The sequence below is a fragment of the Flavobacterium sp. LC2016-23 genome, from assembly GCF_009674775.1.
Taxonomy (GTDB): Bacteria; Bacteroidota; Bacteroidia; order Flavobacteriales; family Flavobacteriaceae; genus Flavobacterium.
This window is the reverse complement of the sequence record NZ_WKKE01000005.1, coordinates 1-57671: the sequence shown is the minus strand read 5'-3', so window position 1 is coordinate 57671 and position 57671 is coordinate 1. Positions and strand designations below refer to the sequence as shown.

Annotated in this window: 46 protein-coding genes and 2 tRNA genes (1 of these 48 running past the window's edge); 33 read left to right on the top strand and 15 right to left on the bottom strand. The window is 35.5% G+C overall.

Annotated features, from left to right (window positions below; genetic code table 11):
* Positions 1–288, top strand: partial view of a glycoside hydrolase family 25 protein gene (locus tag GJU43_RS05420; RefSeq protein WP_154339802.1) — the final stretch only. It extends 570 nt beyond the left edge of the window; the window shows 288 of its 858 coding nt (coding positions 571–858); its start codon lies beyond the left edge, outside the window; the stop codon is at positions 286–288.
* A gap of 80 nt (positions 289–368) precedes the next feature.
* On the opposite strand, the gene lptB is transcribed toward GJU43_RS05420, so the two are convergent.
* The 4 genes from lptB to GJU43_RS05400 all read right to left on the bottom strand — a co-directional run bounded on the left by lptB (position 369) and on the right by GJU43_RS05400 (position 3395).
* Positions 369–1109: an LPS export ABC transporter ATP-binding protein gene (gene lptB / locus GJU43_RS05415; protein ID WP_154339801.1), complete on the bottom strand. Its 741-nt coding sequence runs from the start codon at positions 1107–1109 to the stop codon at positions 369–371.
* Positions 1110–1271: 162 nt separating this feature from the next.
* The gene (locus GJU43_RS05410) at positions 1272–1622 is read right to left on the bottom strand and encodes a carboxymuconolactone decarboxylase family protein (RefSeq protein WP_078225803.1); all 351 of its coding nucleotides are present in this window, start codon (positions 1620–1622) and stop codon (positions 1272–1274) included.
* Positions 1615–2430 carry a twin-arginine translocase subunit TatC gene (gene tatC, locus GJU43_RS05405; protein WP_154339800.1) on the bottom strand — a complete coding sequence of 272 codons (816 nt, stop codon included), beginning with the start codon at positions 2428–2430 and terminating at the stop codon, positions 1615–1617. Before tatC ends, GJU43_RS05410 begins: the two co-directional genes overlap by 8 nt.
* Complete coding sequence (locus tag GJU43_RS05400) at positions 2430–3395, bottom strand: SIS domain-containing protein (protein WP_154339799.1); 966 nt, start codon at positions 3393–3395, stop codon at positions 2430–2432. The genes tatC and GJU43_RS05400 overlap by 1 nt, the downstream gene beginning before the upstream one ends.
* A gap of 86 nt (positions 3396–3481) precedes the next feature.
* Here GJU43_RS05400 and recQ point away from each other — a divergent pair, with 86 nt between their 5' ends.
* Positions 3482–5677: a DNA helicase RecQ gene (gene recQ, locus GJU43_RS05395; protein ID WP_154339798.1), complete on the top strand. Its 2196-nt coding sequence runs from the start codon at positions 3482–3484 to the stop codon at positions 5675–5677.
* A 169-nt stretch (positions 5678–5846) separates the two neighbouring features.
* On the opposite strand, the gene GJU43_RS05390 is transcribed toward recQ, so the two are convergent.
* Positions 5847–6086 carry a hypothetical protein gene (locus GJU43_RS05390; protein ID WP_154339797.1) on the bottom strand — a complete coding sequence of 80 codons (240 nt, stop codon included), beginning with the start codon at positions 6084–6086 and terminating at the stop codon, positions 5847–5849.
* Positions 6087–6385: 299 nt separating this feature from the next.
* Between GJU43_RS05390 and GJU43_RS05385 the strand changes: the two genes are divergently transcribed.
* From GJU43_RS05385 to GJU43_RS05375, 3 genes are all read left to right on the top strand, one after another.
* Positions 6386–7945, top strand: coding sequence for an NAD(P)/FAD-dependent oxidoreductase (locus GJU43_RS05385; protein WP_154339796.1), 1560 nt, complete (start codon positions 6386–6388; stop codon positions 7943–7945).
* Between the two features lie 68 nt (positions 7946–8013).
* On the top strand, positions 8014–8676 hold the full coding sequence (locus GJU43_RS05380; RefSeq protein WP_154339795.1) for an SMI1/KNR4 family protein: 663 nt from the start codon (positions 8014–8016) through the stop codon (positions 8674–8676).
* Positions 8677–8715: 39 nt separating this feature from the next.
* Positions 8716–9807, top strand: coding sequence for a hypothetical protein (locus GJU43_RS05375; protein WP_154339794.1), 1092 nt, complete (start codon positions 8716–8718; stop codon positions 9805–9807).
* Positions 9808–9958: 151 nt separating this feature from the next.
* Here the strand turns inward: GJU43_RS05375 and GJU43_RS05370 are convergent, their stop codons facing one another.
* The 4 genes from GJU43_RS05370 to msrB form a co-directional block, all read right to left on the bottom strand.
* Positions 9959–10918: a quinone oxidoreductase gene (locus GJU43_RS05370; protein WP_154339793.1), complete on the bottom strand. Its 960-nt coding sequence runs from the start codon at positions 10916–10918 to the stop codon at positions 9959–9961.
* Positions 10919–11061: 143 nt separating this feature from the next.
* The gene (locus GJU43_RS05365) at positions 11062–12477 is read right to left on the bottom strand and encodes an aminopeptidase P N-terminal domain-containing protein (protein ID WP_154339792.1); all 1416 of its coding nucleotides are present in this window, start codon (positions 12475–12477) and stop codon (positions 11062–11064) included.
* Between the two features lie 203 nt (positions 12478–12680).
* A complete protein-coding gene (msrA, locus tag GJU43_RS05360) occupies positions 12681–13298 on the bottom strand; it encodes a peptide-methionine (S)-S-oxide reductase MsrA (protein ID WP_154339791.1) in 618 nt (205 codons plus the stop codon).
* Positions 13299–13308: 10 nt separating this feature from the next.
* Positions 13309–13872, bottom strand: coding sequence for a peptide-methionine (R)-S-oxide reductase MsrB (gene msrB, locus GJU43_RS05355; RefSeq protein ID WP_154339790.1), 564 nt, complete (start codon positions 13870–13872; stop codon positions 13309–13311).
* 290 nt (positions 13873–14162) lie between these two features.
* Here msrB and idi point away from each other — a divergent pair, with 290 nt between their 5' ends.
* The 7 genes from idi to GJU43_RS05320 all read left to right on the top strand — a co-directional run bounded on the left by idi (position 14163) and on the right by GJU43_RS05320 (position 17275).
* Entirely contained in the window at positions 14163–14690 is a 528-nt protein-coding gene (gene idi, locus GJU43_RS05350; RefSeq protein WP_154339789.1) for an isopentenyl-diphosphate Delta-isomerase, read from the top strand.
* Positions 14691–14714: 24 nt separating this feature from the next.
* Complete coding sequence (locus GJU43_RS05345) at positions 14715–15125, top strand: 6-carboxytetrahydropterin synthase (RefSeq protein WP_154339788.1); 411 nt, start codon at positions 14715–14717, stop codon at positions 15123–15125.
* A gap of 4 nt (positions 15126–15129) precedes the next feature.
* Positions 15130–15588 (top strand): peroxiredoxin, encoded by a 459-nt coding sequence (locus GJU43_RS05340; RefSeq protein ID WP_154339787.1) that lies wholly within the window; start codon positions 15130–15132, stop codon positions 15586–15588.
* 60 nt (positions 15589–15648) lie between these two features.
* On the top strand, positions 15649–16617 hold the full coding sequence (locus GJU43_RS05335; protein ID WP_154339786.1) for a type I phosphomannose isomerase catalytic subunit: 969 nt from the start codon (positions 15649–15651) through the stop codon (positions 16615–16617).
* A gap of 57 nt (positions 16618–16674) precedes the next feature.
* Positions 16675–16941: a hypothetical protein gene (locus tag GJU43_RS05330; protein WP_026982865.1), complete on the top strand. Its 267-nt coding sequence runs from the start codon at positions 16675–16677 to the stop codon at positions 16939–16941.
* Between the two features lie 78 nt (positions 16942–17019).
* Positions 17020–17093: transfer RNA gene (locus GJU43_RS05325), tRNA-Thr, on the top strand.
* A gap of 108 nt (positions 17094–17201) precedes the next feature.
* Positions 17202–17275, top strand: a tRNA-Thr gene (locus tag GJU43_RS05320).
* A 442-nt stretch (positions 17276–17717) separates the two neighbouring features.
* Here GJU43_RS05320 and GJU43_RS05315 read toward each other — a convergent pair.
* Together GJU43_RS05315 and htpG are read right to left on the bottom strand one after the other, a co-directional pair.
* Positions 17718–18434 (bottom strand): DUF4369 domain-containing protein, encoded by a 717-nt coding sequence (locus GJU43_RS05315; protein ID WP_154339785.1) that lies wholly within the window; start codon positions 18432–18434, stop codon positions 17718–17720.
* A 242-nt stretch (positions 18435–18676) separates the two neighbouring features.
* A complete protein-coding gene (gene htpG, locus GJU43_RS05310) occupies positions 18677–20560 on the bottom strand; it encodes a molecular chaperone HtpG (RefSeq protein WP_154339784.1) in 1884 nt (627 codons plus the stop codon).
* A 200-nt stretch (positions 20561–20760) separates the two neighbouring features.
* On the opposite strand from htpG, the gene GJU43_RS05305 reads away from it, so the two are divergent.
* The 3 genes from GJU43_RS05305 to GJU43_RS05295 all read left to right on the top strand — a co-directional run bounded on the left by GJU43_RS05305 (position 20761) and on the right by GJU43_RS05295 (position 23027).
* Entirely contained in the window at positions 20761–21261 is a 501-nt protein-coding gene (locus tag GJU43_RS05305; RefSeq protein WP_154339783.1) for a lipocalin family protein, read from the top strand.
* Positions 21262–21278: 17 nt separating this feature from the next.
* Entirely contained in the window at positions 21279–21974 is a 696-nt protein-coding gene (locus GJU43_RS05300; protein ID WP_154339782.1) for an OmpA family protein, read from the top strand.
* A gap of 102 nt (positions 21975–22076) precedes the next feature.
* The gene (locus GJU43_RS05295; protein WP_154339781.1) at positions 22077–23027 is read left to right on the top strand and encodes an ABC transporter ATP-binding protein; all 951 of its coding nucleotides are present in this window, start codon (positions 22077–22079) and stop codon (positions 23025–23027) included.
* 162 nt (positions 23028–23189) lie between these two features.
* Here the strand turns inward: GJU43_RS05295 and GJU43_RS05290 are convergent, their stop codons facing one another.
* Positions 23190–25601 carry a S9 family peptidase gene (locus tag GJU43_RS05290; protein WP_154339780.1) on the bottom strand — a complete coding sequence of 804 codons (2412 nt, stop codon included), beginning with the start codon at positions 25599–25601 and terminating at the stop codon, positions 23190–23192.
* Positions 25602–25866: 265 nt separating this feature from the next.
* Between GJU43_RS05290 and GJU43_RS05285 the strand changes: the two genes are divergently transcribed.
* Both GJU43_RS05285 and GJU43_RS05280 read left to right on the top strand, forming a co-directional pair.
* Positions 25867–26874 (top strand): 3-oxoacyl-ACP synthase III family protein, encoded by a 1008-nt coding sequence (locus tag GJU43_RS05285; RefSeq protein WP_154339779.1) that lies wholly within the window; start codon positions 25867–25869, stop codon positions 26872–26874.
* Positions 26875–27001: 127 nt separating this feature from the next.
* Positions 27002–27673: a copper homeostasis protein CutC gene (locus tag GJU43_RS05280; RefSeq protein ID WP_154339778.1), complete on the top strand. Its 672-nt coding sequence runs from the start codon at positions 27002–27004 to the stop codon at positions 27671–27673.
* A gap of 101 nt (positions 27674–27774) precedes the next feature.
* Here the strand turns inward: GJU43_RS05280 and GJU43_RS05275 are convergent, their stop codons facing one another.
* On the bottom strand, positions 27775–30192 hold the full coding sequence (locus GJU43_RS05275; RefSeq protein WP_154339777.1) for a TonB-dependent receptor domain-containing protein: 2418 nt from the start codon (positions 30190–30192) through the stop codon (positions 27775–27777).
* Between the two features lie 319 nt (positions 30193–30511).
* Between GJU43_RS05275 and argS the strand changes: the two genes are divergently transcribed.
* From argS to GJU43_RS05260, 3 genes are all read left to right on the top strand, one after another.
* Entirely contained in the window at positions 30512–32290 is a 1779-nt protein-coding gene (gene argS, locus GJU43_RS05270; RefSeq protein ID WP_154339776.1) for an arginine--tRNA ligase, read from the top strand.
* Between the two features lie 679 nt (positions 32291–32969).
* Complete coding sequence (locus GJU43_RS05265) at positions 32970–36167, top strand: SusC/RagA family TonB-linked outer membrane protein (protein WP_154339775.1); 3198 nt, start codon at positions 32970–32972, stop codon at positions 36165–36167.
* An 11-nt stretch (positions 36168–36178) separates the two neighbouring features.
* Positions 36179–37633, top strand: a complete 1455-nt coding sequence (locus GJU43_RS05260) for a SusD/RagB family nutrient-binding outer membrane lipoprotein (protein ID WP_154339774.1) — start codon at positions 36179–36181, stop codon at positions 37631–37633.
* Between the two features lie 182 nt (positions 37634–37815).
* Here the strand turns inward: GJU43_RS05260 and GJU43_RS05255 are convergent, their stop codons facing one another.
* Complete coding sequence (locus GJU43_RS05255; protein ID WP_154339773.1) at positions 37816–38718, bottom strand: DUF6607 family protein; 903 nt, start codon at positions 38716–38718, stop codon at positions 37816–37818.
* Between the two features lie 105 nt (positions 38719–38823).
* Between GJU43_RS05255 and GJU43_RS05250 the strand changes: the two genes are divergently transcribed.
* The 5 genes from GJU43_RS05250 to GJU43_RS05230 all read left to right on the top strand — a co-directional run bounded on the left by GJU43_RS05250 (position 38824) and on the right by GJU43_RS05230 (position 46883).
* The gene (locus tag GJU43_RS05250) at positions 38824–40935 is read left to right on the top strand and encodes a TonB-dependent siderophore receptor (protein WP_154339772.1); all 2112 of its coding nucleotides are present in this window, start codon (positions 38824–38826) and stop codon (positions 40933–40935) included.
* 17 nt (positions 40936–40952) lie between these two features.
* On the top strand, positions 40953–42041 hold the full coding sequence (locus GJU43_RS05245; protein ID WP_154339771.1) for an HmuY family protein: 1089 nt from the start codon (positions 40953–40955) through the stop codon (positions 42039–42041).
* Positions 42042–42306: 265 nt separating this feature from the next.
* The gene (locus GJU43_RS05240) at positions 42307–43788 is read left to right on the top strand and encodes an SGNH/GDSL hydrolase family protein (protein ID WP_370455500.1); all 1482 of its coding nucleotides are present in this window, start codon (positions 42307–42309) and stop codon (positions 43786–43788) included.
* The gene (locus GJU43_RS05235; RefSeq protein WP_154339770.1) at positions 43781–45202 is read left to right on the top strand and encodes a GDSL-type esterase/lipase family protein; all 1422 of its coding nucleotides are present in this window, start codon (positions 43781–43783) and stop codon (positions 45200–45202) included. Before GJU43_RS05240 ends, GJU43_RS05235 begins: the two co-directional genes overlap by 8 nt.
* A gap of 1 nt (position 45203) precedes the next feature.
* Positions 45204–46883 (top strand): MBOAT family protein, encoded by a 1680-nt coding sequence (locus tag GJU43_RS05230; protein WP_154339769.1) that lies wholly within the window; start codon positions 45204–45206, stop codon positions 46881–46883.
* Here GJU43_RS05230 and GJU43_RS05225 read toward each other — a convergent pair.
* Positions 46864–47094, bottom strand: a complete 231-nt coding sequence (locus GJU43_RS05225; protein WP_154339768.1) for a hypothetical protein — start codon at positions 47092–47094, stop codon at positions 46864–46866. The two genes, GJU43_RS05230 and GJU43_RS05225, sit on opposite strands and share 20 nt — an antisense overlap.
* A 278-nt stretch (positions 47095–47372) precedes the next feature.
* On the opposite strand from GJU43_RS05225, the gene ffh reads away from it, so the two are divergent.
* The 8 genes from ffh to GJU43_RS05185 all read left to right on the top strand — a co-directional run bounded on the left by ffh (position 47373) and on the right by GJU43_RS05185 (position 57429).
* Positions 47373–48725 (top strand): signal recognition particle protein, encoded by a 1353-nt coding sequence (gene ffh, locus GJU43_RS05220; RefSeq protein WP_154339767.1) that lies wholly within the window; start codon positions 47373–47375, stop codon positions 48723–48725.
* Between the two features lie 130 nt (positions 48726–48855).
* Positions 48856–49740 carry a bifunctional 5,10-methylenetetrahydrofolate dehydrogenase/5,10-methenyltetrahydrofolate cyclohydrolase gene (locus tag GJU43_RS05215; RefSeq protein ID WP_154339766.1) on the top strand — a complete coding sequence of 295 codons (885 nt, stop codon included), beginning with the start codon at positions 48856–48858 and terminating at the stop codon, positions 49738–49740.
* Positions 49741–50108: 368 nt separating this feature from the next.
* A complete protein-coding gene (locus GJU43_RS05210) occupies positions 50109–51059 on the top strand; it encodes a magnesium transporter CorA family protein (protein WP_370455499.1) in 951 nt (316 codons plus the stop codon).
* A 313-nt stretch (positions 51060–51372) separates the two neighbouring features.
* On the top strand, positions 51373–51987 hold the full coding sequence (locus tag GJU43_RS05205) for a hypothetical protein (protein ID WP_154339765.1): 615 nt from the start codon (positions 51373–51375) through the stop codon (positions 51985–51987).
* Positions 51988–51991: 4 nt separating this feature from the next.
* On the top strand, positions 51992–52282 hold the full coding sequence (locus GJU43_RS05200) for a transcriptional regulator (protein WP_134150603.1): 291 nt from the start codon (positions 51992–51994) through the stop codon (positions 52280–52282).
* Between the two features lie 58 nt (positions 52283–52340).
* Positions 52341–53729 carry a DUF4173 domain-containing protein gene (locus GJU43_RS05195; protein WP_154339764.1) on the top strand — a complete coding sequence of 463 codons (1389 nt, stop codon included), beginning with the start codon at positions 52341–52343 and terminating at the stop codon, positions 53727–53729.
* Between the two features lie 174 nt (positions 53730–53903).
* Positions 53904–56126 carry a peptidase domain-containing ABC transporter gene (locus tag GJU43_RS05190; protein ID WP_154339763.1) on the top strand — a complete coding sequence of 741 codons (2223 nt, stop codon included), beginning with the start codon at positions 53904–53906 and terminating at the stop codon, positions 56124–56126.
* Between the two features lie 13 nt (positions 56127–56139).
* On the top strand, positions 56140–57429 hold the full coding sequence (locus GJU43_RS05185; RefSeq protein WP_154339762.1) for an HlyD family secretion protein: 1290 nt from the start codon (positions 56140–56142) through the stop codon (positions 57427–57429).
* Positions 57430–57671 lie beyond the last annotated feature (242 nt).

The window sequence follows — 57671 nt, the reverse complement described above, 5'->3', positions numbered from 1 at the left end:
AGTCTTAAGAAAGGATTAAAGCGCTGGTTACTAAAAGTGGAAAACCATTATAAAGTTCGGCCAATAATCTACACAGGCGAAAGATATTATGCTGACTTCCTGAAAGATGAATTTGGGGAATATTTGTTCTGGATCGCCAATTATAATTTCTACAGAGAAAGAATCGAAGACGACTGGCTGTTCTGGCAGTTTACAGAAAAAGCAACGGTACCCGGAATTGAGCGTACAGTCGATGTGAATATATACAATGGAGATTTACAACAATTGCAGTTTATTACCGTTGATTGAGTTTTCAGTTCTCAGTCACAGTTTTCAGTTGACACACTGCGACTGAAAACTGTGACTGCGACTAGATACTGTGACTTATTTTAGAATTCGAGTTTCTTCTTACGCAGCTCGAAGTTTTGTCCCAGATACACACGGCGAACCATTTCATCTTCAACCAGTTCTTCGGGAATACCGGCTTTCAGGATCCCTCCTTCAAACATTAGGTAGGTTTTATCCGTAATCGCTAAAGTTTCCTGTACGTTGTGGTCGGTAATAAGAATTCCGATGTTTTTGTTTTTAAGTTGCGCTACAATGCGCTGGATATCCTCAACAGCAACCGGGTCAACTCCTGCAAAAGGCTCATCCAGTAAGATGAACTTGGGGTCGGTAGCCAGTGCGCGTGCAATTTCGGTACGGCGGCGCTCTCCTCCTGAAAGTAAATCACCTCGGTTGGTACGAATGTGTTCCAGACTGAATTCTTCAATTAAACTTTCCATTTTGGCAATCTGCTCTTGTTTAGAAAGTTTAGTCAGCTGCAAAACACTTAGAATATTATCTTCAATGCTTAATTTTCTAAAAACAGAAGCTTCCTGTGCCAGATAACCAATGCCCTGTTGTGCACGTTTGTACATCGGATAGTCGGTAATATTTAAATCATCCAGGTAAATATTTCCCTGATTCGGTTTTACCAGTCCTACAATCATGTAAAAAGAAGTTGTTTTTCCGGCGCCGTTTGGCCCCAGTAGACCAACGATTTCTCCCTGGTTTACTTCAACAGAAATTCCTTTTACAACACTTCGTCCTTTGTAGGTTTTGATTAAATTATCGGCTCTTAATTTCATTTTTGTTTAATTAGATAATGTATCAATTAGAAAATTAGATAATTGACTTTATGGAAAAATTTATCTTTTCTCTCAGAAAGGCAAAATAAGTTAAAATAAATCAATCAGATAAACGAATTAACATATCGTATAAATTATCTAATTGATTAATTATCTCATTTTCTAATTACCAGCTTCTTCCAAAGCTTCCCAGAATTCATAAGCTCTGCGTAAATGCGGGATCACAATTGTCCCTCCGACCAAAGTTGCGATTCCCATTGCTTCCATCATTTCTTCTTTGGTAACGCCTTCTTTATGGCTGGTTTCTAAATGGTATTTGACACAGTCATCACAACGTAAAACAGCAGAGGCTACTAAACCTAAAAGTTCTTTTGTTTTTACATCAAGAGCTCCCGGTGCATAAGCGTTAGTGTCAAGGTTGAAGATTCTCTTTACAATTTTATTGTTGTCAGCTAGTAATTTTTCGTTCATTTTAGAACGATAGTCGTTAAATTCTTGAATGATATCAGACATTTTCTTTCATTTTATTTTTATAAACAATCTTTGAAATCAGGATACTTACCTCATAAATAATCAGCATAGGTATAGCAACAATGGTTTGACTCACCACATCCGGAGGAGTCACGATTGCAGCGATAATCAAAATAATGATTACAGCATATTTCCAGTATTTCCTTAAAAACTCGGGTGTTACAAGGCCTAATTTCGTTAAGAAATAAATAATAATCGGTAATTCGAAAAACAATCCACTGGCCAGGACACTGGTTTTAACCATTCCCATATAAGATTCCAGCGTAAATTGATTCTTTACGACATCACTCACGGAAAAAGTAGCAACGAAATTTACAGACATTGGAATTACGATATAATAACCAAATAATACTCCTAAAAAGAAGAGTAGTGAAGAAGTAAAAATAAATACTTTGGCATTTTTTCTTTCTTTTTCATACAAAGCCGGGCTTATAAATTTCCAAAGTTCCCATAGTATATAAGGGAAACTCAAAATGAATCCGGCGAGTATACACATCCAGACAAAAATATTAACCTGACCTTCCATTTCAGTATTCTGAATAATAAAATTCAGTTCGGTAATGCAAATACTGTCGGCAAAACCCAGTTGATGAGATAAATCACAAAACCATACGTAGGTAAAAAAAGTAGGACGTATAGGGCCTAAAATAATTTGATCAAATAAATAATCACTAATAAAATAAGTGACAAATGCCATGATGCAAATTGCAATTGTACTTCTAACTAATAACCATCTTAATTCTTCAAGATGATCTAAAAACGACATTTCGTTCAGATTTTTCTTTGCCATTATACGATTCCTTCTTTTAATATGTCATGTAAATGTAAAACGCCTCTGTAGGTTCCGTTATCGGAAACAATCAATTGGGTGATTGAAAAATCTTCCAGAATATTTAAAGCATCTACTGCCATCGTATCAGAAGAAACTAATTTCGGGTTTTTAGTCATAATATCTTTAGCGGTTAAATCGGCAATTGTATCTCTGTCGTTGAGCATTCTTCGGATATCTCCATCGGTGATAATTCCGATTATTTTATCGTTTTCGATGACCGCGGTCACGCCTAATCTCTTTTCTGAGATCTCAAATATAACTTTTTTAACGGAGGTGTCAGGAGTAACCATTGGTTTTAACGAATGTTCAATCATGTCTTTTACGCGTAGCAATAGTTTTTTGCCTAAAGCACCGCCCGGGTGATAGACAGCAAAATCTTCGGGTTTAAAATCGCGCATTTCCATTAAGCAGACGGCAAGAGCATCTCCCATTACAAGCTGTGCTGTAGTGCTGTTGGTTGGTGCCAGATTTATAGGGCAGGCTTCTATGTCAACAGTAGTGTTTAAAACATAATCCGAACCTTTGGCTAAAAATGAAGTTATGTTACCGGTAATCGCAATCAAAGTATTTCCAAAACGTTTTAATAGCGGAACTAAAACCTTTATTTCAGGGCTGTTCCCGCTTTTCGAAATGCAAATAATAATATCTTCGTTTTGTATCATCCCTAAATCACCATGAATCGCTTCTGAAGCATGCAAAAACATAGAAGGAGTTCCGGTGGAATTAAAAGTGGCTACCATTTTTTGTGCAATGATTGCACTTTTTCCTATGCCGGTTACGATCAGTCGGCCTTTAGTTTCGTATATGCGTTGGGTTGCTTCGTAAAAATTTTCGTCCAAAAAATCAATTAGCTTTGTAATTGCTTCACTTTCAGAGAGTATCGTTTTTTTTGCTATGGCTAATATATTTTCTTTTGTGATCAAAACAGAATATTTAAAATTTGTATGTATAAAAGAAAGTTGTATCTTTATGTGTTGCAAATTTATACAAATTACCATTAATATAAAGAATGAATTCAAACGAAATTGAAATACACAAGGAATTAAAGAAGTATTTCGGCTTTAGCCAATTTAAGGGCTTGCAGGAGCAAGTCATTACGAGTATCTTAGGTAAGACGAACACTTTCGTCATAATGCCTACAGGCGGTGGAAAGTCTCTTTGTTATCAATTACCCGCTTTAATTCAGGAAGGAACAGCCATTGTTGTTTCTCCTTTAATTGCTTTGATGAAAAATCAGGTTGACGCGATTCGAAGCCTTTCTTCAGAAAACGGAATTGCACACGTGTTAAATTCTTCCCTCACCAAAACAGAAATTGCACAGGTTAAGAAAGACATTACATCCGGGTTGACCAAACTTCTCTATGTGGCACCGGAATCTTTAACAAAAGAAGAGTATGTCGCCTTTTTGCAAAGCGTACCCATTTCATTTGTTGCCATTGATGAAGCCCATTGTATCTCGGAATGGGGCCATGATTTCAGGCCGGAATACCGAAATCTGAAAAATATAATCAAACAATTAGGGCAAGTGCCTATTATTGGTCTAACGGCCACTGCAACACCAAAAGTTCAGGAAGATATTCTTAAAAATCTGGACATGTCTGATGCAAATACCTTCAAAGCATCCTTTAACAGACCCAACTTATACTACGAAGTTCGTACCAAAACTAAAAATATAGAATCGGATATTATTCGGTTCATCAAACAACACAAAGGCAAATCAGGGATTATTTACTGTCTGAGCCGAAAAAAAGTAGAATCGATTGCTGAAGTTTTACAGGTAAATGGAATTAGTGCCGTTCCCTATCACGCAGGATTAGATGCCAAGACTCGTGCCAAGCACCAGGATATGTTCCTGATGGAAGATGTAGATGTGGTCGTAGCAACAATTGCATTCGGAATGGGAATTGACAAACCTGACGTTCGTTTTGTTATTCACCATGATATTCCAAAATCACTGGAAAGTTATTATCAGGAAACAGGCCGTGCAGGCCGTGACGGAGGTGAAGGACATTGTCTGGCGTATTACTCCTATAAAGATGTAGAGAAGCTGGAAAAATTTATGTCCGGAAAACCGGTTGCAGAACAGGAAATTGGTTTTGCACTATTGCAGGAAGTAGTCGCTTACGCCGAAACTTCAATGTCACGAAGAAAGTTCCTGTTGCATTATTTCGGTGAAGAATTTGACAGTGAAACAGGTGAAGGTGCTGATATGGATGATAACGTCCGAAATCCGAAAAATAAAATTGAAGCCAAAGAACAAGTTGTTAAATTGTTGGAAATTGTTCGCGATACCAAGCATATTTATAAATCAAAAGAAATCGTATTTACTTTAATCGGCCGCATAAACGCTGTCATTAAAGCCCATAAAACAGATACACAATCTTACTTCGGTAAAGGTTCTGATCACGACGAGAAATATTGGATGGCCTTATTAAGGCAGGTTCTGGTAAGCGGTTATTTGTCTAAAGACATTGAAACGTACGGAATCATAAAAATTACAGAAGCCGGACTGGATTTTATCAAAAACCCGGTTTCGTTTATGATGTCTGAAGACCACGAATACAATGAGTCTGAAGACGAGGCAATTGTAACAGCGTCTAAATCATCCGGTACTGCCGATGAGGTTTTGATAGGAATGTTGCGCGAACTGCGAAAAAAAGTAGCCAAAAAACTCGGGGTTCCTCCATTTGTTGTTTTTCAGGATCCTTCTCTTGAGGATATGGCCCTGAAATACCCGATTAGCTTAACAGAATTGTATAACATTCACGGAGTTGGTGAAGGAAAAGCAAAAAAATACGGAGGCGATTTTATCACCCTGATTAATCGTTATGTAGAAGACAATGATATCATTCGCCCGGATGACTTAGTCGTAAAATCTACCGGAGTAAACTCTGCCAATAAATTATACATCATTCAGAATATAGATCGAAAATTATCCCTTAAAGATATTGCTTCCGCCAAAGGACTTACAATGGATGCCCTGATTAAAGAAATGGAGCAAATTGTGTACGCCGGAACCAAACTGAATATCAAATATTGGGTAGATGATATGCTTGATGATGATCAGCAGGAAGAAATTCACGATTATTTCATGGAATCAGAATCCGATAAAATCGAAGACGCTCTAAAAGAATTCGATGGCGATTACGATATTGATGAACTCCGTTTGATGCGTATCAAATTTATTAGTGAAGTAGCGAATTAAAAAAGTTTACAGTCTCAGTTTATAGTTTACAGTTTTGTACTGAGACTGTAAACTGAGACTGCAACTAAATCACCCTTCATATACTTACCGGGATGTGGTTTCAAAGCATCTCTTACCAGTTTGTAGTTTGCAGTTTTTACTGAGACTGAAAACTGAGACTGCGACTAAATTACCCTTCAAATACTTCCCCCCGATGCGGTTTCAAAGCATCTCTTACGGGAATCATATTTTCGTCCGTCACCACCATAAAAGCAATGGCCTGCATTTCGTTAATCACTTTAAAGCCCGTGATATTCAACGGAAGTTTTTCAATGGCGATATATTCTTTTAAATGAATTTCGTGGTGTTCCGCTGTTTTTGCTGAAGCCGGACCGCGAAAATCCCAAATCAGTTTTATTTTTCTAGACATTATTTTAAGGTGCAAAGGTTCTGAGGTGCAAAGGTACAAAGTCTATTTTACGAAAAAGGCACAAATTGCTGCATAATTAACCGCAAAGTACGCTAGGAATTTTTTAAAGGTATTGTTTTATAAATACAAAGTTCGCAAAGCTTTGTGTTGATTTAGCTTTGCGAACTTTGCGTTTTATATTCATACAGTAGAATTAAATCTTAGCGCACTTTGCGGTTAATTATATAAAGTCAGTTCAAAATAGTATTTTTGCATGTTCTTTTCATAAATAGAAAAGCTAATTGCATAAATAAGATACAATGCCAAGAGAACTTTTACTTCAGGTAACCCCGGAAATTGCTGCAAACGAATTGCTGCTTAAAGACCATTTGTCGAAACAGTTAAAAGTTTCCCCTCAGGAGATTCAGCATGTTTCTATCCTGAAACGCTCGATTGATGCGCGTCAGAAAGCGATAAAAATCAATTTGAAAGTAATCATATATTTAAAGGGAGAATCTTTTCAGGAAACCAAAATAGAATTGCCTGAATATAAGGACGTTTCTAAAGCTCAGGAAGTAATTGTCGTTGGAGCAGGCCCTGCAGGACTTTTTGCGGCATTGCAGCTGATAGAATTAGGTTTAAAACCCATTGTATTGGAACGTGGAAAAGATGTCCGCGGACGCCGTCGTGATCTGAAAGCCATCAACGTAGATCACCTGGTTAACGAGGATTCCAATTATTGTTTTGGTGAAGGCGGAGCAGGAACCTATTCTGACGGGAAATTGTATACCCGTTCTAAGAAACGCGGCGATGTAACCCGAATTTTGGAACTTTTGGTCGCTTTTGGAGCCTCGGAAGATATTTTAGTGGAAGCACATCCGCATATCGGAACCAATAAATTGCCTAAAATCATTGAAGACATTCGAAACAAAATTATCGAATTTGGCGGTCAGGTTTTGTTTGATACCAGGGTTACCGATATTTTGGTAAAAAATAATGAAGTAGAAGGAGTGGTAACCCAAAAGGGAGATACGATTCAGGCTAATAAATTAATCCTTGCAACGGGACATTCTGCCCGTGATATTTTTGAATTATTAGATAAAAAGAAAATTTTCATCGAAGCAAAACCTTTTGCGCTTGGTGTTCGTGCAGAACATTCACAGGAATTAATAGACAGTATTCAGTATAGTTGTGATTACCGCGGGGAACATTTGCCTCCGGCGCCGTATTCTATTGTAAAACAGGTTAACGGTCGAGGCATGTATTCATTCTGTATGTGTCCGGGTGGTGTCATTGCGCCCTGTGCAACAAACCCGGGTGAAGTGGTTACAAATGGCTGGTCACCATCAAAAAGGGATCAGGCAACGGCAAATTCCGGAATCGTGATCGAACTAAAACTGGAAGATTTTAAACCTTTCGAAAAATTTGGCGCTCTGGCCGGAATGGAATTCCAAAAAAGCATCGAGCAAAAAGCGTGGCATCTGGCAGGACAAACCCAAAAAGTGCCGGCACAAAGAATGATCGATTTTACCCAAAATAAAGTTTCGGCAGATATTCCTAAAACTTCCTATGTTCCCGGAACCACTTCGGTTGAAATGGGGCAGGTTTTTCCCGGATTTTTATCGCAGATTTTACGCGAAGGTTTTAAGGAATTTGGAAAATCAATGCGCGGTTATTTAACCAATGAAGCGATTTTACACGCACCCGAAAGCCGAACATCGTCTCCGGTCAGAATTCCGAGAGATCCGTTAACGTATGAACATTTGCAAATAAAAGGCTTGTATCCGTGTGGAGAAGGAGCAGGTTATGCAGGCGGAATTATCTCTGCAGCCATCGATGGTGAAAAATGTGCCCTGATGATCGCGGAAACTTTAAAATAAATTCATCGATTTATTTTGTAGTATAAGTATTATCTTTTAAATTTGTAAGAAAATTAAACTTTAAAATAATGATACTGCAAGATATTGAGAAAAAATACCAGTTTGAATATCCTTCTTTGTATAAACAGTTATATGAAGATGGAATGCTTACTGTAGGTGAATTAAAAGAAAATCCATCACTACTTTTACATTCTTATGATTTTGAGCTGCTTAATTTGAATAGTATTACTAGAGAAATAGAAAGGCTTATCGATCCTGATGATTACCGTCAGATTAATAAAGAATTTAAATTCATTCCTTTTGCTAAAAGTGGTGCTGGTGATCACTTTTGTTTTTTTCTAAATGAAGAAGAAAATGGAAATGTGCCCATAGTTTTGTTGTGTCACGATATGAGTGAGGCAGAATATTTGGCAAAAAATCTGGTAGATTTTATTTTTAGAACATTATTGACCGATATGTCACAACAAGATATGTATAATGAGGAAAGTGAAGAGGAGTTTAGGGGTAATATTGAAAAGGTATTTAAATCTCATAAAAAATACTTAACTGAGCAACAAAAAGAAGTTTTGCAAAATTTATTAAAACGAGACATTGTTGATTATCAAATTTTGATTGGTAAAAATAAAGAAGATGCGAGAGGATTCTTAACGGATATTGAAATGAAAAAGCTACTTGCTGAAATTATTTTTTTCGATAAAATGGATACTACTTTTGAATATTCGAATGAATAAAAATGCATAATTTAGACTCAAAAAAATATTGTCTCTAAAATGAAGAACTTCTTTTCGAATTTATTTGGCAGAAATAACGACCCGAAATCAATCGTTTCTTTTGATGTTATGGATGCGGTTTATACCTATTTGTATAATGAGCAAAATAAATTTGAATTTAAAATGAAAGGAATTCACGATACGATTTCAGTGAATTTATATTCCTTTCCGGGTTCATTTGATTATGAAGAAGCGCAAAACGAAATTAAGAAAGCGGGGTTTAAAAATGCCTACGAAGTTTTAAACGAATTGTATGCAAAAGTGAATATTGGTCCCATTTCGGATGCACAAATAGAGGAGGGACTGGAATTCGATTATATTCACATTCAGTTTTATACGGAGCCCACTCCGGAGATGAAAAAATATCTGAAACATGTTTTGCATAATTTCATCATTTTCTTTTGTTGTACCAACAGTCTCGAAACAAATGATATTCGGATTTTATACAATCATAATTATTTTCTGGATTATACGAAAGCCATTTTAGATACCGAGTATATTGATGTCAATGCGCCTAAAAATGAAATTCAGACTATCGGATTTAAAGCGTTTGAAAGGGTTTTGCAGGGAATTTGTCAGTATCTGAAAATTGAAATACCGGAAAATGTTGAGCTTCCTTCTTCAGAAAATTTATTGGCGGACGATGTTGAGGTGACACAGGAAACATTTGAAGAATTTGTAAAGCTGGTTTCAAGAGGAAGTATCGAAGAAAAAGAACTGAAAAAACAATCCAAAAAGCTTTTTGCAGCTTTTAAAAATGAAGCAAAAGACTATTACGAAAAAGCTGAAGGGCATTTTAATTTTTTCGAAAATATTGATGCCTGGAACAGCGACTGGAAATTCGATCCCGAAGATGCCGAGTATTTCATCTCTGAAATGATCGGAGAAGATTTTAATTTCGAATATCCTGAAGAAACGTACAGTCATGATTTGTTTCCCTACATTCAGACTGCTTTAGAAAAACATAATCTGGAATTAATGACATACGATACCCATGGAGACAATTACCTGTTTTTTGTTGCCAATAAAAATGAGGTAAGCAGAATTGTAGAATTATCTGAATTGACAAAAATTGAGGTGAATCAGTTGTAGTTTATGTTTTGTCATCCTGACGAAGGAAGGATCACACAAGTAATTCGACAAAGATTTAAGACATTCATTGCGGAGCTCCTAGTGCGATCCTTCCTTCGTCAGGATGACAAGATTGTGCTGAAAACTGAGAGTGAAAACTGAAAACTAAATATCAAGGAATCAAAATAATTTTCCCCGTACTTTTTCGGCTTTCCAGATAATCGTGCGCCAGTTTTCCTTCTGACAATTTAAAGGAAGTTGGAGTCGAAAGCGTAATTTTTCCTTCTGTAATCCAGTCAAATAATTGATTGGCTCTTTTGATTCTTTCTTCTTTCGAATTCAAATAACTCCATAAATCACCTCCGGTTAAAGTTTTGGAAGTATCCATAAGCATTCTCGGGTCTACAGGAGCAGGATCACCTCCGGCCATTCCGAAGAAAACCACCTGTCCGCATTCTTTAGTAACTTCAAAACTATCAGTTAAAGTACTTCCAATACTGTCATACACTACATTAACACCTTTTGGGTTTGTTTTAAAAAGATCCGATTTCCAGTCTTCCTGATATAAAAAAACATGATCGGCACCTTGTTCAAGAGCGACTTTTGCTTTTTCTGCTGATGAGGTCAGGCCAATAACATTCGCACCCAAAAGTTTACTGATCTGCGTTAAAAACTGACCGACTCCGCCGGCAACCGCATGAATTAAAACGGTTTCGCCTTTTGTGGTTTTATGGCTGTCTGTAGCCAGATAATGTGCTGTCAGGCCTTGTAGTAATATCGAAGCTGCAGTTTCGAAAGAAATGGCTTCGGGTAAAGGAAGGACATGATTGATATTAACGGCCACCAGTTCTGCATTGGCAAACGGAACATCCGCGAAAGCGATACGGTCTCCGATTTTGTACTCAGAATGATTATTCGTGTCAACAACGATTCCGGCACCTTCATAGCCAGCAATAAAAGGCGGATTTCCCTTTAGATGATAATTTCCCTTTCGTCTGTAAACATCGGCAAAGTTTAGTCCGATGGCTTTCATTTCGACTAAAATTTCATCGTTTTTTAATTGCGGATTGGGGATTTCTATATATTCTAAAACATCCGAATCTCCGAAAGAAGAGAAGGTAAGTGCTTTCATTTTTTAGTATTTTAAGAAAGCAAAGTTCGTGAAAATTAGTTTCCGGTTTGAAATGTTTTTTGGCCACAGATTAAAAAGATTAAAAGATTTATTCAATTGAATTAGAATCTGTGAAAATCCTTTAATCTGTGGCGAAAAATAAACTATATTTTAGGAAATTTCATTTCGTTAAAAGTACTTTTTTGTTTGGCTAAAGCTTCGATTTCGTCCCATTTTCTTGGCGAATCAATCGAAAGGTTTTCGTATGAATCTTTTTTGATCAGGATATCATCTTCAATGCGAACACCAATATTCCACCATTTTTTGTCGCATTTGCTGTTTGCTGAAATATAAATCCCCGGCTCAACCGTGATGATCATGTTTTCTTTTAAAAGACTGTCCGGACCTTTAAAATTTCCTTTGTCGTGAACATCGAGTCCGAGAAAATGCGAGCATCCGTGCGGATAATAAAGACTTACTTCTTTTAAGTCTTTGATAATTCCCAGCTTTAATAATCCGTTTGCCAGCACTTCTTTGGCTTTATTATTCAGCTCTAAAAGAGGAGTGCCTTCTTTGCAAATGGCAAAAACGGCTTCCTGGGCATCATAAACCAATTGATAAATGGCTTTTTGTTCGGCTGTAAATTTTCCGTTTGCCGGAATGGTTCTGGTAACATCGGCAGAATAGCCATGATATTCAGATCCAACATCCATTAGTAGCAACTGATTGTCGATTTTAGTGCTGTTGTTTTCTCCGTAATGTAAGATGCAGCCGTTTGCTCCCGCGCCTACAATTGGCGAATACCCTTCGGCTTCTGCGCCATACCTTCTGTGAATGTAAGCATGAATTCCGTCTGCTTCATTTTCACTCATGTCGGGCCCAACCGCTTTCATGACCTCATTATGGGCAATACAGGAAAGTTTAACGGTTTTACGCATCAAAACTAATTCCTCAGGAGTCTTAATCTCCCTAAGTGTACTGGTAATAGCTCGGAACAATTCTAGAGCGCCCTCATCTTCTTTTGTGATTCCGGCTTTGGTTTTAAAACTCTGAAGTAAGCCGGACAAATCAGCTCCGCTTTTATCACTGCCGATGTCGGTTGGAATTTTATCGTAAATGATCTTATCGAATTTTTTAAAATCAATAGCGAAATCTTTAAAGGCACTTCCGTTATATACTGTTGCGATTCCCAATTGAGATTTTGTACCTTCAATACCCAGACGTCTTCCTGTCCACATTTCGCGGGCTGCATTTTTTTCGCGGACAAAAATCACTTCATTGTACGTTTCACCGCTTCCCTGTGCCTCTTTAAAAATCAATAAAACAGCATCGGGTTCTTTATAGCCTGTTAAATAATACAAATCAGGATTCTGATGAAAATTGTAATTGATATCTCTCGAAAAGACTCTTTCAGGATACGAAAAAACAAGGGCTACGGAATTAGCCGGCATTAGTGCTCTGAAGGCTTCACGGCGTCCTTTGTGGAATTCTTTTGAAAGATAATCAGCTGGTAAATTTTCCTGGGAATGAATCTGGAAAACTGTAAGTAAGAATAAGAAAGGCAGAAGGAAACGCTTCATTTTTTGATAGTTTTGATTGATGATTTTATTTTTTTGTGGATGCAAATTACAAAAAAAATGAATTAAAAAAGGTTTGCCGCGAATTACACGAATTGCACGAATCTTTATTTCGAAATATTATGATTCGTGCAATTCGTGTAATTCGTGGCAAAACATAAAAAAACCGCTCATTTTCATAAGCGGCTTTCTGCTGGAATTAATAATTATTTCTTTTTCAGTTTGGTTTTAAAAACTTTTTCAAATTTTTCTATTTTAGGCTGAATAACCATTTTACAATACGGCTGATTTTTGTTGTTTGCATAATAATTCTGATGATAATCCTCAGCTTTATAGAACTTGCTGAACGGTTCCACTTTTGTTACAATCGGACTATCATAAACTTTCGCTTTATTAAGCTCGGCAATAATGCTTTCTGCTGCTTTTTTCTGTTCCGCATTTTGGTAGAAAATGACAGAGCGATATTGCGTGCCTACATCGGCTCCCTGTCTGTTTAAGGTTGTGGGGTCATGAACGGTAAAGAAAACTTTAAAAATTTCATTAATATCTGTTACGGTTTTATCATACGTAATCTGAACCACTTCGGCATGGCCTGTCGTTCCGGTGCATACTTCCTCGTAAGTCGGGTTAGCCACTTTTCCTCCGGAAAAACCGGAAACAACGGATTTTACTCCGTTTAAATTTTCGTAAACCGCTTCAACACACCAGTAGCATCCTCCGCCTAGTGTGATGGTTTCATATTTTGAAGTTTTTTTTGCTGTATTGTCTTGTGCAAAACCACTTAGTGATAGTACAAGAATGCCTATTAAAAATATATTTTTCATCGTTTATTTATTATTTAGAATCGGGGATAAAATCAAGTGCGATCGAGTTCATGCAATAGCGTTTTCCGGTTGGTTCCGGTCCATCATCAAACAAATGGCCTAAATGCCCGTTGCATCTGCCGCATAAGGCTTCAATTCTTTCCATTCCCAGAGAATTGTCTTTTTTATAAATCACGCTGTTTTTGTTTTCCTGTTCAAAAAAACTGGGCCATCCGCAGCTGCTTGAAAATTTGGCTCCCGATCTGAAAAGCAGGTTTCCGCACGAAGCGCAGTAATATGTTCCTTTTTCGTCCGTATTCCAATATTTTCCTGTAAAAGGTCTTTCGGTATCTGCCTCGCGCATTACGGCATAAACGTCTTCTGGTAATACTTTTTTCCATTCTGCATCACTTACCTTTAATTTGGTAGTGTCTGTGTTAGAGTAATATGGGTTTCCGGGTTTGCTGATTTTGTTTTCCATCATAACAGTTTTTGTGTTTTCTTTTTTCTTGTTTTGTCCGCAGGCTTGCAGAATAAAAAGCGGAAGTAAAAAGCAAAGGCTGAAAAATTGTGTTTTTGTTTTTGAGATTTTCATGAGGCTTTATTTTTTAGTATTTCAAAGGTACGACGAGAGTTTGTTTAGAAATGTCGTGCACTTTACAATTGAGTTTTTTTTAAGTATGATTTAACGTTTTCTTATTTACGTAAACGGTCTGACTTTAGTTTTAAGGCTTGTTTTTAAAGGTTTTTATATAAAATAACTACTTGCAATGTTTTGAAAATTAATGACTTGTAAAAATATAGGCTCGTTAAACTTTTCACAATCTTTTCTGAAATTTTCAAGCCATTTCTTTTTTCGTATTTTTGTTTGTACAAAACGCCCTGATGATAGAAGAAAACGTAATATTAGTCAATCAAAATGATGAGCAAATAGGCTTAATGCCAAAATTAGAAGCACATGAAAAAGCGCTGTTGCACCGTGCTTTCTCCGTTTTTATCTTAAATGGTAAAAATGAGATAATGTTACAGCAACGCGCACGTCAAAAATATCACTCACCTTTGCTTTGGACAAATACCTGTTGCAGTCACCAGCGCGAAGGAGAATCGAATATTGAAGCGGGTAGCCGAAGATTATTTGAGGAAATGGGCTTTAAAGCTGATTTGAAAGAGCTTTTTCATTTTATATACAAAGCTCCTTTTGATAATGGCTTAACGGAACACGAACTCGATCACGTCATGATCGGATATTATAATGATAATCCGGCTATTAATCCAGACGAAGTAGAGGATTGGAAGTGGATGAAAATAGAAGATGTAAAAGAAGATATTGAAAGACAGCCCGAAATTTATACCGTTTGGTTCAAAATAATATTTGATGAATTTTATCATTATTTGGAAGACCATAAAATTTAAACCATACACTAACCAGAAACCTAAATGAAAGTAACCATATCAAGAAAAGCACATTTTAATGCTGCACATCGATTGCATAGGAAAGATTGGACAATGGAAAAGAACAATGCTGTTTTTGGAAAATGTAACAATCCTAATTTTCATGGTCATAATTATGGTTTAACAGTAAGTGTTACAGGAAAAATTGACCCCGAAACCGGTTTTGTTTTAGATGTGAAAGTATTAGCGGACATTATACTGGAAGAAGTAGAAATTCCGTTTGATCACAAAAACCTGAATCTGGATGTTCCCGAATTTCAGGATTTGAATCCAACAGCAGAAAATATTGCCGTTGTGATATGGAATAAAATTAGAAAAAGAATTCAGCCTGATTTCGACTTAGAAATCGTTTTGAATGAAACGGACCGCAATTTTGTAACCTATAAAGGAGAATAAAAAAATGTCATTAAAAACAGGAGATATAGTTCCGAATTTTACTGCAAAAGATAGTCACGGAGAAGTTTTTGAAAGCCAGAGTGTTTTGGGACGGAAACCGCTCGTGATTTATTTTTATCCAAAAGACAATACACCTGGCTGTACCACCGAAGCCTGCAGCTTTAGAGATCAATATGAAGATTTTAAAGATCTCGGAGCAGAAGTGATCGGCATCAGCAGCGATACTGTAAAATCACATCAAAAATTCGCTAATAAACACCAGTTACCTTTTATATTGCTATCAGATCAGGATAAAAAATTAAGACATCTTTTTGGTGTTCGTGATAATTTATTCGGTCTTTTGCCGGGAAGAGTAACCTATATAATAGACCGAAATGGTGTTGTTATTCTGATTTTTGATAGTATAAATGCCTCAAAGCATATTCCTAAGGCATTAAAAACAATCAAGGAATTAGTATTATAGATTGAAAAAATAGTAGTACATCAACATTAAATTAATAAAGATATTAGCCCTAAAAAAACTATGAAGCCACAAACGTACCCTTTGCAATTTGACCCTATCTTAAAAGAAAGAATTTGGGGAGGAGAAAAACTAAAAACGATTCTTAATAAACCGATTGTTTCCAAAATTACAGGCGAGAGCTGGGAATTGTCTACTGTAGAAGGCGACGTAAGTGTAGTGTCTAACGGATCTTTGAAAGGTAAATCCCTAATGGATCTGATTGAAGAAATGCCAAAAGAAATCCTGGGAACAAAAGTTTATGAGCGTTTCGGAAAACAATTTCCATTGCTTTTTAAATATTTAGATGCCCGTGAAGACCTTTCCATACAGGTACATCCCAACGATAAACTGGCAAAAGAGCGTCACAATTCTTTTGGTAAAACCGAAATGTGGTACGTAACGCAGGCTGATCCTGAAGCAAGGATCATTGTGGGATTTAAAGAAAATTCCAGTAAAGAAGAATATCTGAAACATTTAAATGACAAAACTTTAGTTTCAATTTTAGATGATGTGAAAGCAAAACCTGGCGATGTTTTCTTTTTGGAGACCGGAACGGTTCATGCAATCGGTGCCGGTTTGGTGGTGGCCGAAATCCAGCAGACTTCCGATATTACGTATCGTTTGTATGATTTCGATCGTAAAGATGCAGAGGGAAACACCAGAGAGCTTCATGTAGATTTAGCGCTCGATGCTATAAACTATAATAAAGTAGAGACGCAGAAAAAATATGAGACCAAGACGAACGTATCCAATACAGTAGTTGATTGCCCGTATTTTACAACCAATTTTATTCCTTTAGAAGATAAAGTTGCTGTTTCGAAAACAGGAGAAACTTTTACCGTTTATATGTGTATTGAAGGAAGTTTTGAAATTGAATACGACGGATTTAAACAATCGTATAGCAAAGGAGATACAGTTTTGGTTCCGGCTGAGATAAATGCATTTATCCTGACCGGAAAAGCTTCAATTTTAGAAATTTACATTTCATAGCACGTAATAGAAAGATTATATGTACTTTTGCAGTCGCAAATTAAAATAAAAATAAAAATGGCAAACGTTAAAAATTTAAAGAAAGACATCAACTTCGTATTGGGAGATATTATTGAGGCAATTTACTTATTCGAAATGTCTACTACAGGAAATCCTACTCCGGAAACGAATGCTTTGATTGATCAGGCTATCGCTGCTTTTGACACTTTGATCACAAAAGTGAATGCTAAGAACGTTGAAAACAAAAAAGCGCACTTCAAACAAATCAATGTTGAATTGGAAGAAACTGCTAATCAATTGATTGCTAAAATCAACGAATTGTAAGCAAAAAAAAGTATAAAAAAGTGCAAATATATTTTGGTAAAACGAAAAACCGCTTTATATTTGCACCCGTAATGAGTCGCCAGCGTAGCTCAGTTGGCTAGAGCAGCTGATTTGTAATCAGCAGGTCGTGGGTTCGAGTCCCTCCGCCGGCTCAGCGTAAAACCATCACTTTTTAGTGGTGGTTTTTTTATTTAAAGTAAAGGGTAAATTTATTTTGGAAAATAAAAAAAACCACTTTATATTTGCACCCGTAATGAGTCGCCAGCGTAGCTCAGTTGGCTAGAGCAGCTGATTTGTAATCAGCAGGTCGTGGGTTCGAGTCCCTCCGCCGGCTCAACGTAAATTAACCATCACTTTTGTGATGGTTTTTTTTTGCTTTAAACTTAAATTAAATTCCAATTTTCAAATTCCAAATTCCAACCGCGACTTCAATTGGAATAGGGGATCAATTTCAAAACTTGCGGAGAGAGAAAAAAATACCGCAAAGAACGCTAAGTTTTTTACTCTGGGCTTTTATAAAGGCAAAGTTCGCAAAGCTTTATTGACTTTGCTTTGCGAACTTTGTGCTTTCTAAAACATTCTTAGATAAAAATCTTTGCGTTTCTTTGCGGTAAAAAATAATAATGCCTATTTTTTTATGTTTTTCCATAACATTTAGTGTTGGTCCGCACCTTGGAATTTGGAATTTGGAATTTGAAAATTGAAATTTCGTATTGGATCAAAAAAAACGCCCTGAATTTTCAGGACGTCTTGGTAATTTTATAATGTTCAGAAAATTATTTCTGCTCTGATTTTTTAATATCACTAACATACTTTGTTAGTTTTTTGCCGTAAAGAGATTGTGCTACTTTTGGAGTCATTGATTTTTGAATGGTATCCAGAAATTTAATATTGATGTCGTAGATCTCCGCTAAAGCGATATAAGGGGCTATTTCGTGATCTTTGTGGTTAATAGCGAAGTTTGTAGCGAATAAGTATTTTCTTTTGATATTAGACTGTTGTTTTGCGTCGATACTGTCAACCGCTTTTTGATCCTGTCTCTTGATCGCTTTAAATTTGGATTCAACCATGTTAAGGTTTTCGTCATTAAAGCGGGAATTTATTTTTTTATACTCTTCATATAACTCCTGATTTTTAGATCCGGTAATTTTAGCACCGTATATAAAATTGTCTAAGTTCGTTTCGATGTTAAGATTTCCCGGTTCAGCAAAAAATAAAATATTATTATCCAGTGAATTTGTTACGCCACGATCCAGGAATAAATAAAGCATTTCCGGAGATTCTAATTTGATATCTCTTTCGAAAGTTGAATTCCCGTCGATTTTAATCGAGTCGATAGCAACAAGAGAAGTGTCCACCACTCTTTGAATGTATAATGTTCCTTTTTTTAATCCTTTTATGTTTCCAGTAAGATGTAAACCGTCCGTAGTTTCTTTTTTGCTGCAGGATGCCAGTAGGACAATTGTAGCAAAGGCAATAATTGATTTTTTCATTGGTTTTTTAGATTTTGCTGCAAAATAAAGAAAATAGTTTGAATGTTGGGAAGTAAGGGTTTAATTTTTGTTAAAAATAAAACCCCTTGCTATTTTTGAATATTTTTTTAAAAATGAATGAGTTACATCGGTCAGGTAGTACTAGATTTAATTATTTACTAGTGTTTCGGACTGGGGACTTTAAAATAAAAAAGCCTGCAAGTTGTATTTGCAGGCTTTTAAGCAGATTATTAGCTGTAATCTTATTTGATCATTTCAAAACTTCTTTTCACAAAAGCAGTTAATGCTTCTCCTTTTAAAAGGTTTTGTGATAGTTTAGCTAAATCTAAAGCTTGTTTTACCAAATGCTCCTGATGTGTTTTATCTTCTGTATTTAAAATACTCGCAGCCAAATCAGAATTGGTGTTAACAACCAGATTGTACATTTCCGGCATATTTCCCATTCCAAACATTCCGCCGCCGCCGGACTGGCTCATTTCTTTCATTCTACGCATAAATTCCGGTTGCGTAATAATAAACGGAGCTGCCTGGCTGTCCATTGCTTCTAGTTGTACAGAATACGCTTTTGGAATATAGGATTCCAATGAAGTTTTTAAAGTTTCTTTTTCTTCGTCAGATAATTTAGAAATCGTGTTTTCATCTTTTTTGATCAGATTATCAATATGATCAGAATCGACACGAACGAAACGTAAATCGCTGTTATCACCTTCTATTTTCTGAATTAAATGCGAAATGATCGGAGAATCCAAAAGTAAAACTTCGTATCCTTTTTCTTTTGCAGTTTCAATATAAGAGTGCTGCGCATCTTTATTTCCAGCGTATAAAACAATCAGTTTTCCGTCTTTATCGGTTTGGTTGTCTTTCAGTTTTTCTTTTAATTCTTCAAGCGTAAAGTAAGTATCATCAACTGTCGGATACAATACAAACGCACCTGCTTTTTCGTAGAATTTGTCTTCAGAAAGCATTCCGTATTCTAAAACGATTTTGATATCGTTCCATTTTTGTTCGAAATCAGTACGGTTTTCAGTAAATAAAGCTTTCAGTTTGTCCGCTACTTTACGGGTAATATAGTTGGAAATTTTCTTCACTGCACCGTCAGCCTGTAATCCTGAACGGGAAACATTCAAAGGAATATCCGGAGAGTCAATAACCCCTTTTAACATCGTTAAAAATTCAGGTACAATTCCTTCTACGTTATCGGTAACGTAAACCTGGTTTTGGTACAATTGAATTTTATCTTTTTGAATTTGCATGTCCGAACCTAATTTCGGGAAGTACAGAATTCCGGTTAAGTTAAACGGATAATCAACATTTAAATGGATGTTGAATAAAGGCTCTTCGAATTGCATTGGGTACAATTCTCTGTAGAAACTTTTATAATCTTCATCCGATAATTCAGTCGGCTGTTTGGTCCAGGCCGGGTTTGGATTGTTGATGATGTTGTCTTTTTCAACAGTTTCATTTACGTAATCTTCAGGAGCATCTTCCGGTTTTGGAAGTGTTTCTGTTCTTGTCCCGAATTTAATCGGAATCGGCATAAACTTGTTGTATTTGTTTAATAGACCACTGATTTTTGAATCTTCTAAAAATTCAAGAGAATCTTCTGCAACATGAAGAATGATCTCTGTTCCGCGTGAAATTTTGTCAGCAGGCTCTAAAGTAAATTCAGGGCTTCCGTCACAGGTCCAGTGCGCAGCCGGTTCGTCTTTGTAGGATTTCGTAATGATTTCTACTTTCTCTGCCACCATGAATGCAGAATAGAAACCAAGACCAAAGTGGCCAATAATTCCGGAATCTTTAGCAGAATCTTTGTATTTGTCCAGGAATTCTTCAGCTCCGGAAAAGGCAACCTGATTGATGTATTTTTCTACTTCATCAGCTGTCATTCCTAAACCCTGATCGATAATGTGGATTTTTTTACCCTCTTTGTCAATCTTGATTTCAATAACCGGATTCCCGTATTCTACTTTTGCCTCACCAATACTTATTAGGTGTTTTAATTTTAAAGTAGCATCGGTTCCGTTTGAAACCAGCTCACGTAAAAAGATTTCGTGGTCGCTGTACAAGAATTTTTTGATTAAGGGAAAGATGTTTTCTACTGAAACATTAATTTTACCTGTTGTCATATTTTTTAATTTTTAGTTTAATGTGATGACTTTCATTTAGTCAAATAGAATACCAATTCTTTTTAGAATGACAAAATGTCGCAAGTGTTAATTTTGAAAGAAAATAATCAGATTCTGGAAGGAAACTATTTCTATGAATCGTATATTTGCGCTATAATAATTGTTAAACGTGTAAGTATTAACTTAAATAAATGTATAAAATGAAGAAAATTATTTTCATTTGCTTGATTGCCACAATGTTTTTTGCGTGTAAATCAGCTTCGTCAACAGCTTCAACTGAAGCGACACCGCTTTCTACTAAACTTGACAGACCTTCTCAAGTAGCTATTAAAGGAAATTGGGTTCTTACCAATGTTTCTTATCCTGGTTCTGACTATATAAAAGTAAACTCCTTTGATCTTGCCGATTCAAAATGTTTTATTGGTAGTACCTGGAATTTTATTTCAAATAATAATAAAGGTACAATGACACTAACCGCACCAAGCTGTACTGCGTTTACGTCTCCAATTGTATGGAGTATCAATAATCAGGGGCTTTTTGTTCTTAAAATTGTTGAGCCCGGTACAAAATCAAAAAATGTAAAATCAGGCTATTTGCTAAAAGTAGCAGGCTTAAGTGATAATTCGTTCCAGCTAATCGACACCATTAATGTTGGCGGTCAGACCAAAGAGGTAACGTACCAGTTTCAAAGAGCTAATTAATATTAAAAAGAATAAAAATGAGAAAGATAACAGTTTTAGGTTTGAGTAGTTTACTTGTATTAACAAGTTTTTTTATAAGTTGTGATTCCGTAAAAAATGCAAATAACACACAAAAAGGCGCCGGAATCGGAGTAGTTGCCGGTGGTATTATTGGTGGTATTTTAGGAAACAATTTAGGTAAAGGCGGAAACGCTGCCTTAGGAGCTGCAATTGGAGCTGCTGTAGGAGGTGGAACAGGAGCACTTATCGGAAATAAAATGGATAAGCAGGCGCGTGAAATCGATCAGGCTTTACCGGGCGCTGATGTTGAAAGAGTAGGGGAAGGTATTCACTTAACTTTAAATGAAAATGCAGTTCGTTTTGATACTAATAAATCAACGCTTACCACTCAGGCAAAAGCAAATTTAGATAAATTAGTTCCTGTATTTAATGAATACGGAGATACTAATATTGAAATTTTTGGATATACAGATAATACCGGAAAACCGGAATACAATCTGACACTTTCAGGACAAAGAGCTGCGGCTGTGCAGTCTTATTTAGTAGCGAAAGGATTAAAATCAAGCCGTTTTAAAACTTCAGGTTTAGGGATTGCTGATCCTATTGCCACTAATGATACTCCGGAAGGAAGAACTCAAAACCGTCGTGTTGAATTTGCTATTACTGCAAATGACAAAATGGTAAATGATGCTAAGACAGAAGCTGGAAAATAATTGCTATACAATATAATTTGAAAAAAGCTGTTCGTAATGAACAGCTTTTTTTTTGACTTTCGGTTTTAAAGATTGTAAATTTGAACCCTCAATTAGAATTCAATGCTTGATATAAAAAATATCTCCTTTTCGTATACGGATGCGCCGGTTATTAATAATGTGACTTTTTCAATAGAAAAAGGGCAGAATATTGCTATTATAGGAGAAAGTGGCTGCGGAAAAAGCACACTCCTGAAGCTTATGTATGGATTGTATGATTTAGATGAAGGCGAGATTTATTATAATGAAAAACCTGTTTTAGGACCTAAACACAATTTGATTCCCGGAATGCCTTTTATGAAATATCTGGCACAGGATTTTGATTTGTCTCCCTATGAAACGGTAGCAGAAAACGTAGGGAAGTTTCTTTCGAATGGTTTTGCCAACATGAAAAAACTGCGTGTTCAGGAATTACTGGAAATGGTAGAAATGGATCAGTTTGCGAATGTGAAAGCCAAATTTTTGAGTGGAGGACAGCAGCAAAGAGTAGCTTTGGTTAGAGTTTTAGCTCTGGAACCCGAGGTTATTTTACTGGACGAACCGTTCAGCCAGATAGATGCCTTTCGTAAAAATGCGTTGCGAAGAAATTTATTCCGCTATTTAAAACAAAAAGGAATTACCTGTATCATTGCCACTCATGACAGTACAGATGCTTTGTCGTTTGCTGATGAAGCTATTGTAATGAGAAGCGGTGAAATCATTGTAAAAGACAATCCGACAAAAATTTATGAAGACCCTGAAACGAAATATGTAGCGTCCCTTTTTGGAGAAGTCAATGAAGTAGCAACACATTTATTAGTTCCTTACGAGGACGAAACACATAAAACGTTAGTGTATCCGCATCAGTTTAAAATGGTTCCGGAATCTAATTTGCCTGTTAAAATCAGAAGAACTTATTTTCGGGGAAATCATTATCTGATAGAATCAGTATATAAACGACAACTGGTTTTCTTTGAGAGTGAAATTGATTTACCGGTTGAAGAAAGTGTTTTTCTGGCCTTAAATTATTTATAAGAAAAAAATATTGGATACTTAATACAAAACCCGACAGGTTTCAAAAACCTGTCGGGTTTTGTATTTAAAAAAAACTTAGCACCTCAGTACCTCAGAGCCTCACCAACTAAAAAAAAGAAACCTTTGCCCCTCTGCGACTCTGAACCTTTGTACCTTAAAGAATTAGTTTTTCAAATATTTTTCTAAAAACTGATCCTGTTCCCAAAGCAAATGAAGGATGTTCTCTTTGGCAACATATCCATGCGCTTCTTTAGGTAAAATTACCATTCTTGCAGGAGCCCCCAATCCTTTTAAAGCCTGGAAATAACGCTCTGTTTGTAAGGTAAAAGTTCCCGGATTATTATCGGCTTCACCATGAACCAGCAAAAGCGGTGTTTTCATTTTATCAGCATTCATAAAAGGAGACATTGTATTGTAAACTTCTGGGGCTTCCCAGTAATTGCGCTGTTCACTTTGAAATCCGAATGGTGTCAAAGTTCTGTTGTAAGCACCGCTTCTGGCAATTCCACAGGCAAAAAGATTGGAATGTGTTAATAAATTAGCCGTCATAAAAGCACCGTACGAATGCCCTCCGATAGCGACCTTTTTTCTGTTGATATAACCTAAGGCGTCAACGGCATTGATGGCCGCTTCGGCATTATCTACTAATTGTGAAATAAAATTGTCATTCGGTTCTGTGGTTCCTTCACCGATAATCGGGAAAGCCGCATCGTCTAAAACTACATATCCTTTTGTCACCCAATACACAAATGATCCGTAATACGGAAAAGTAAACTCATTTGGGTTTTGAGTTGATTGACCCGCGCTGTTTTTGTCTTTGTATTCCGCCGGATATGCCCAGATTAACAAAGGTAATTTTTCCTTTTTTGCTTTGTCATAACCCGCAGGAAGATATAAGGTTCCCGAAAGTTCAACCCCGTCCTTACGTTTGTATTTGATTACTTCCTTGCTGACATTTTTAATACTTTCGAAAGGATTTTTGAAAGCTGTAATAGGCGTCAGGCTGTTTTGTTTTTTGATGTTTCTGAAGTAATAATTCGGATAATCATTTTTAGACTGGATTTGCACCAGCACTTTTCCGGTCTTAAAATCTTCAATTTCTATTAAATCTTCTTTTTTGTCTTTATAGGAAGAAGTATAAAGACGTTTGTTTTTTAAGGTTTTAAAATTGAATTCATCTATAAATGGAAACTGACCTTCTTTGGTGTATCCTTCCCCGATAAGGTATGCATTGTCTTTTTCAAGGGCTAATACATATTTGTTATACTCGTTTTTTCTGGTTTCGAAAGTACCCGGATCGGAATAAACATCCTGAGAATTTCTGTCGGTAATTACCTTTGGGGCCTGTCCCGGAGTAGATGGATTAATTAAGTATGTTTTTACATTACGGGTATCATACCATTCGTCAGAAACAATGGCAATATTATCATTCCCCCAGGTTATACCCGAAAAACGCTGTGGTAATTTTACCAGGGTAATCGGATCACTTGTAAAAGGAGCATCCCAAAGAAAAACTTCGTCTCTGAAGTCTGTCTTATTTGCAGGATTTCCCTCGTCTAAAGCAGTCACATAAGCCAAAGTAGCAGGTCTGTCATTTCTCCAGCTCATTTCTCTTTTTCCTTTTCGTACCGCCATAAAACCTTTAGGAATAATTTCGTTTAAAGGAACTTCGTTAACGACTTTAATTTCTTTTCCTCTGCTGTCATAAACAACAGTTTTAGAAGGAAACCTGTTTAAAGGAACTACGTAAGAGAATGGTTTCTGAATCGTGGTCAGCATAATGTAATTGCCGTCAGGGGAAATTCTTTCTCCGGCAAACATAGCAGCTTCCTTAAATAAGGTAGCGGTTCCGTTAAGGCTTACCTTGTATAATTCTGAAGTCACGCTGTTTTCAAAATTAATTTCATCATTTTTGTTTTTCAACATATCCGGATAGGTCCTGTTTTGGGATTTTTCTCCTGAAGTATTCGAAACAATTGGTCCCGTTGGCAGGTCTTTTTTGGAATCCAGTAAAGGTTGTCTGTTCTTAGGAAGCATTTTGACCAATATGGTTTCATTGTCTAAAAACCAGCTAAACGGATTGCCAAGATTGGCATTTACAGTTGCCTCGGTAAGTTTGGTAGCTTTCGCAGTAGCAACATCTAAAACCCAAAGTTCAACTCCTGACCTGGTCGTGTGTGAAAACAGGATTTTTTTATCATTTGGTGACCACAGAACATTGCTTATTTTGGGATTATCAGGTAAGCCTGCAACCTGTATTTCATCTGTGTTGTTTATTTTTCGCACTTTCAGGTTGTTAATATAAGTTACTGTACTGGAAATGTTAGTTACAGGATTTATTCGTAATCCAGCCAGACGAAGTTCGTCCTGGTTTAAATCATCTAATGTTTTGTATGTGTTTCTGTAAGACAGGAGCATATATTCTTTTTTAGTATCCATAGATACAGAAGGAGCCCTTTCGTAATCTGCTAAATCTAAAATCGATTTAGAAGGCTTTTGATAAGTCAGGTTTTCTTGTGCAAAGCCAAAAAAACTAAAATTTAGAAATAATAATAGTGTAACCTTTAATTTCATAATTTGAATTTTAGGGGTTTAAAAAATGGTAGTCATAAATGTTTGTCTAAAATACTTTAGTCTTGTTACATTTTAAGTTTGAAATTTAACTTTTTTTAAGTTTTATAGGAATTTATTGCTTTATTGAAATTTAAAACGAATCAATATAAGTTATTATTAAAGTATATTAAATTGTCAATTACGAAAAAAATAGTAATTTGTACGCTTATGTTTTAAAGTATACTTAGATTTGCAATCCAATTTTTTAACAAATAATAAAAAGAATATGTATCATTCAAAAATAGCGGGCTTAGGGTATTATGTTCCTTCTAATGTTGTGACCAACGATGATTTGTCTAAAATTATTGATACCAATGACGAATGGATTCAGGAAAGAACAGGAATTCAGGAGCGCAGACACATCATTCGTGGAGAGGATACCACAACTTCTATGGGAGTAAAAGCAGCTAAAATTGCAATCGAACGTTCCGGCATTGCCAAAGAAGATATTGACTTTGTAGTTTTTGCTACATTAAGTCCGGATTACTATTTTCCAGGACCAGGAGTTTTGGTACAACGTGATTTAGGGTTGAGAACTGTTGGTGCTTTAGATGTCAGAAATCAATGTTCTGGTTTTATTTACGGAATCTCAGTGGCAGACCAGTATATCAAAACCGGAATGTATAAAAATATTTTAGTAATTGGTTCTGAAGTGCATTCAACAGGATTGGACATGACAACCCGCGGACGTGGTGTTTCGGTCATTTTTGGAGATGGGGCAGGAGCAGCTGTTTTAAGCCGTGAAGAAGATTTGACAAAAGGAATTTTGTCAACCCATTTACATTCAGAAGGACAGCATGCTGAAGAGCTGGCTTTACAGGCACCGGGAATGGGAGCGCGCTGGGTAACCGATATTCTGGCAGATAATGATCCGAATGACGAAAGTTATTATCCGTACATGAACGGGCAATTTGTGTTTAAGAACGCAGTAGTTCGTTTCGCGGAGGTAATCAACGAAGGTTTGGAAGCAAATGGTTTACAAGTTTCGGATATTAATATGCTGATTCCACATCAGGCGAATTTGAGAATTTCACAATTCATTCAGAACAAATTCAAATTGTCAGATGATCAGGTATACAATAACATCCAGAAATATGGAAATACCACTGCGGCCTCTATTCCGATCGCTTTGACAGAAGCGTGGGAGCAAGGAAAAATAAAAACAGGAGATACCGTTGTTTTAGCTGCTTTCGGAAGTGGATTCACTTGGGGAAGTGTTATTATTAAATGGTAAACTTTCTGTCTTAATTTTATATTAAAACCTGTTCAGTTTCTGAACAGGTTTTTTATTTTTGACCTGTTTAGTTTTTGATTTAAGAAACGAAGAACCTTTGCAGGAAAATGTTATTATAACGTAAAAAATGAAAAAAAATCAACTCGAAATAGCCTGTTTCAATTACGAATCGGCAATAATTGCCCAGGAAAACGGGGCAGACCGAATCGAATTGTGTGAAAATATGCAACTTGGAGGAACAACGCCTAACTATATTTTAGGCGTAAGAGTCCGTGAACAATTGTCGATTAAAATGCACGTCATTATCAGGCCGCGGGGCGGAGATTTTGTTTATTCGGATGAGGAACTGATCGAAATGAAACAAGACATCAAACAATTCAAAAAATTGGGTGTTGATGGGTTTGTTTTTGGTGTTTTAAAGGAAGATGGCAGTGTTAATAAAGTAAGGAATAAAGAACTGGTAGATTTAGCCAGTCCGCTTTCCTGTACTTTTCACAGGGCTTTTGATGTGGTGGAAAACGTAGAGCAATCGCTGGAAGATGTGATCGACTGCGGTTTTAAAACCATTCTGACCTCGGGACAGGGCGTAAATGTTCTGGAAGGAATTTCAGTTTTAGAGAAAATTCAAAAATTAGCCGGCGACAGGATTATAATCATGCCCGGGGGAGGTTTGAGATCTTCAAATATTCAGGTATTGCAGGAAACATTACAGCCTACTTTTTATCATTCTTCTGCCATTACGGATCAGTCGGAAACAGCAGATTCTCAGGAAATAAAAAAAATAAGAGCTAATTTTTGATTTACCTCACTCTTGATTGCCAATAAAAAAGGCCTGAAGTTGGCAAACTCCAGGCCTTTTCTCTACAAGAAATTATTTAAAATTGGCTAATAAAAGCGGGACTAAAACATTCCGCCACCGTCTTTATTAGTGTTGTCTTCTCTTTGTTTACGTTGCAGTTTTTTGATTTTTCCTCCTCCAAAGTTATAGGTTAAACCTAAATACACGGTTTGGCTCTCCCAGGTAAACTGCCCTGCCTGTGGATAAGGATACATCGTATCAAAAGCATATTTCATCGTATTGAATACGTCATTAAAACGTACGCTGATATTCATCTTGTTGTCTAACAATGTATAACGTGAACCTATGTCCATTTTGTACATTTCATGACTGTTATTTTGAAGTCCGTCACTTGGCCCTTTATAAAATCCGAATAACAGGAAGCTTAAACGTTTATTTACTTTAAAATTAGAGTTCATACGAGCATTGAAAGCCGATACAGTAATTTTTCTTTCGACTGGATTACTGGTTTTGGTTGGGCTATCATATAAAAATACAATCCCTTGCTGATTAATACTCGAGAAATCAATAGACGGAGAGATGTCCCACCACTTTGCAATTTTATAATTAAAAGACGCTTCAAATCCATAAGCGGTATTGCTATCGTAGTTGGTAAAAGACATAATTTGTTTTTTACCAGTCAGGTCGGCCACATCTGGATATAAAATTCTGCTGATCTGATCATTGATTTGTCTTACAAATACTCCGGCAGTAAAACTTCCTTTTTCTAATGTTTTGGTATAATTTACTTCAACTGAATTAGTAAACTGAGGTCTCAGTTCCGGATTTCCAAGTGAAGTTACCAAAGGAGTAGAAAATTCACGGATAGGTTTTGTCTGTTCTAAACTTGGTCGGTCTACACGACGGCTGTAACTAAGCTGTAACGTATTTTTCTCATTTAAGTTGTACGTCAAATAAGCAGAAGGATACAGCGTAATGTAATCATCATCAAATTTTTCTTTACCGTAATTCAGATTGGCCGCCACTTTATAACTTTCAAAACGGGCTCCTACCTGATAACTGAATTTTTTGAATTTCTGTCCGAAAGTTACATAAGCAGAATAAATATCCGTGTCATAAGTGTAATTCGACATTTGATCTTTTGCCGCAACAACAGGATTTCCAGTGGCATAATCATTGCCTGTTCTGGTAATTCTGGCTTCGGCACCGGCTTCAAGGGTTGATTTTTCGCTTAATGGATTTACATAATCAATGTTAAGTGTGCTTAACTGACGATCGCTTTTAATCAAATCGTTGTAAATTATATTATTCACCGTATTATCGGGAGCTGTCGTTTTAGTATCAAAATTGGCATTTTGAGTTTCTTTGCTATCGCTGTAGTTTCCTTCAAAATCTAAAGTATGGCCTTCTTTTTTGAAAATATGTTTATAGGCTAAATTATACGTACCGGTTTCTTCAGGTCCTGAATATTTAGATTTTTGAAAGATGTTTTTAATATCCGGATCCCCATTGTTATAATCAATATCAGTATCTACAAATCCTTTTCCGGTCGATTTATTCTGATTCGTGTAAAAAGACAAAGTATTGTGATCGTTGATCAGGAAATCCATACCAATTTTGTAGAGGTAAGAATCATTCTCATTTTTAATGTCCAGATCCTGTATAATATTCTCATCAAATCTTCTGATCAGGCCATCATTAAAATAAGTTCCGAAGTTTTGTCCCACATTCCCGAAAAAGTTCACTTTTCCGGTTTTGTAATTCAAATCCAGTGACTGATTGTATTTGGCCGTTTCACCAAAAGTAATTCCACCGCTGTAACTTCCGTTAAAACCAGTGTTTGCATTTTTATGCAAAATAATGTTGATAATTCCTGACATTCCTTCCGGATTGTATTTGGCACTTGGATTGGTAATCAGCTCAATTTTCTTGATAGAAGTTGAAGGAATCTGTTTTAATAACTGGGCAGGGTCAATATTACTGGGTCTTCCGTCAATTAAAACACGAACATTATCATTTCCGCGAAGCGAAAGTTTTCCATCCTGATCAACGTTTACAGAAGGAATATTGTTCATAATATCAGATGCCGAAGCTCCCGCTGTAGTAAGGTCTTTTCCGACAGTAACTACTTTTCGGTCAATTTTTTGTTCTATTGTCGAGCGTTCGTTTACAATGTTTACGCCTTTTAGCTGAGTCGCTTCTTCTTCAAGAGATACTTTTACAATTGCTTCCTTTTTGTTGTCACTTAAAATAACAGATCCGATATATTTTCGGAATCCAATGTACTGAATTTCGATGGTATAGTTTTTTAAAGCTAGATTTTTAATGCTGAAATCACCATTATCATCTGTATTTACTCCCGAAACTACTTTTCCGTTGTCTTTGATCGAAACCGTAGCATATGAAATGGGAGCATTGTTCGATTTTTCGGTAATTTTTCCGGAGACTGTCCCCGAATTCTGTGCCTGTGCTGTTGCCATTACACCAAGTAATGCAAACAGAAAGAATTTTAATTTCATAATGTGGTAACTGATTGATTTGATTTGATTGATGATGATGCTTGTTTTTAGTTTTTCTTTTTTTCTTTGGAAATAAATTCAAAGTCCCTATTAAGACTCTTTTGTGGTGGATATGTTACAGAAAAATTAAAATAAATTTTGTTTTTTTGGAAGATCTGCTGTTTTATAATGGATTAAGGTTTTAGTTTTTTGATAATTTTAACAATTGAAACATTGAGTTTTTTGTGAAATTCTGACTCTTTTCAGGAATTTTATATGTTTTTGATTTTCTCTAATTGATGAATAAGCAGTATATTTGCTCACTTTAAAATAAGTTTACATGTCGTTATCACAAATTCTTACACCTTCTATACAAAAAGCAATACAAGCATTATTTGATGTTACTGTTGATAAAATTGAGTTTCAGACTACCAGAAAAGAGTTTGAGGGCGATATTACCATGGTGCTATTTCCTTTATTAAAAGTGATTAAAAGCAATCCGGTCGAGTTAGGAAATAAAATTGGAAATTATCTGGTTGAAAATGTTACTGAAGTAGCGCGTTTCAACGTAGTATCCGGTTTTTTAAATATTGTAATTGCCGATAGTTATTATTTGAATTTCTTTAATGAAATAAAAGACAATGCAAAATTTGGTTATGCAACTCCGAATCCGGAGGAGAAAGCCATTATGGTCGAATATTCTTCGCCAAATACCAACAAACCTTTGCACCTGGGACACGTTCGTAACAATCTGTTAGGATATTCCGTTGCGGAAATTATTAAAGCCTCAGGTAAAAAAGTATATAAAACACAAATCATCAACGATCGTGGAATTCATATCTGCAAATCGATGCTGGCGTGGGAGAAATTCGGAAACGGAGAAACTCCGGAAAGTTCTAATTTAAAAGGAGATAAATTAGTAGGGAAATATTATGTAGAGTTTGATAAAGCGTATAAAGCTGAAATCTCTCAATTGATGGAATCCGGTAAAACAGAGGAAGAAGCCAAAAAACAGGCTCCAATTATTATGGAAGCCCAGGATATGCTTAAAAAATGGGAAGCCGGTGATGAAAAAGTGATCACACTGTGGAAAATGATGAACCAGTGGGTTTATGACGGCTTTGCGACTACGTACGCTAATCTTGGTGTTAATTTTGACAAATATTATTACGAAAGTAATACGTATTTACTAGGGAAAGACGTCGTTCAGGTTGGACTTGATAGAGGGGTTTTCGAAAAAGATCCTGATGGTTCAGTCTGGATTGATTTGACAGATGAAGGTCTGGATCGTAAAATTGTACTTCGTTCAGACGGAACAGCCGTTTATATGACCCAGGATATCGGAACGGCCATTCAGCGTGTGAAAGATATGCCCGATGTTGGCGGAATGGTTTATACGGTCGGTAACGAGCAGGATTATCACTTTAAAGTTTTATTCTTAATCCTGAAAAAATTAGGCTTCGACTGGGCTTCAAGTTTGTATCATTTATCATACGGAATGGTGGATTTACCTTCCGGAAAAATGAAAAGCCGTGAAGGAACCGTCGTAGATGCCGATGATTTAATGCAGGATATGACCGATACGGCAAAACAAATTTCTGAGGATTTAGGAAAACTGGATAGTTATTCTGCCGAAGAAAAAGAGAAATTGTACAAAACAATTGGTCTTGGTGCCCTTAAATATTACATTTTAAAAGTAGATCCTAAAAAACGTATTTTGTTCAATCCGGAAGAATCAGTAGATTTTGCAGGAAATACAGGTCCGTTTATTCAATATACGTACGCCAGAATCCAGTCGATTATTCGTAAAGCCGATTTCGATTTTTCAAGTAAAACAGATACGACAGCGTTACACGAAAAAGAAAAGGAACTCGTAAAACAAATCGAACTTTTCCCGGAAGTAATTCAAAATGCCGCGCAGAATCACAGTCCGGCCTTAATTGCTAATTATACTTACGATCTGGTAAAAGAATACAACTCATTTTATCAGTCCGTACATATTTTAGGCGAAGTTGATCTGACTAAAAAAGTATTCAGAGTCCAGCTCTCCCAAAAAGTGGCTGAAGTTATAAAAGCTGCTTTTACCTTATTAGGAATTGAAGTTCCGGAGAGAATGTAAACTTTATTAAATAGATTTAAAGAAGCCGATGGTAATTCACTATCGGCTTTTTTTTTGCTTAAATATTTGAATATGTGGTTTTTAGGTTTGTTAAAATAAGCATATATAAGATTTATGAAATATATTTTAAAAATAAAGTAAGATTTTATTTGCATATATAAATATATTATATTAATTTTCCTACGTTGTTTAAATGCAAAATTCGAGAGGTCAGTTTAGGCCAAATTTGCAGCTCAGATACCACAGAAGAGTCATTCTTAAACAATCCATACAAATATCCACAAATGCTGATTTTTAGAGATTAGAGATATTCTCCTTATTATTCATTTTTAATTATTTTGAATTAGTACCCTTGTAGTTATTAATAGAAATAAGGATAAACCGTCTGAATAAATTTTGGACGGTTTTTTATTTTTCTGCAAAACGGTTTAATGAAATTTCAAATGTGACTTACAGCACTTTTTTTTTTGAATTTTCTATTTGCTGTTTTTACTCTCTAGCAGTTTTGTTAAAACATTGAAATAAATCTTATTAATGTAAGATTTTACTGTACTTGATATTTTATAATTGTTTTTAAAGTAGTATAAAGTTTACATTTCATAATGTTAAATATATAATTATTCTTGTTAAAAATATTTTAATTTAATAAGTTCGGCCCATAATTTTAAAATTAAAAATCATGAAACAAAAATTAAAAGGATTAATGTCCCTGTTTTTCGCGCTTGTTTTGCAATTTACTTTTGCACAGGAAAAAACAGTGACAGGAAAAGTTTCTGACAATGCAGGAATGCCTTTGCCCGGCGTTAGTGTTTTGGTTAAAGGAACGAAATTAGGAACTCAGACCGATTTTGACGGAAAATATGCTATTCGGGTAGCATCGAATCAGGTATTGGTATTTAGTTATATCGGAATGAAGACCCAGGAGGTACCAGCGACAGCATCGATGATTAATGTTAAATTAACTGACAATGCACAAGAACTGGAAGGGGTTGTGGTGACAACTGCATTAGGAATTAAAAGAGATCGAAAGTCTCTTGGTTATGCGACACAGGAGGTCAACGGGGAAGATCTGACAAAAGTGAATACCGGAAATGTTTCTAATTCAATCGCAGGTAAAGTGGCTGGTATTGAAATAAAAAGAAGTGGTAATATCGGAGGATCGACCAATGTGGTCATACGTGGTTCCAAATCAATTACCGGAAACAATCAGGCTCTTTGGGTCGTTGACGGTATACCGCTAAACAATGACAATTCGAACTCGGCTGAGCAAAAGATGGGGCGTTCCGGTTTTGATTATGGAAATGCTGCGTCAGATATTAACCCTGATGACATTGAAACTATAAACGTACTTAAAGGAGCTGCGGCATCTGCCCTGTATGGTTCAAGAGCAGGGAATGGTGTAATTATTGTCACCACTAAAAAGGGAAGAAAAGGAAAAGGGCTAGGGATTTCCTTTAGCTCAGGTATCTCAACCGGGACTGCTGACAAAAAAACACTTCCTCAGTATCAGAAACAATACGGTGGTGGGGACAGTTCTGTATTCAGTTCAAAAGTAGATTTGGGACAAGGGTCGTTTCCAACAATAGTATCAGAAGATGCTTCATGGGGTCCGGCATTCAATTCATCTCAACGAGTATATAACTGGAATTCTTATTATCCTGAATTATCCACTTTTGGGAAAACTTCACCATGGATGGCTGCTAAAAACGATCCACTTTCCTTTTTTAAACACGCTACGACTTATACAAACAATATTGCGATCAGTAATGGAAATGAAAATGGAACTTTTAGATTTGGTTATACTAATTTTGATCAGACGGGAATCTTGCCTAATAGCTCCATAAAGAAAAACAACTTTAATTTTTCGGGGAGCTATAAAGTAAGCAGTAAAACAGAGATCGCCGCAACTGCAAATTATATTGCTTCCGGCGGAACAGGATTAAACGATACGGGATATTCAGATAATATTCTGGGGAGTTTCAGACAATGGTGGCATACTGATGTAGATCTTAAAGAGCAGGAACGTGCCTATCTGTCAACAGGTAAAAATATTACCTGGAATCCCAGATCTACCACAAATACAACTCCTCTATATTGGGACAACCCTTATTTTGGAAGATATGAGAATTACAACAATTTTAGCAGGGATCGTTTCTTTGGTAACTTTACCATTAACACTGAAATTACAAACTGGTTTTCTGTAACAGGAAGAGGAGCATTAGATACCTATGCAGAAACTCAGGAAGAAAGAGTAGCTGTAGGATCGGGTGTAGACAGCAATATTTCAGGGTATTCCAGATACGACAAGAGATTCAGAGAAATTAATCTTGACCTGTTACTGAATTTTAAAACGAAAATTGCAGAAGACTTTAACTTTAGGGGATTACTTGGAGCATCAAGCAGAAGAAGCAGACTGAGTTCTATACGAGCATCAACAAACGGGGGATTGTTAATTCCAAAAATGTATGCACTTTCTAATTCCGTTAGCGGCATAGAAAATCCAAGGGAATTTTTAGATGAACGTGGAGTCAATAGTGCCTATGCAAGTGCCTCTTTCGATTACAAGGAAACTTTTTTCATTGAAGGAACTTTTAGAATAGATGAATCATCTACGCTGCCTTCAAAAGATTCGAAGTACAATTATCCGTCTGTTACAGGAACTTATATTTTTAGTAAACATTTGAATTTACCCTGGTTAGAATTTGGTAAGTTACGGGTTAATTTTGCTCAAACGGGAAATGATGCCGAGGTACATGTAATTAGTCCGGTTTACACTAAGGGTACTAATTTTAATGATAATCCAATATTTTCCAATGAAAATATACGTAAAAATCCCAACTTAAAATCTGAAACTATTGATGGTCAGGAAGCCGGAATTGAGTTGCAATTCTTTAAGCGAAGAATTGGTCTTGAAGCTTCTGTTTATAAAACTACGACTAAAGACCTGATTATGGATATCACTACAGGTTCTGAGACAGGATACAGCGGAACAACAACCAATGCCGGAAAACTTACAAATAAAGGTTTAGAATTGACGCTTACTTTAGTTCCTGTAAAAACACAAAATTTCTCCTGGACTTCAAAAATCAACTGGAATAAAAACGAGAGTAAAGTTGTATCGTTAGCAGATGGTCTTCAGCAGGTAGTTATAGGTACTTTTAATCAGGGAACAAGCTTAAATGCCATTCCGGGCCAGCCACTTGGAGTAATTAAAGGTTCCGGGTACAGATATTTAAATGGAGAAAGAGTGGTATTGCCAAATGGAAACTACGATAGAGTGAGTAACGTGGATATTGGAAATGTAACTCCGGACTGGACAGGCGGTATCAACAATATTTTTAATTACAAAAGATTAACTTTTAGCTTTTTAATTGATATTAAAAAAGGAGGAGATGTCTTTTCATTAGATCAGGCGTATGGGCAAGCAAGTGGTCTTTATCAAAATACCGTTGGAACAAATGATTTAGGGAATCCAATTCGTAATAAGCTTAATGATGTAAAACCAGGAGGTCAAATCTTACCGGGTGTTCAGGCTGATGGCACTCCTAATAAAGTGAGAGCGGCGGTTACAACTGATAAAGGAGAATCTAACTTAGGATACAAATCTTTTCCAAATCAGGCATTTGTATATGACGCCTCTTATGTCAAATTAAGAGAGGTTTCTATTGCCTATCAATTACCAGCAAAGCTTTTAGAGGGAACATTTATGAATAATGTGACTTTTGCCGCAAATGGAAGCAACCTATGGATTATTCACAAAAACTTACCATATGCAGACCCTGAGGCTGGTTTTAGTTCCGGAAATTTCCAGGGATTCCAAACTGGTGTTATGCCATCAGTAAGAGAAATTAGCTTTAGTGTAAAAGTTCAATTCTAAAAATCAAAAAAATGAAGAAATTAAAATACCCTATACTGTTTGTAATCTTAGCATTAAGTTTAAACTCCTGCGACAATCTCGAAGATTTAAACGAGGATACTAAAGCATATGTTAAACCTGTTCCTGAGGCTCTTATGTCTTCAGCACAGGAACAATATGCTGTTTTTTTAAACAATGCATCTGCCAATAGAAATAATTTCAGATTGTATGTACAGCAATGGTCAGCGATTGCTTATCCGGATGAATCCAGATATGAGATGGCCGCCCGTTCGTTGGGAAATGCTAACTGGCAATTACTTTACAGAGATGTGCTGAAAGACTTAATCGATGCTCAGAATAAAATTGCAAACGCACCCGTATTAGACGCTCAGGCAATTGCTGTAAAACAAAATAAAATTGCAATTCTGGAAATTCAGATTGTACAGGTATACCAGACTCTGGTAGATCTTTACGGTAATGTACCTTATTTTGATGCGATAAAGACTGGTAACTGGCTGCCAAAATATGATGACGGACTTACCATTTACAAAGACTTGGCAAGTCGTTTAACTGCAGCGATAAGTAAATTAAACACGTCATATGGTAGTTTTGACGGAGCGGATTTAATTTATAAAGGAGATGTTGCCAAGTGGAAGAAATACGGAAATTCTATTCAAATTAGATTAGGAATGCAATTATCAGATGTAGATACGGCTCTTGCTAAAACTTTGGTTGAAAGTGCTTACAATTCGGGTGCAATGACAAGCAATGCTGACAATGCTATTTTTCAATACACGTCTGCTAAACCACATTTCAATCCAAACTACGAAGATTTTAAAAGTAGGGCAGATTTTGCTATATCAGGCTTATTCGCAGATGCCTTAAATGATCTTAAGGATCCCAGAAGAGACTTCTACTTTGATCCAGCTTCTAAAAAAGGAGGTGTATATGTGGGTGCACCGTATGGTTTGAAAGCTGATATTGTTACTGTTTCTTTATTCAACCCAGCCTTAAAAGAAATCAATTTCAAAGGAGACCTTTTTGATTATGCTGAAACATCTTTTTTGTTAGCCGATGCTGCTAACAGAGGATGGGCAGTTGGTGCTGCAGGTACGCATTATACTAATGGTATTACGGCAAGTATGAAATATTGGGGGGTAGCAGATACAGATATTGCAGCTTATCTCGCACAAACTAATGTTGCTTTCGCCACCGCAATAGGAAGTAATGCTAAAGAAAGAATCGCATATCAAATGTGGATTGCCTATTATAACAGAGGATTTGAAGCCTGGACAGCATACAGAAGACTTGATTTTCCAAAACTTCAGGCACCATCTACAGCTGTCGATGCTGCCGAGAAAAAAGTCCCTGTGAGAATGGTTTATTCCCACTTAGCTTCCTCTACAAATGGTATCAATTACACTGCTGCTTCAGCTGCAATTGGAGGGGATAAAATGACAACCAAATTATTTTGGGATAAATATTAGAATTAAACAAATTCTGATTCATACAATAAAAACCTTTATTCATTTTTAACTATTTTGAATTAGTAAGCTTTTAGTATAACTGATAAAGGTAAACCGTTTAAATTAATTTTTAAACGGTTTTTTTCTGTAAAAAAGCCGATAATCCTGAAACTATCGGCTTTTTACAACTAACACAAACATTTTTATTTTACGAACTTGTCGATAATAGCATCACTTTCTGCTTTTGTCGCGTTTGGTTTTAAATCAAACAATAAAGAGTAAAGGGCTTTTCTATCTACTTTTGCTTCTAAGTTTAAGTCTTGATGTCTGTCAAAAAGGGTCTGCCATTTGTCACGGACATTTTTCCAGAGCGCATTATTTTCTTTCCACCATTTCTGACCGGCAATGCATTTGCTGTCCGGAACTTTTGTGTAAACATCAAATCCTTTTTCCTGAGCCAGTAGAACATCTTTTCCGCTATCATCTCTGATGATTTTATCATTATCCTGTTCATGATTCCATCCGGTAGGGGTGATTTCGTGAATATTTCTTCTTTTTAAAACATTATAGTCATTACGTTTGGTCTGCTCTCTTCTTGGAAGAGGAGCATCAGCCACATTCGACCAGTAGTTTTGTCCGTCTACATGAATCCAGGTGGAAGATCCTTCATATCTTGGACTGTCATCTACCTGAAATACTTTTTGAGTCCATTGTCCTTTTACGGCTTTTGGGTCCAGTTTTTTATATTTCCAGGAATTGTTTTTATCAAATGAATAAAGCTCTGTGTTTTCATACAACCAGTCTTGTCTCCAGTGTTTGATAATCATGTCATCACTTACAATCAATAAGTGCTGCATCACAATTTTATTTGGAGTGTCTTCTAAAAGTTCTACCCATTCTAAAGCAGATTCATGCTTCGTCTCAGAAGGTTTGTAAGCAGCTGAATCTTTAGCGTATTGAAAAGTTTCTGCAAAATTAAACTTCACTTCATAACAACCGCACATCGATTTGATTGATTTGATGTCTAGTTGTTTTTTGTCCTGACTGAAACCAAGACCGCAAGTCAAAGCCATGAAGGCCGAAAAATAGAGGCTTTTTGTAATCATAACGTATTATTTTGATTTTAAAGTTTTGGCAAATATATGTTTTTTATTTAGAATAAATAAAAATAGTTTCTATATTTGCGTCATTATTAAGATTGAATAAAAATAATGAAAATAAAACTTAGCCTTTTTACAGTTGCTTTTTTTTGCCAAATTTCTTTTGCACAACAAAAGGATACTACGACTGTAAATAAACTTTCTGAAGTGGTTGTTACCGGACAGTTTGAACCACAATCAATAAAAAAATCAGTTTTTAATGTTCGTGTGATTTCAAGTCAGGACATACAAAATTTAGCAGCAAATAATTTAGCAGATGTCTTAAATCAGTATTTAAACATTACCGTAAGGCCAAGTAGTACAAGTGGAAGATCAACTGTTTCCTTATTTGGTTTAGATGCACAGTATTTTAAAATTTTGGTTGATAATGTTCCTTTGGTTAATGAAGCAGGTTTGGGAAATAACACCGATTTATCTCAGATTAATCTTAATGATGTAGATCATATTGAAATTGTCGAGGGTTCAATGGGAGTTACATATGGCGGGAATGCAGTTAGCGGTATCTTAAATATAATTACAAAAAAATCATCACAATATAAATGGGGTATAAATGCTTCAGTTCAGGAAGAAACCGTTAGTAACGAGTACGCTCTATTTAAAGAAGGGAGACACATTCAGTCTTTAAGGGTTTCTCATAATTTTAATAAAAACTGGTTTGTTTCATTGGGCGCAAATCGTAATGACTTTCAAGGCTATCTGAGCGATAAAAATGGAATCGATTATAATGAAAATGATGGTACACGCGGCTACAGATGGTTGCCGAAAGATCAGTTAAACAGTACAGCATTAATTGCTTACAGCAAAGATAATTTTCGTTTTTTCTATAAGTTTGAATACCTGGATGAAAACGTAGACTATTATAATAGTACTGTGCAATCAGGTTTTAGTCCCGTTAAAGGATCTTATAGGTATGCTGATGATAAAAGATATTTAACAAACAGGTACTTCCATAATTTAAATGCAACAGGTAAAATATTTTATCAGCTGAATTATAATGTTTCTCTTTCGCATCAAAAACAACAACGTGATGTTGAAGATTTTAGATATCTTTTCGCAACTAAGGATGAGGCAAATAATGTTAAGGTAAAAGACCAGTCGATGGAAGTTTTATACTCCACGGGAACATTAAGTAATTTTTTTACGGATAAGAAAGTTGATTTGCAATTAGGGTATGAATTTGTAAACAATCAGGGATATTCACTGGTTCAGGAGGCCAGCAATATTTTTGTGCCAGTTCGAAAAACGATTGAGAATTATGATTTTTTTGCTTCTTCTGAGATTATGGCAACTCAAAGATTTTCGATTCGGCCGGGATTAAGGTTTTCAGCTCAGTCAAAGTTTGAAAATCAATATGCTTCTTCGGTAGGATTGAGATACTTATTTGATAAAGGAGTTGAGGTTCGCGGTTCCTATGGAAACGGATTCCGTACACCAACGTTTGAAGAGCTATATTCCAAACTAATCTTTGATGGACATTTTTTTATCGGGAACGAAAATCTTATCCCCGAAACCAGTACTTCTTATGAAACCAGTTTTAAAAAGACAACTGTATTTTCTTCAGGATTACAAATGTCAAATACGCTGTCCGGTAGTTATTTAGATGTAAATGACCGAATAGATATGGCATTGACAGGATTTAATACAGATACAGGTAATCCGGAATATCAATATATCAATATAAGTAAATATAAAGTGTGGAATTTTTCAACAACGAATCAATTCCGAAAAGATAATTTGGGATTTAATTTTGGAGCTGCAATAATTGGCGTCTCACAAAAAATAGAGAATAAGATGTTTACATCAGATGATAAATTTCTTTATTCCTTTAATCTAAATGCAAGTTTTTCTTATTTCCTTCCAAAATGGAAAACTACATTTTCCGGATATTATAAATATAATGGAAAAACACAACGCTTTATAGAAGGTTCTTCTTCATTCATCTTATCAGATATCGGACAAAGTAACTGGCTTGATATGTCAGCGCGTAAAAATTTCCTTAAAGAAAAATTTGAAGTTACAATTGGAGCCAGAAATCTTTTTGATATCACCAATGTAAATCAGACAAACACAAATCAAACGGCCGGACATGCAGCGCCAGGAGAAGTAATGCTGGCTTACGGACGTTCGTACTTTTTAAAATTAGCATATAACCTTAATCTTTAATATAAAACAGAAATACAATGAAAAAACTATTATTTTTATCAATAGCCTTATTATCACTAGCAGCATGTTCAAGTGACGACGATAATACACCTACTGCAGAAGTACCTTCAGTAGGAGCAACTTTACAACCTTCCGTTGGAGGTCCAAATCAGCCCAATCAGATTTATCTTGACTTAAGTACGGCACAATCTAAGTCTGTAAACAGAACGGCCTGGGATTTCGGTTTTTCTTCAGGGTCAGATTTTAGAGTAATATTAAACGGATCTCTTAAAATGGCTGCAAAAAAGTTAGCTACCTCAGATATTACTTTACCTCAGACAAGTGATCCGGCTGTTTTGGCTATTGGAGGTGAAAATCTTGCATCAAATGGGTATGTTGATAACCCAACAGGAATTTTAGCCGGAGCCGGAGCCGGAATTGGAACTGCAATTGCTGAGATTTCAGCGACTGATGCAGATAATAAAGTTTATTTAGTAAACCTTGGATTAGCTGTTGGAACTGCAAAACCAGGTCTTGGTTCAGTGAGTGTTGATGGTGAAGCCAGAGGTTGGAAAAAAGTTAGAATTTTAAGAAGTGGAAATGGATATAAAATTCAATATGCAGATTTAGCCTCAGCAACTTTTACAGAGAAAATCATTACTAAAGATGCCGCTTTCAACTTTTCATTCTTTAGCGTAGTTTCTGGAAATACTGTTTCTGTTGAGCCTGAAAAAGAAAAATGGGATTTGAATTTTACCACATTTACCAATTACCTGAACATGGGGAATGGTGAAGTTACTTACGGTTATGCCGATTTTATTACCACAAATTTAAAAGGAGGAGCGCAGGTTTATCAGGTTTTAGTTGCTGCAGGAGGATCTTATGCCGATTTTACAAAAGCAAAAGTGGTTGAAGATAATTTTAAAGCTTCGCTAACAGATCAAAGAATAATTGGAGCCAGCTGGAGAAATGGCGGTAGTGATACAACATTGCCAAGTATCAGAACAGATCGTTTTTATGTAGTAAAAGATGGAGCCGGAAACTACTATAAAGTGAAATTCCTTTCGATGTTGAATGAAGCGGGAGAGAGAGGAAATGTAACGCTTGAGTATGCGATACTAAAATAATTCACAGCGAAAATTAAAAACTATAAAGATTATTTATTCTAATAAATGCGAAAGCAGAATTTCAATTCATCATTAGCTTTGTTTTTTTTATTTTTTTTTTGAGAGGTTAGATTTATCTGGCCTCTTTTTTTGTTTTATTTTAATCGTTAAAAAAAATTATAAATTAACGTTTAATCCTATCTTTGCCGATGTTTTTTATTGGAATTAACAGAAATTTTAAAAATCAGGGTTTTAAAAACCGCTCTTCAAAATTTATAAGTACTAAGTGAATACAAAATCTTATTTTTTTCAGTCTTTTGCAATTGTAGCATTAGCATTCATAGCTTTCATTGGATTTAAACAAATCTTACCGGATAAAATTTTTTCGGAAGGCAAGCTGGATTCCAAAAATGTACTTATTGACAGTCTGCTCTTAGAGTCGGTTGCCAATGATTCATTATCTCAAAAAGGAGACAGTATTTCTGAAGATGAAAAGAAAGAAGCAGGAGAAAAAATTGTCTTTGATGCTTCTGAAGGAATTGAATTCCCGCCTGAAACTTTCGATAATTATAAAGGATATCAATACCTGATTTCTTTTTATGAGAAATTATATCAATTGGAAAAAAATCCACAATCTAAAGTCCGAATCGCTTACTATGGGGATTCTATGACCGACGGTGACTTAATTGTACAAGACGTGCGAATGAATTATCAGGAGCGTTTTGGAGGAAACGGAGTAGGTTTTGTTTCGATAATCTCTGAATCTTCCGCTTCAAGAGGTTCTGTTAAAACACTTTTTTCCAAAAACTGGAAAACACAATCCTATTTAAATGTAAAAAGACCAACAAGCCCTTTCGGAGTAAACGGACATGTGTTTTTTGCAAATGACAAATCAAATTCTACCTGGGTACAATACGAGGCAGGACTGACTAAATTCTCGACGACTTTAGATAACCCGACTTTGTTTTACGGAAAGGCCTCTAAAAAAGGGAATGTGAATTTTATTATAGGCAAAGACACTTTGCGAAAAACCCTCTCTCCAAATAATCTGGTGAATACCCTGAAAGTGACTTCAGGAAGTATAAAATCATTCAAAGCAAATTTCATACAGGCTGATTCTATCCCGATTTATGGATTTAATTTTGATAATGGAAGCGGTGTCCATGTAGATAACTTTTCGCAAAGAGGAAATTCAGGATTGCCGATTTCAATGTTTAATGCAGGCGTAATGCAGGCATTCAATAATAACCTGAAATACGACCTGATCATCCTGCATTACGGAACCAATGTTTTGAATTACGGGACTAAAAATTATTCCTGGTATCAGAGAGGGATGAAAAAGACAGTAGCCAAAATAAAAGAATCTTTTCCGGGAGTTTCCATTCTGATTGTTTCAACAGCTGATAAATCGACGAAATATGATCTTGAAATGAAAACCGATTCGGCTGTGGTTCCTTTAATGAAAGCACAGAAAAGATATGCCCTCGATACCGAATCGGGATTTGTGAATTTGTACACCTTAATGGGGGGCGACGGGTCAATGGTAAAATGGGTAGATGAAGCTCCGGCCAGAGCCAATAAAGATTATACGCACTTTAACCAGCGTGGAGCAAAGGCCATCGGAAATTTATTATACAGTCAGTTAAATAAAGGTTACGAAGAATATAAAGTACTGCGTGAAAAACGCGAAGCAGGGGAGCGACCAAAACCTGTTAGAAAAACTAAAGCAGATTCCGTATCTGTGATAAAAGATAGTGTAAATGAATAAACTTATTATTTTCTTTTGCTGTCTTTTATGGTCGGCAAACAGTAAAGCGCAAAAGTCCGTCTCACTTTCAACAATTAAAGACATGATTAGTAAAATCGATACCGCTACGATTGAAACGTATACAGGGAATCACATTTATAATGCCCAGGTATTAGAAAGTGTTTTTGAGAAATTAAAAGAAAATGAGAGTGGCAAAAACCAGAAAATAAATATTGTTCACATTGGCGATTCTCATATTCAGGGAGATTTAATGACCAATAAAATCAGAAAGATTTTGCAGCAGCAGTTCGGAAATGCGGGTCGCGGTTTTGTTTTTCCGTATCAACTGGCAAAAACAAATGGCTCTTATAACGAACGATTTTATTCGAACAGGGCCTGGGAAAGCTATCGAAATATACATCCCGTAAAAAACAGACCAGTTGGTGTAAGCGGCATTGGACTCTGGAGAGATAACGGAGGTTTTGCAGTACAATTAAATATAAAAGATCCGGCTTATAAATTCAACTCGATTCATATTATCACGCCGCAAAATCAAAATATGTTTGATTTGGCCATATCTTCTCAAACGAATATCATACAATCTACGGAACGAAAAGTGATAACGCATAAAATAAAAAAAGGAGAAGCTATTTCTGTAATTGCTGATAAATATAATATTTCAATTGCCGAAATTAAAAAGGCAAACGGGCTGAAATCAAATAATATCCGGGCAGGCAGAACGCTGAAAATACCTACAAATGAAACAAAGCCAAAAACGATTAAAAGCTCAGAATTTGTTCCGCTAAATCTTACTTCGGATTCTTTTTCACATTATTATAACTCCGAAAAAGCATTAGATAAAATTTACCTGATCCCGAATAAAAGTGCATCAGAATTTGAACTTAACGGATTGGTTCTTGAAAAAGATGCTCCGGGAATAACTTACAGCGGAATCGGGGTAAATGGTGCTAAATTTTCAGACTATAATAAATATCCTCTGTTTTTTGAACAATTAAAAGCGCTGAAACCTGATTTGTTGATTTTTTCCCTCGGAACAAATGAAAGTTACGACAACATGGAAGCTTCGGCATATATTAGAGAATTGCGGGAATTTATAAGTAATCTTAAGCAACAAAAAATTGATGTACCTATTATTGTAATGACACCGCCGCCTTCACTGCACAGAAAAAGAAAACCGAATATTTACGTGAAAGAATACGCAGAACGTATTAATAACGTTGCAGAAAAAGATGATTTTGCAGTTTGGGATTTATACGACGAATTTGGCGGTTTAAATGGAGTCAGGGCATTAAGAGCGGAAGGATTAATTGGTCCTGACTTCGTTCATTATTCTAAAAAAGGATATGAAAAACAAGCAAAACTCTTTACAGAGGCATTTTTAAGAGCATACGATAATTTTAAATTTAAAAAGTAAGTTGATAACAGGTAATAGCATAAATGATTGGTTTGTTCATCATTTTGGTGAAATAACCATCGAGCAGGTTAAGAGTTGGTTTATATACAATCCGGAAGAAAAGTTGTTATTCAATACAGGTTTGTTTCTTGGATTGTTTCTGGTTTTCTATTTTGTTTACGCATTTTTGCGTAAAACATTCTATTTACGATTAACATACGTTATTCTGTTTTCACTTTTCTTTTATTATAAGTCAAGCGGAATTTACTTTTTATTATTACTGCTTTCTTCTGTAGTCGATTATGGCCTTAGCCAGATTATTTACAGGGAAAAGAAAGACACTGTAAAGAAAATTTACCTGGTCATAAGCGTTATCCTGAACTTAGGATTACTGGGCTATTTTAAGTACATGAATTTTATGATTGTGACCTACAATGATATGTTCAGTGGTCATTTCGAGCTTCATAATGTCTTTCTTCCGGTCGGAATTTCGTTTTATACCTTTCAGTCGATGAGTTATATCATCGAAATTTACCGTGAAGAAATCAAGCCAACAAAAAATTACATCGAATATTTATTCTTCGTTTCCTTCTTCCCGCAATTAGTAGCGGGACCAATCGTAAGGGCGAAAGATTTTCTTCCGCAGATTTATCAAAAGCTGAACCTTACGAAACAGGATGTCAATAATGCTTTGTTTCTTATCATTGGCGGATTGATCAAGAAAACCGTTATTTCAAATTATATCTCGGTAAACTTCGTAGATCGTGTTTTTGATACTCCGATGACGTATACATCATTCGAAAATTTAATGGCTTCCTATGGTTATGCCATCCAGATTTACTGTGACTTTTCAGGATATTCAGATATGGCAATCGGAATTGCTTTATTGTTAGGGTTTAAATTGCCGGCCAACTTTAGGACACCTTATAAGTCGGTTTCGATTACCGATTTCTGGAGAAGATGGCATATTTCATTATCAACCTGGTTAAAGGATTTCCTTTATATTTCAATAGGAGGAAACCGCGAAGGATCTTTTGCCGGTTATTTATTTCCAAGTTTATTTTTCTTCGGATTATTACTTTGGGGAATTACAAATATCAATGTCAGCATAATTCCCTTAATTATTGCCGGCAGCTCCATCGTTATTTTCGCTTTGACATTTTTACTTTCGAAAAAACGAAACCAGACCACTGTAACCAATTTTAATTTATTTACTACAATGCTTTTGGGTGGCTTGTGGCACGGAGCCGGAGCACAATTTATTATCTGGGGAGCCTTGCACGGATTAGCACTGGCAGTTCATAAAATTTTCATGGAACTTTTTCCTTCTAAAAAAGAAGGGTCTAATTTCTTTTGGAAGTTTTTCTCCATCCTGATCACATTTCACTTCGTCGTTTTCTGCTGGATCTTTTTCCGTGCGCGCGATTTCGAAACAGCCTTGCAGGTTATCAATAATATTGGTCAGCTGACCTTCGAACCGGAACAATGGAAAGTCATAGTTTTAGGATACAAAAATGTATTCTTATTAATGTTGTTCGGTTATGTTTGGCATTTCTTGCCTGAAATATTCACCACAAAACTAAAATGGACTTTTGACAGGACTCCTTTAGTGCTTAAAGCGATCATTTTAGGTTTCGTGTACTGGATTGTTTATGCAACAGCAGTGGCAGGTTCTCAGCCGTTTATTTATTTTCAGTTTTAGTAGAAAAAAGGTTCAAAGGAACAAAGTAACAAAGGCGCAAAGGTTTTATTCTTTGCGCTTTTTTGTTTCCCGCAGATTTAGCAGATATAGCTGATTTTTTCATCCTTAATTTTAAAAAATAATCTGCCTGATCTGCTAAATCTGCGAGAAAAATAAACGTTGTGATCAAATAAAAAACATAGCGAACTTTGCGCAAAAGCTTTGCGTGCAAAAAAAGCCAAAGTTAGTAAGGCGCAAAGGTTTTATACTCTTTGCGTTTTTTTGTTTCCCGCAGATTTAGCAGATTTAGCTGATTTTTTCATCCTTAATTTTAAAAAATAATCTGGCCGATCTGCTAAATCTACGAGAAAAATAAACGTTGTGATCAAATAAAAAACATAGCGAACTTTGCGCGAAAACTTTGCGTGCCTTGCGGTTAAATGCAGCTAAATAAAAATTGCCTGAAATATCTAATTAGATTATCTTTGCACTTCAAATAAACAAAATAATATGTTTGATAATTTAAGTGATAAGTTAGATAAAGCGTTCCATATACTGAAAGGACACGGGAAAATTACAGAAGTAAACGTTGCCGATACCTTAAAAGAAGTTCGTCGTGCCCTGTTAGATGCCGATGTTAACTTTAAAATTGCGAAAGATTTTACGACCAAAGTAAAAGAAAAAGCAATAGGTCAGGATGTTTTAACAACGCTTCAGCCAGGTCAGTTATTAGTAAAGTTAGTAAAAGATGAACTAACGGAATTAATGGGTGGCGATGTTGCCGGAATTAATCTTTCCGGAAATCCGAGCATTATTTTAATGTCTGGTTTGCAAGGTTCCGGTAAAACGACTTTCTCCGGAAAATTAGCCAACTTTTTAAAAACTAAGAAAAACAAAAAACCACTTTTAGTAGCTTGTGATATCTACCGTCCAGCGGCGATCAATCAGTTACATGTTGTGGGAGACCAGATAGGTGTTGAGGTGTACTCAGAACCGGAAAATAAAAATCCTGTTGAAATTGCGCAAAATGCAATTAAACATGCGAAGGCAAACGGTTTTAACGTAGTGATCGTCGATACGGCCGGACGTTTGGCTGTAGACCAGGAAATGATGGACGAAATTGCGCGTGTTCATAAAGCAATTCAGCCACAGGAAACCTTGTTCGTTGTAGATGCTATGACAGGACAGGATGCCGTAAATACAGCAAAAACTTTCAACGATATCTTAAATTTTGATGGAGTTATTCTAACAAAATTAGATGGTGATACCCGTGGTGGAGCTGCAATCTCGATTAAATCGGTTGTAAACAAACCAATCAAATTTGTCGGTACAGGAGAGAAAATGGAAGCAATTGATGTTTTCTATCCGGATCGTATGGCCGAGCGTATTTTAGGTATGGGAGACGTTGTGTCCCTTGTTGAAAGAGCCCAGGAGCAGTTTGACGAAGAGGAAGCCAGAAAACTTCAAAAGAAAATCGCCAAAAACGAATTTGGTTTTGATGATTTCTTAACGCAAATCCAGCAGGTTAAAAAAATGGGTAACATGAAAGACCTGGTTGGAATGATACCGGGTGCTTCAAAAGCCATGAAAGATGTTGAAATCGAAGATGATGCTTTCAAACACATTGAAGCAATCATTCATTCGATGACTCCGATCGAAAGAAGTAAACCTTCCATAATCGATGTAAAAAGAAAAGCCAGGATCGCAAAAGGTTCCGGAACGAAAGTCGAGCAGGTAAATCAGTTGATGAAGCAGTTTGACCAAATGAGCAAGATGATGAAAATGATGCAGGGTCCGGGTGGAAAAAACCTGATGAAAATGATGGGAGGCATGAAAGGAATGCCAGGCGGAATGCCGAGATAAATAAAATTTTGTTTAAGGTTTAAAGTTTCAGGTTGCTTGGAATTTTAGACCTTAAATTTTATAAATACAGTACTAATAGAGAAGAAGTTAACTTCTCACTTTTAACTCAAAACATTTAACTTAAAAGACAATGCAACTACTAGACGGTAAAAAAACAGCTGAAGACATCAAAAACGAAATTGCAGCCGAAGTTCAATCGATTAAAGATGCCGGAGGAAAAGTACCTCATTTGGCAGCAGTAATCGTAGGGAACAACGGAGCAAGTTTAACTTACGTAGGAAGTAAAGTGAAATCCTGCCAGCAAATTGGCTTCGATTCCACTTTAGTAGCTTTACCTGAAGACATTACCGAAGCCGATTTATTAGCTAAAATTGCAGCACTAAACGAAGATGATAACCTTGATGGATATATCGTTCAGTTACCATTGCCAAAACATATCGACGAACAAAAAATATTATTAGCGATCGATCCAGACAAGGATGTAGACGGATTTCACCCGACCAACTTTGGAAGAATGGCGCTTGAAATGGAAAGTTTTATTCCGGCAACACCATTTGGAATCATGGAATTGTTAGAGCGTTATAAAGTAGAAACTGCCGGGAAACATACAGTAGTGATTGGAAGAAGTCATATCGTGGGACGCCCGATGAGCATCTTAATGAGCCGTAAAGGTAATCCTGGTGATTCAACCGTTACACTAACACACAGCAGAACTAAAAACTTAGCAGAATTCACTAAAAATGCCGATATTATCATTACCGCTTTAGGAGTTCCTGAATTCTTAAAAGGTGATATGGTAAAAGACGGAGTGGTAATCATTGATGTTGGAATTACACGTGTAGAGGATGCATCAAATTCAAAAGGTTATGTCATAAAAGGGGATGTTGATTTTGGCGAAGTAAGCAAAAAGGCCTCTTTTATTACACCTGTTCCGGGTGGAGTAGGACCAATGACTATTGCAATGTTGTTGAAAAATACGCTTTTAGCACGCAAAATGAGAAGCGCGAGAAAATAAATTTCTCTAAAATGTATAGTAAAGCCTGTTCTATTGAACAGGCTTTTTTTTTGCTTTATATAACTACAATTTCTAAGCATAGAAACGTAGAATTTAAGTTCTGTAAGGATACAAAATAGAAACCAGAATCTCTCAACTTAACCTGTAAAGAATAAAGAAGGCATGAGCTACGGTGGGAAAATTGGAATTTGGAATTTGGAGTTTAAATAATAATCCAAAGTTCCATTTTAATATATAATTAATACTTTAAAGTTTTGGGTCTGAAAAATAAAAGATACTTTTGCACCACTTAAAAAACACTTCTCCAAATGGACGATTATGATTCGTTAGTATTAAATTAAAGCAGCTTTTGAAAATTTCAAAATGCTGTGATAACACCCTGTATTTTTGAAATGAAAGCCTTTTACACAAACAACAACGGATTAGTAGAAATCCCAAAATGGACTCCAAACTGCTGGATTAACATTGAGAATCCATCAGAAACAGAAAAAAAATACGTATTAGAAGAGCTTCAGATTCCCGAAGCCTTTTACAATGATATCGAAGACATTGACGAAAGACCCCGTATCGAAATCGAAGACGGCTGGACACTTATCATCATGCGCGTTCCTATAAAAAGTGACGACATTAAACTGCCTTTTCAAACCATTCCGCTGGGTATAATTTTTAAAGACGATATCTGTGTAACCATTACGTTTTATAAAACAGAAATTATTTCAGATTTCGTTTTGTATTCACAGCGCAAAAACATTGAAGTTAAAGATAATCCCGACCTTGTTTTGCGATTATTACTTTCGTCAAGCGTCTGGTACCTTAAATATCTGAAACAAGTCAATCAGAAAATAAAACTGGCAGAAGATAATTTAGAAAAATCGATTAAAAATGAAGAATTGCAGGCCCTGCTTCAAATCGAAAAATGTCTGGTCTTTTTCATAACTTCCTTAAAAGCAAACGACGTTTTATTTCAACGCATCAAAAACCTGAAAGCGCATAAAGCAGACTACGATTTAGATTTACTCGAAGATGTAGAAATTGAGCTAAGTCAGGCACAGGACACCGCCAATATTTACAGTAACATTCTGACCGGAATGATGGATGCCTACGCCTCGGTGATTTCGAATAACATGAATAATATAATGAAACAGATGACTTCTATTTCTATTATCTTAATGATTCCTACGCTGATTGCCAGTTTGTACGGGATGAATGTGCCGAATGGTCTGGAAGAAAGCAAATACGGAATCTGGATTCTTCTTTTTGTTTCGATTATCTTATCTGTTTTTGGTGTGCTTTTATTCAAACGCAGAAGATGGTTCTGATCAATATTTTCGCAATTTCACAACAAAGCCCGTTCAACAGAATGGGCTTTTGTGTTTATATTTGGGCGTGACCGTATTGGAGAAAGGCGCTCCCTTCGTACCGCATATACGCGCCTTTCCCCAATACGGTCGCGCTATCCGCTCCGCCGCGGCGGACGGCTCCTATCCCTCACGCAACTGCAGGTTCCGGATGACTCCCTTTTAAGAAAGCTTACAATTTTCAGCGGTTAATTTTCCAGATGGTAAATAAAAACACATTTTTGTTTGTCAATTCAAAATAAAATATAACTTTGCAGTACAAAGTACTTTAATCATGAATCAGAAGCACCAAGAAGATTTATCACATATTCGTTCCATGATGGAGCGCTCTTCCAGATTTATATCCTTAAGCGGACTTTCAGGAGTCTTTGCCGGACTTTCAGCTTTAATTGGAGGATTATATGTTTACCAGTTGTTTAAAGTCAATGGAGTAGAATATTTTGACGGCGAGCATAAATTATATTCGGTTAATCTGGTATCAGAATTAATCTATATTGGAATCGTTATTTTAGTATGTGCCTTTACCTTTGGTATATTCTTTACACTTCGCAAAAGTAAAAAATACAATTTACCGGTCTGGACAACAGCAACAAAAAACATGTTGTTCAATCTGGCTGTTCCGTTACTCGCAGGAGGTATTTTTTGTCTGGCACTGATTTATCACGGAATCTACGTTTTAGTAGCTCCGGCTACGTTAATCTTCTACGGTCTGGCTTTGGTAAATGCAGAGAAGTATACCTTTTCGGATGTAAAGTATTTGGGTTTTTGTGAATTGATTTTAGGGTTCATCTCTTTATTTTTTCTGGGATATGGTTTGATTTTCTGGATTTTAGGATTTGGTGTTTTACATATTTTGTATGGATTAATCATGTTCAAAAAATACAGGTAAACCAATGGGAATCATTGATAAATTAAATAAAGATTTCGAAAGCCGCGTCAGATTAGGTATCATGTCTATTCTGATCGTGAACGAGTGGATTGACTTCACCGAAATGAAAACGCTTTTGAACATCACCGATGGTAATTTAGCAAGTCATTCCTCGGCACTTGAGAAAGCGCAATACATTGAAGTTAAAAAAGAATTTGTGGGTAAAAAACCCAAAACATCCTACAAGGTTACAGATCTTGGCCGCGCTGCCTTTAAGGAGCATTTGAATAGTCTTGAAAAATTAATGAAATTCTAATAACACTATTTTTTTATCTAATTACTTTGAAACACAAAGTACTTTTAAATTTTATATCATGAAAAAAATCCATTTTATCTTAGTCTGCAGTATTCTTTTTATACTGCTTTTTTACAACGAGTCAGTAGGGGTTAATCTCGCTATTTTTGGTCTGGTGTTAACAGGTTTAATTTGTTATTACTTTCAGGATCGGTTTACAGACCGTTCCTATTTGGTTTTGGTAATTACATCGGTGCTTTCCTGTCTTGCTTTTGCCTGGTATGGCGATTTTGTTTCTTTTTTAGCCCTGACTATGTCCGTGCTTTTTCTGCAGTTTAAAACGCAGGAAAAAAAGCTAAAGATGATTCAGGTTTTTCCGTTGGTGTTTTTAAATGCATTTGCTTCATTAGGGCGTATTTTCATGTTTAGCCAATGGCTTCCGCAAAGGAAAATCAATAATAATATTGCGAAGAAACTCGTAGCGTATGTTATGATTCCGGCAGTCTTCTTAATGCTGTTTTTTGTAGTGTATTCTTTTGGAAGCGATCATTTCTCTTCCCTTTTTACCGATTACACTTTAGATATTGATATCGTGCAAATCATTGTGATTAGTATTCTGGGATTTTATATTTCCTTTTCTTTCTGGAATTACTGGGTTCCGGAAGTATGTTATGATAAAAATCCAATGCTCGACAATGAGTTCAGTAATGCAGATCAGATCAGGAATCAAAATACCTTTTCCTTTCTTGATTTGGATTTCGAAAGAAAAAGCGGTGAAATCACGTTGCTACTTTTAAATATGATGCTTTTAATTTTTATTGCGACCTACAATTACGAACAGTTTTTTGAAGTAATTAAAACGGCTGAACTAAGTGCCGCAACGCATGAAAGAGTAAATGCCGTTATTTTCTCTATCGTGATGGCGGTTGGTGTGATCTTATTCTACTTTAAAGGAGGATTTAATTTCGATGAAAAAGCAGTGAACCTGAAACGACTTGCAAAACTCTGGCTGGTATTAAACGGAATTCTGATCGCAAGTACAATCATTAAAAACTCAGAATATGTTTCGTTTTTCGGACTGACTTATAAAAGACTGGGGGTGTATGCTTTCCTGATTCTGGCGATTATCGGATTAGTATATGCTTTTTTAAAAATCAAAAACCAGAAAACCAATGCCTATCTTTTCAATCAGATGGTCTGGTATTTTTACGGAACCGTTCTTTTGTGCAGTTTTGTCAATTGGGGAAATCTGATTACAACGTATAATATTTCGGTAAACAAAGGAGTCGAGCCCAGGTTTTTGAGTAGTTTGAACTTTAATGATGAAGCCCGAAGAGCCTATTTTTCAAGCCACAATCTGGATGTATTATTTGTGGATGATGCACGAGAAGAAGAAATTCAGAGTTATCAGGAAAAAACTTTTTTATCGAAAGCCCTGTACTACGAATTTATAAGTTCGAAAAAATAATTTTAGAAATCCCATTCTGTTTTGAATGGGATTTTTAGATAACGCCAAAATTTATTAAGGATATCTTTGTTATATTTGATTTTAAATATCTAACATTTATTTTTTTACTGCTTTATAATATGTAATAGGGAATGAGAATTTATGTTTGTTTATTAGAAAATATTAAAAATAAATATGAAAAAAAAATTCCCGCATTTTCATCAATATGATTTTATGGATTGTGGTCCAACTTCTTTGAAAATGGTTTGTAAGTTTCATGGTAAAAATGTAGATCTGGCTTATCTAAGAGAGATTTCTTTTATAAATGGACAAGGCACTACTTTTGCAGGTTTAGTAGATGCAGCAGAAAAATTAGGTCTTGCAACTATGGGATTGAGTGTTACATTTAATGATCTTGCAGAAGAATTATCCTTGCCATGCATTGTACATTGGCGTCAAAGACATTATGCTGTAGTTTATAAAATTAGTAACAACAAAGTAATCGTTGGCGATCCTGCAAACTTTGATTTGATAACCTATTCTAAAAAGGACTTTTTAAAAGGATGGCTTTCTTCTAAAAATATAAATGAAGATTCGGAAGGATTATTATTGACTTTAGAGCCAACTCCTCTTTTTTATGAAAGTGACAATAATAGCACAACAAAAACGAATCTTCTTTCTTTTTTAAATAAGTATTTTAAACCCCATCAAAAATATATTGCCCAAGTTTTATTAGGACTATTGTTCGGTACATTTTTACAATTAATATTCCCTTTTTTGACGCAACAAATAGTTGATACTGGAATTAATACCCGTAATATTAATTTTATTTATTTAATATTAATTGCTCAAATAGTTTTATTTATATCGCAGTCTGCGCTTAATATTACTCGAAATTGGATTGTTTTGCATGTAACGAGTCGCATGAATTTGCGAATGTTATCTGATTTTATTATCAAATTAATGAAGCTTCCAATTATATACTTTGATAGTCGGGCCACTGGTGATATTCTTCAAAGAATAAACGATAACAATAGAATTCAAACCTTTTTGTCTACAACTACTCTCGATGTTTTATTTTCAACTTTAACTCTCGTAGTATTTAGTTTTATACTGGCATATTTTAATTTATTCCTATTTATAGTTTTTATTATTGGATCTGCTTTTTATATAGTATGGATATTGTTATTTATGAAACGAAGAGCAGAAATGGATTTCCGTTATTTTGATCAGGCTGCCAGTAATCAAAATACAACTATTCAATTGATTGACGGTATGCAGGAAATTAAACTTAATGGATCTGAAAAAAGACGACGCTGGGATTGGGAAGCATTGCAAACAAGACTTTTTAAATTAAACATAAAAAATTTAGTCCTGACTCAAACACAAAACGAAGGAGGTAAATTTATTGACCAGTTAAAAAATATTATAATTAGTTTTATTGCTGCAAAAGCTGTCATCGATGGGCAAATGACATTAGGAACCATGTTATCGGTACAATATATAATTGGACAAATGAACGTTCCTATAAATAATTTTTTAGGTTTTATACGTAATTATCAAGATGCAAAATTAAGTTTGCTAAGGCTTTCTGAAATACATAATAAAGCTGATGAAGAGCCTTTAGAAACGGAATTTATCAATGAGTTTACAGGTGATAAATCGATAAGAATTGAGAATTTGAATTTTCGTTATGGAAGTTCAGCTTCTGAAATGGTTTTAAAAAACATCAATATTATTTTGCCTGAGGGTAAAGTTACTGCAATTGTTGGATCTAGCGGAAGCGGCAAGACAACTCTTTTAAAGCTTTTGCTAAAGTTTAATGAGCCAACTAGTGGTTCTATTTACGTCGGAAATACTAATTTAAAGAGTTTTGGATTTAATTTTTGGAGAGCAAATTGTGGAGCAGTAATGCAGGATGGATATATTTTTGCAGATTCTATTTCCAGAAATATAAGTGAATCAGATATTAATGGAATGATTGATAAAAAGAAACTAATGCTTGCTTCAGAAATAGCTAATATAGCTGAGTTTATAGAAGATTTACCCAATGGTTATAAAACTAAAATTGGATCAAGCGGCATTGGAATTAGCGGCGGGCAGAAGCAAAGAATATTAATTGCAAGAGCAGTATATAAAAATCCTGAGTATATTTTTTTTGATGAGGCTACTTCATCGTTAGATGCCAACAATGAAACTGTAATTATGCGAAATCTTGATAATTTTTTTAAAAATGGTTCAAAAGGGAATAAAACCGTAGTGGTAATTGCGCATCGTCTAAGTACTGTGAAAAAGGCAGATCAGATTATAGTACTTAATAAAGGAGAAATAGTAGAAAGCGGCAATCACAATGAATTAGTTGTCAAAAAAGGATTTTATTATGGATTAGTAAAAAATCAATTAGAGTTAGGAGATTAAAAATTATCGAAATATGTCAAAAACTGGAAAAATAGATATTCAAAGTGAGGTTGTAAGAGATTATCTGGAACAAATACCAAATAGATTAGTTCGCTGGGGAAGTTTTATTATTTGTGCTGTTCTACTGGCTTTATTTGTAATGACTTGCTTCTTGCAGTACCCTTCAGTAGTAAATGCTGAATGTAGGCTTAATGCTCTTGTCGTTCCTAAACCTGTAATTATAAAAATAAACGGAAGAATAGAGCGAATTTTTGTTAAGGATAATCAGAAAGTAGTAAAAAATCAGGTTTTGGGTTATGTTGAAAGTACAGCTAAATATGAAGAAGTTTCTCTACTTAATAAGGAATTAAATGAAATGGTAGAATTTATAAAAAATCATGATTTGGTTGATTTAAAACAGATTCATTTAAAAGAGTATCAGAATTTGGGAGAAATACAAACTAGTTATCAAAACTTTCAGGAGACATACGTGCAGACTTTATCATTATTTAGCGACAAATATTATAAACAAATTCAAGGTCTTTTAAAAATTGACATTAAAGAATTAAATATTTTATCTCATAATCTACAAAATCAGAAACAAGTTCTTTATCAGGATTTGAAACTTCAGGAAAGAGAATATCAAATGAATAAAACTTTGCACAAAAGCAGTGTAATTGCCGATGCTGATTTATTTAGAGAAGAAAGTAAATTGTTGTCTAAAAAAGAGCCGATAAATTTGATAGAAACAGAATTAATTAATAATACCATTTTAATTAGAACTAAAGAAAAAGAAATTTTAGACCTAACCAAATTAGCAACACAACAAAAAGAAATTTTCAAACAATCACTTAATACACTAAGAAGCGTAATTGCAGAATGGAACAACCGTTATGTTTTTTATTCGCCAAATGATGGCGAAATAAACTTTATTAATCTCATACAGGAAAAAACAAATTTCAAGGCAAATACAGAAATAATGTATGTTTCCAGTCCGAAAAATAAATATAAAGGAGAAATTAAAATTCCGCAGGATAATTTTGGAAAAGTTAAAATAGGACAAACCGTTTTAATTAAATTTAAAGGCTATCCTTATGAAGAGTATGGGATGGTTGAAGGTAAAGTTCAATCCATAGCTAAAATTCCTTCTAGTGATGATGCTTATTTTTATGCAGCAGTGAATTTGTTAAATAATGGAAAAACTACAAATGGACAGCAATTGAACTTTAGAAACGGAATGCTTGCTTCTGCTGAGATTATAACTGAGAACCTGACTTTTGCTCAAAGAATTTTTTATAGTTTTAGAAGAAACCTGAAATTTTAACAGATAAAGCCATAAAATACAATAAGAAAATTACAGCACTAGATCTTTATTTGTTTATATTTATATTTTCAACATAGCGTATAAAATAAGTTTCGTGTATTAATTCTAACAAAGTAATATAATATGAAAACAAAAAGTACCATTACAAAAAAGGGAACTCAGGTTAAATCGACTAAAGTTTTCAAACCATTAACAAATCAACAATTAGAATCAGTTGTTGGTGGACCAATAACTTCAAGAGG

What these genes read in the sequence shown, in the direction of transcription:
- lptB (WP_154339801.1), bottom strand. Translation starts at nt 1,109, where the DNA reads ATGAAATTAAGAGCCGATAATTTAATCAAAACCTACAAAGGACGAAGT.
- GJU43_RS05410 (WP_078225803.1), bottom strand. Translation starts at nt 1,622, where the DNA reads ATGTCTGATATCATTCAAGAATTTAACGACTATCGTTCTAAAATGAAC.
- tatC (WP_154339800.1), bottom strand. Translation starts at nt 2,430, where the DNA reads ATGGCAAAGAAAAATCTGAACGAAATGTCGTTTTTAGATCATCTTGAA.
- recQ (WP_154339798.1), top strand. Translation starts at nt 3,482, where the DNA reads ATGAATTCAAACGAAATTGAAATACACAAGGAATTAAAGAAGTATTTC.
- GJU43_RS05390 (WP_154339797.1), bottom strand. Translation starts at nt 6,086, where the DNA reads ATGTCTAGAAAAATAAAACTGATTTGGGATTTTCGCGGTCCGGCTTCA.
- GJU43_RS05385 (WP_154339796.1), top strand. Translation starts at nt 6,386, where the DNA reads ATGCCAAGAGAACTTTTACTTCAGGTAACCCCGGAAATTGCTGCAAAC.
- GJU43_RS05380 (WP_154339795.1), top strand. Translation starts at nt 8,014, where the DNA reads ATGATACTGCAAGATATTGAGAAAAAATACCAGTTTGAATATCCTTCT.
- GJU43_RS05375 (WP_154339794.1), top strand. Translation starts at nt 8,716, where the DNA reads ATGAAGAACTTCTTTTCGAATTTATTTGGCAGAAATAACGACCCGAAA.
- GJU43_RS05370 (WP_154339793.1), bottom strand. Translation starts at nt 10,918, where the DNA reads ATGAAAGCACTTACCTTCTCTTCTTTCGGAGATTCGGATGTTTTAGAA.
- GJU43_RS05365 (WP_154339792.1), bottom strand. Translation starts at nt 12,477, where the DNA reads ATGAAGCGTTTCCTTCTGCCTTTCTTATTCTTACTTACAGTTTTCCAG.
- msrA (WP_154339791.1), bottom strand. Translation starts at nt 13,298, where the DNA reads ATGAAAAATATATTTTTAATAGGCATTCTTGTACTATCACTAAGTGGT.
- msrB (WP_154339790.1), bottom strand. Translation starts at nt 13,872, where the DNA reads ATGAAAATCTCAAAAACAAAAACACAATTTTTCAGCCTTTGCTTTTTA.
- idi (WP_154339789.1), top strand. Translation starts at nt 14,163, where the DNA reads ATGATAGAAGAAAACGTAATATTAGTCAATCAAAATGATGAGCAAATA.
- GJU43_RS05345 (WP_154339788.1), top strand. Translation starts at nt 14,715, where the DNA reads ATGAAAGTAACCATATCAAGAAAAGCACATTTTAATGCTGCACATCGA.
- GJU43_RS05340 (WP_154339787.1), top strand. Translation starts at nt 15,130, where the DNA reads ATGTCATTAAAAACAGGAGATATAGTTCCGAATTTTACTGCAAAAGAT.
- GJU43_RS05335 (WP_154339786.1), top strand. Translation starts at nt 15,649, where the DNA reads ATGAAGCCACAAACGTACCCTTTGCAATTTGACCCTATCTTAAAAGAA.
- GJU43_RS05330 (WP_026982865.1), top strand. Translation starts at nt 16,675, where the DNA reads ATGGCAAACGTTAAAAATTTAAAGAAAGACATCAACTTCGTATTGGGA.
- GJU43_RS05315 (WP_154339785.1), bottom strand. Translation starts at nt 18,434, where the DNA reads ATGAAAAAATCAATTATTGCCTTTGCTACAATTGTCCTACTGGCATCC.
- htpG (WP_154339784.1), bottom strand. Translation starts at nt 20,560, where the DNA reads ATGACAACAGGTAAAATTAATGTTTCAGTAGAAAACATCTTTCCCTTA.
- GJU43_RS05305 (WP_154339783.1), top strand. Translation starts at nt 20,761, where the DNA reads ATGAAGAAAATTATTTTCATTTGCTTGATTGCCACAATGTTTTTTGCG.
- GJU43_RS05300 (WP_154339782.1), top strand. Translation starts at nt 21,279, where the DNA reads ATGAGAAAGATAACAGTTTTAGGTTTGAGTAGTTTACTTGTATTAACA.
- GJU43_RS05295 (WP_154339781.1), top strand. Translation starts at nt 22,077, where the DNA reads ATGCTTGATATAAAAAATATCTCCTTTTCGTATACGGATGCGCCGGTT.
- GJU43_RS05290 (WP_154339780.1), bottom strand. Translation starts at nt 25,601, where the DNA reads ATGAAATTAAAGGTTACACTATTATTATTTCTAAATTTTAGTTTTTTT.
- GJU43_RS05285 (WP_154339779.1), top strand. Translation starts at nt 25,867, where the DNA reads ATGTATCATTCAAAAATAGCGGGCTTAGGGTATTATGTTCCTTCTAAT.
- GJU43_RS05280 (WP_154339778.1), top strand. Translation starts at nt 27,002, where the DNA reads ATGAAAAAAAATCAACTCGAAATAGCCTGTTTCAATTACGAATCGGCA.
- GJU43_RS05275 (WP_154339777.1), bottom strand. Translation starts at nt 30,192, where the DNA reads ATGAAATTAAAATTCTTTCTGTTTGCATTACTTGGTGTAATGGCAACA.
- argS (WP_154339776.1), top strand. Translation starts at nt 30,512, where the DNA reads ATGTCGTTATCACAAATTCTTACACCTTCTATACAAAAAGCAATACAA.
- GJU43_RS05265 (WP_154339775.1), top strand. Translation starts at nt 32,970, where the DNA reads ATGAAACAAAAATTAAAAGGATTAATGTCCCTGTTTTTCGCGCTTGTT.
- GJU43_RS05260 (WP_154339774.1), top strand. Translation starts at nt 36,179, where the DNA reads ATGAAGAAATTAAAATACCCTATACTGTTTGTAATCTTAGCATTAAGT.
- GJU43_RS05255 (WP_154339773.1), bottom strand. Translation starts at nt 38,718, where the DNA reads ATGATTACAAAAAGCCTCTATTTTTCGGCCTTCATGGCTTTGACTTGC.
- GJU43_RS05250 (WP_154339772.1), top strand. Translation starts at nt 38,824, where the DNA reads ATGAAAATAAAACTTAGCCTTTTTACAGTTGCTTTTTTTTGCCAAATT.
- GJU43_RS05245 (WP_154339771.1), top strand. Translation starts at nt 40,953, where the DNA reads ATGAAAAAACTATTATTTTTATCAATAGCCTTATTATCACTAGCAGCA.
- GJU43_RS05235 (WP_154339770.1), top strand. Translation starts at nt 43,781, where the DNA reads ATGAATAAACTTATTATTTTCTTTTGCTGTCTTTTATGGTCGGCAAAC.
- ffh (WP_154339767.1), top strand. Translation starts at nt 47,373, where the DNA reads ATGTTTGATAATTTAAGTGATAAGTTAGATAAAGCGTTCCATATACTG.
- GJU43_RS05215 (WP_154339766.1), top strand. Translation starts at nt 48,856, where the DNA reads ATGCAACTACTAGACGGTAAAAAAACAGCTGAAGACATCAAAAACGAA.
- GJU43_RS05205 (WP_154339765.1), top strand. Translation starts at nt 51,373, where the DNA reads ATGAATCAGAAGCACCAAGAAGATTTATCACATATTCGTTCCATGATG.
- GJU43_RS05200 (WP_134150603.1), top strand. Translation starts at nt 51,992, where the DNA reads ATGGGAATCATTGATAAATTAAATAAAGATTTCGAAAGCCGCGTCAGA.
- GJU43_RS05195 (WP_154339764.1), top strand. Translation starts at nt 52,341, where the DNA reads ATGAAAAAAATCCATTTTATCTTAGTCTGCAGTATTCTTTTTATACTG.
- GJU43_RS05190 (WP_154339763.1), top strand. Translation starts at nt 53,904, where the DNA reads ATGAAAAAAAAATTCCCGCATTTTCATCAATATGATTTTATGGATTGT.
- GJU43_RS05185 (WP_154339762.1), top strand. Translation starts at nt 56,140, where the DNA reads ATGTCAAAAACTGGAAAAATAGATATTCAAAGTGAGGTTGTAAGAGAT.